The sequence below is a fragment of the Bosea sp. RAC05 genome (genome assembly GCF_001713455.1).
GTDB lineage: Bacteria > Pseudomonadota > Alphaproteobacteria > Rhizobiales > Beijerinckiaceae > Allobosea.
In genome coordinates this window covers 470,454-524,575 of record NZ_CP016464.1, presented here as the reverse complement: position 1 = coordinate 524,575, position 54,122 = coordinate 470,454, and the positions used below count along the sequence as shown (strand labels likewise).

56 protein-coding genes, 1 tRNA gene and 1 other RNA gene (2 of these 58 cut by a window edge) are annotated in these 54,122 nt (G+C 69.3%); 29 read left to right on the top strand and 29 right to left on the bottom strand.

The window, feature by feature from the left end:
- Positions 1-524 carry the 5' portion of a CoA transferase subunit A gene (locus BSY19_RS05990; protein ID WP_069053350.1) on the bottom strand. Its footprint begins 334 nt before the window's first position, so only the first 524 of its 858 coding nucleotides appear in the window; its start codon is at positions 522-524; its stop codon lies beyond the left edge, outside the window.
- A gap of 82 nt (positions 525-606) precedes the next feature.
- Here BSY19_RS05990 and BSY19_RS05985 point away from each other — a divergent pair, with 82 nt between their 5' ends.
- Positions 607-1,374, top strand: coding sequence for an IclR family transcriptional regulator domain-containing protein (locus BSY19_RS05985; RefSeq protein ID WP_069053349.1), 768 nt, complete (start codon positions 607-609; stop codon positions 1,372-1,374).
- Between the two features lie 10 nt (positions 1,375-1,384).
- On the top strand, positions 1,385-2,278 hold the full coding sequence (locus BSY19_RS05980) for an aldose epimerase family protein (protein WP_069053348.1): 894 nt from the start codon (positions 1,385-1,387) through the stop codon (positions 2,276-2,278).
- A 7-nt stretch (positions 2,279-2,285) separates the two neighbouring features.
- Here BSY19_RS05980 and BSY19_RS05975 read toward each other — a convergent pair whose 3' ends face one another.
- Complete coding sequence (locus BSY19_RS05975; RefSeq protein WP_083247420.1) at positions 2,286-2,936, bottom strand: L,D-transpeptidase; 651 nt, start codon at positions 2,934-2,936, stop codon at positions 2,286-2,288.
- A 242-nt stretch (positions 2,937-3,178) separates the two neighbouring features.
- On the opposite strand from BSY19_RS05975, the gene BSY19_RS05970 reads away from it, so the two are divergent.
- The 7 genes from BSY19_RS05970 to BSY19_RS05940 all read left to right on the top strand — a co-directional run bounded on the left by BSY19_RS05970 (position 3,179) and on the right by BSY19_RS05940 (position 8,550).
- Positions 3,179-3,931, top strand: a complete 753-nt coding sequence (locus BSY19_RS05970; protein WP_069053346.1) for a sulfite exporter TauE/SafE family protein — start codon at positions 3,179-3,181, stop codon at positions 3,929-3,931.
- A gap of 117 nt (positions 3,932-4,048) precedes the next feature.
- A complete protein-coding gene (gene hisF / locus BSY19_RS05965) occupies positions 4,049-4,810 on the top strand; it encodes an imidazole glycerol phosphate synthase subunit HisF (RefSeq protein ID WP_069053345.1) in 762 nt (253 codons plus the stop codon).
- Between the two features lie 3 nt (positions 4,811-4,813).
- Positions 4,814-5,131, top strand: a complete 318-nt coding sequence (locus tag BSY19_RS05960; RefSeq protein ID WP_069053344.1) for a phosphoribosyl-ATP diphosphatase — start codon at positions 4,814-4,816, stop codon at positions 5,129-5,131.
- A gap of 54 nt (positions 5,132-5,185) precedes the next feature.
- Positions 5,186-6,160: a type I pantothenate kinase gene (coaA, locus tag BSY19_RS05955; RefSeq protein ID WP_069053343.1), complete on the top strand. Its 975-nt coding sequence runs from the start codon at positions 5,186-5,188 to the stop codon at positions 6,158-6,160.
- A gap of 51 nt (positions 6,161-6,211) precedes the next feature.
- Positions 6,212-6,658, top strand: a complete 447-nt coding sequence (locus BSY19_RS05950; RefSeq protein WP_069053342.1) for a YqaA family protein — start codon at positions 6,212-6,214, stop codon at positions 6,656-6,658.
- Between the two features lie 80 nt (positions 6,659-6,738).
- On the top strand, positions 6,739-7,089 hold the full coding sequence (locus BSY19_RS05945; protein ID WP_069053341.1) for a RidA family protein: 351 nt from the start codon (positions 6,739-6,741) through the stop codon (positions 7,087-7,089).
- Positions 7,090-7,158: 69 nt separating this feature from the next.
- Positions 7,159-8,550: a hypothetical protein gene (locus BSY19_RS05940; RefSeq protein ID WP_069053340.1), complete on the top strand. Its 1,392-nt coding sequence runs from the start codon at positions 7,159-7,161 to the stop codon at positions 8,548-8,550.
- 5 nt (positions 8,551-8,555) lie between these two features.
- Here the strand turns inward: BSY19_RS05940 and BSY19_RS05935 are convergent, their stop codons facing one another.
- Positions 8,556-9,716 (bottom strand): aminotransferase, encoded by a 1,161-nt coding sequence (locus BSY19_RS05935; protein ID WP_069053339.1) that lies wholly within the window; start codon positions 9,714-9,716, stop codon positions 8,556-8,558.
- Positions 9,717-10,002: 286 nt separating this feature from the next.
- Between BSY19_RS05935 and BSY19_RS05930 the strand changes: the two genes are divergently transcribed.
- From BSY19_RS05930 to BSY19_RS05920, 3 genes are all read left to right on the top strand, one after another.
- Positions 10,003-11,487 carry a cobyric acid synthase gene (locus tag BSY19_RS05930; RefSeq protein WP_069053338.1) on the top strand — a complete coding sequence of 495 codons (1,485 nt, stop codon included), beginning with the start codon at positions 10,003-10,005 and terminating at the stop codon, positions 11,485-11,487.
- A gap of 224 nt (positions 11,488-11,711) precedes the next feature.
- The gene (locus BSY19_RS05925) at positions 11,712-12,308 is read left to right on the top strand and encodes a TetR/AcrR family transcriptional regulator (protein ID WP_069053337.1); all 597 of its coding nucleotides are present in this window, start codon (positions 11,712-11,714) and stop codon (positions 12,306-12,308) included.
- A gap of 70 nt (positions 12,309-12,378) precedes the next feature.
- Complete coding sequence (locus BSY19_RS05920) at positions 12,379-14,346, top strand: nucleoside-diphosphate sugar epimerase/dehydratase (RefSeq protein WP_069053336.1); 1,968 nt, start codon at positions 12,379-12,381, stop codon at positions 14,344-14,346.
- On the opposite strand, the gene BSY19_RS05915 is transcribed toward BSY19_RS05920, so the two are convergent.
- Positions 14,270-15,199, bottom strand: coding sequence for an NAD-dependent epimerase/dehydratase family protein (locus tag BSY19_RS05915; protein ID WP_069053335.1), 930 nt, complete (start codon positions 15,197-15,199; stop codon positions 14,270-14,272). The two genes, BSY19_RS05920 and BSY19_RS05915, sit on opposite strands and share 77 nt — an antisense overlap.
- 5 nt (positions 15,200-15,204) lie before the next feature.
- Positions 15,205-16,224: an MraY family glycosyltransferase gene (locus BSY19_RS05910; protein ID WP_069053334.1), complete on the bottom strand. Its 1,020-nt coding sequence runs from the start codon at positions 16,222-16,224 to the stop codon at positions 15,205-15,207.
- A gap of 133 nt (positions 16,225-16,357) precedes the next feature.
- On the opposite strand from BSY19_RS05910, the gene mmcB reads away from it, so the two are divergent.
- The gene (mmcB, locus tag BSY19_RS05905; protein WP_269466159.1) at positions 16,358-16,825 is read left to right on the top strand and encodes a DNA repair putative endonuclease MmcB; all 468 of its coding nucleotides are present in this window, start codon (positions 16,358-16,360) and stop codon (positions 16,823-16,825) included.
- Positions 16,826-16,848: 23 nt separating this feature from the next.
- On the opposite strand, the gene BSY19_RS05900 is transcribed toward mmcB, so the two are convergent.
- Both BSY19_RS05900 and BSY19_RS05895 read right to left on the bottom strand, forming a co-directional pair.
- Entirely contained in the window at positions 16,849-17,406 is a 558-nt protein-coding gene (locus BSY19_RS05900; RefSeq protein WP_171905092.1) for an ActR/PrrA/RegA family redox response regulator transcription factor, read from the bottom strand.
- An 85-nt stretch (positions 17,407-17,491) separates the two neighbouring features.
- Positions 17,492-18,847, bottom strand: coding sequence for an ActS/PrrB/RegB family redox-sensitive histidine kinase (locus BSY19_RS05895; protein WP_083247418.1), 1,356 nt, complete (start codon positions 18,845-18,847; stop codon positions 17,492-17,494).
- Between the two features lie 200 nt (positions 18,848-19,047).
- Between BSY19_RS05895 and BSY19_RS05890 the strand changes: the two genes are divergently transcribed.
- Positions 19,048-20,349, top strand: coding sequence for a polyhydroxyalkanoate depolymerase (locus tag BSY19_RS05890; protein WP_069056887.1), 1,302 nt, complete (start codon positions 19,048-19,050; stop codon positions 20,347-20,349).
- Positions 20,350-20,460: 111 nt separating this feature from the next.
- Here the strand turns inward: BSY19_RS05890 and BSY19_RS05885 are convergent, their stop codons facing one another.
- A complete protein-coding gene (locus tag BSY19_RS05885) occupies positions 20,461-21,876 on the bottom strand; it encodes a sodium:proton antiporter (RefSeq protein WP_069053331.1) in 1,416 nt (471 codons plus the stop codon).
- Between the two features lie 188 nt (positions 21,877-22,064).
- On the opposite strand from BSY19_RS05885, the gene BSY19_RS05880 reads away from it, so the two are divergent.
- Positions 22,065-22,853: a class II glutamine amidotransferase gene (locus BSY19_RS05880; RefSeq protein WP_069053330.1), complete on the top strand. Its 789-nt coding sequence runs from the start codon at positions 22,065-22,067 to the stop codon at positions 22,851-22,853.
- A gap of 242 nt (positions 22,854-23,095) precedes the next feature.
- On the opposite strand, the gene BSY19_RS05875 is transcribed toward BSY19_RS05880, so the two are convergent.
- A tRNA-Ala gene (locus tag BSY19_RS05875) sits at positions 23,096-23,171 on the bottom strand.
- 192 nt (positions 23,172-23,363) lie between these two features.
- On the bottom strand, positions 23,364-23,762 hold the full coding sequence (locus tag BSY19_RS05870) for a TIGR02300 family protein (RefSeq protein ID WP_069053329.1): 399 nt from the start codon (positions 23,760-23,762) through the stop codon (positions 23,364-23,366).
- Positions 23,763-23,992: 230 nt separating this feature from the next.
- Between BSY19_RS05870 and aroA the strand changes: the two genes are divergently transcribed.
- From aroA to BSY19_RS05855, 3 genes are all read left to right on the top strand, one after another.
- A complete protein-coding gene (aroA, locus tag BSY19_RS05865) occupies positions 23,993-25,333 on the top strand; it encodes a 3-phosphoshikimate 1-carboxyvinyltransferase (RefSeq protein WP_069053328.1) in 1,341 nt (446 codons plus the stop codon).
- A 17-nt stretch (positions 25,334-25,350) separates the two neighbouring features.
- Positions 25,351-26,001, top strand: coding sequence for a (d)CMP kinase (gene cmk, locus BSY19_RS05860; RefSeq protein WP_069056886.1), 651 nt, complete (start codon positions 25,351-25,353; stop codon positions 25,999-26,001).
- Positions 26,002-26,076: 75 nt separating this feature from the next.
- A complete protein-coding gene (locus BSY19_RS05855) occupies positions 26,077-26,886 on the top strand; it encodes a DUF1194 domain-containing protein (protein ID WP_069056885.1) in 810 nt (269 codons plus the stop codon).
- A 108-nt stretch (positions 26,887-26,994) separates the two neighbouring features.
- Here the strand turns inward: BSY19_RS05855 and hrpB are convergent, their stop codons facing one another.
- Entirely contained in the window at positions 26,995-29,505 is a 2,511-nt protein-coding gene (gene hrpB, locus BSY19_RS05850; RefSeq protein ID WP_069053327.1) for an ATP-dependent helicase HrpB, read from the bottom strand.
- Between the two features lie 86 nt (positions 29,506-29,591).
- Here hrpB and trpA point away from each other — a divergent pair, with 86 nt between their 5' ends.
- Genes trpA through BSY19_RS05830 form a run of 4 tightly spaced genes read left to right on the top strand, consistent with a single transcriptional unit; the run spans position 29,592 to position 33,611 of the window.
- Positions 29,592-30,452 carry a tryptophan synthase subunit alpha gene (trpA, locus tag BSY19_RS05845; RefSeq protein ID WP_069053326.1) on the top strand — a complete coding sequence of 287 codons (861 nt, stop codon included), beginning with the start codon at positions 29,592-29,594 and terminating at the stop codon, positions 30,450-30,452.
- Positions 30,453-30,502: 50 nt separating this feature from the next.
- On the top strand, positions 30,503-31,408 hold the full coding sequence (gene accD / locus BSY19_RS05840; RefSeq protein ID WP_069053325.1) for an acetyl-CoA carboxylase, carboxyltransferase subunit beta: 906 nt from the start codon (positions 30,503-30,505) through the stop codon (positions 31,406-31,408).
- Between the two features lie 16 nt (positions 31,409-31,424).
- The gene (locus BSY19_RS05835) at positions 31,425-32,747 is read left to right on the top strand and encodes a bifunctional folylpolyglutamate synthase/dihydrofolate synthase (protein ID WP_069053324.1); all 1,323 of its coding nucleotides are present in this window, start codon (positions 31,425-31,427) and stop codon (positions 32,745-32,747) included.
- 18 nt (positions 32,748-32,765) lie between these two features.
- Complete coding sequence (locus BSY19_RS05830; protein WP_069053323.1) at positions 32,766-33,611, top strand: aldo/keto reductase; 846 nt, start codon at positions 32,766-32,768, stop codon at positions 33,609-33,611.
- Positions 33,612-33,623: 12 nt separating this feature from the next.
- Here BSY19_RS05830 and hisA read toward each other — a convergent pair whose 3' ends face one another.
- The 15 genes from hisA to rpmH all read right to left on the bottom strand — a co-directional run bounded on the left by hisA (position 33,624) and on the right by rpmH (position 45,845).
- Positions 33,624-34,364, bottom strand: coding sequence for a 1-(5-phosphoribosyl)-5-[(5-phosphoribosylamino)methylideneamino]imidazole-4-carboxamide isomerase (hisA, locus tag BSY19_RS05825; RefSeq protein ID WP_083247417.1), 741 nt, complete (start codon positions 34,362-34,364; stop codon positions 33,624-33,626).
- On the bottom strand, positions 34,352-35,008 hold the full coding sequence (gene hisH / locus BSY19_RS05820; RefSeq protein WP_069053321.1) for an imidazole glycerol phosphate synthase subunit HisH: 657 nt from the start codon (positions 35,006-35,008) through the stop codon (positions 34,352-34,354). The genes hisA and hisH overlap by 13 nt, the downstream gene beginning before the upstream one ends.
- Positions 35,005-35,490: a DUF2628 domain-containing protein gene (locus tag BSY19_RS05815; protein ID WP_069053320.1), complete on the bottom strand. Its 486-nt coding sequence runs from the start codon at positions 35,488-35,490 to the stop codon at positions 35,005-35,007. The genes hisH and BSY19_RS05815 overlap by 4 nt, the downstream gene beginning before the upstream one ends.
- 12 nt (positions 35,491-35,502) lie before the next feature.
- Positions 35,503-36,090: an imidazoleglycerol-phosphate dehydratase HisB gene (gene hisB, locus BSY19_RS05810; protein ID WP_069053319.1), complete on the bottom strand. Its 588-nt coding sequence runs from the start codon at positions 36,088-36,090 to the stop codon at positions 35,503-35,505.
- Between the two features lie 122 nt (positions 36,091-36,212).
- Positions 36,213-37,409, bottom strand: coding sequence for an O-succinylhomoserine sulfhydrylase (locus BSY19_RS05805; protein ID WP_069053318.1), 1,197 nt, complete (start codon positions 37,407-37,409; stop codon positions 36,213-36,215).
- 112 nt (positions 37,410-37,521) lie between these two features.
- Complete coding sequence (locus BSY19_RS05800; RefSeq protein WP_069053317.1) at positions 37,522-38,247, bottom strand: pyrimidine 5'-nucleotidase; 726 nt, start codon at positions 38,245-38,247, stop codon at positions 37,522-37,524.
- 184 nt (positions 38,248-38,431) lie between these two features.
- Complete coding sequence (argB, locus tag BSY19_RS05795; RefSeq protein WP_069053316.1) at positions 38,432-39,331, bottom strand: acetylglutamate kinase; 900 nt, start codon at positions 39,329-39,331, stop codon at positions 38,432-38,434.
- Between the two features lie 79 nt (positions 39,332-39,410).
- The gene (locus BSY19_RS05790; RefSeq protein WP_069053315.1) at positions 39,411-39,779 is read right to left on the bottom strand and encodes a DUF423 domain-containing protein; all 369 of its coding nucleotides are present in this window, start codon (positions 39,777-39,779) and stop codon (positions 39,411-39,413) included.
- Between the two features lies 1 nt (position 39,780).
- Positions 39,781-40,548 carry an AAA family ATPase gene (locus tag BSY19_RS05785; protein ID WP_069053314.1) on the bottom strand — a complete coding sequence of 256 codons (768 nt, stop codon included), beginning with the start codon at positions 40,546-40,548 and terminating at the stop codon, positions 39,781-39,783.
- An 18-nt stretch (positions 40,549-40,566) separates the two neighbouring features.
- Complete coding sequence (locus BSY19_RS05780; RefSeq protein ID WP_236840477.1) at positions 40,567-41,835, bottom strand: alpha/beta hydrolase family protein; 1,269 nt, start codon at positions 41,833-41,835, stop codon at positions 40,567-40,569.
- A gap of 81 nt (positions 41,836-41,916) precedes the next feature.
- Positions 41,917-42,582: a ribosome biogenesis GTP-binding protein YihA/YsxC gene (gene yihA / locus BSY19_RS05775; RefSeq protein WP_069053313.1), complete on the bottom strand. Its 666-nt coding sequence runs from the start codon at positions 42,580-42,582 to the stop codon at positions 41,917-41,919.
- 10 nt (positions 42,583-42,592) lie between these two features.
- A complete protein-coding gene (locus tag BSY19_RS05770; RefSeq protein WP_069053312.1) occupies positions 42,593-43,219 on the bottom strand; it encodes a CatB-related O-acetyltransferase in 627 nt (208 codons plus the stop codon).
- Between the two features lie 43 nt (positions 43,220-43,262).
- Complete coding sequence (gene yidC / locus BSY19_RS05765; RefSeq protein ID WP_069056883.1) at positions 43,263-45,143, bottom strand: membrane protein insertase YidC; 1,881 nt, start codon at positions 45,141-45,143, stop codon at positions 43,263-43,265.
- A gap of 47 nt (positions 45,144-45,190) precedes the next feature.
- The gene (gene rnpA / locus BSY19_RS05760) at positions 45,191-45,643 is read right to left on the bottom strand and encodes a ribonuclease P protein component (protein ID WP_069053311.1); all 453 of its coding nucleotides are present in this window, start codon (positions 45,641-45,643) and stop codon (positions 45,191-45,193) included.
- A gap of 67 nt (positions 45,644-45,710) precedes the next feature.
- Positions 45,711-45,845 (bottom strand): 50S ribosomal protein L34, encoded by a 135-nt coding sequence (gene rpmH, locus BSY19_RS05755; protein WP_067253664.1) that lies wholly within the window; start codon positions 45,843-45,845, stop codon positions 45,711-45,713.
- 193 nt (positions 45,846-46,038) lie between these two features.
- On the opposite strand from rpmH, the gene ffs reads away from it, so the two are divergent.
- From ffs to recR, 4 genes are all read left to right on the top strand, one after another.
- An RNA gene (ffs, locus tag BSY19_RS05750) (signal recognition particle sRNA small type) lies at positions 46,039-46,135 on the top strand.
- Positions 46,136-46,230: 95 nt separating this feature from the next.
- Entirely contained in the window at positions 46,231-48,084 is a 1,854-nt protein-coding gene (locus tag BSY19_RS05745; protein WP_069053310.1) for a DNA polymerase III subunit gamma/tau, read from the top strand.
- 22 nt (positions 48,085-48,106) lie between these two features.
- Positions 48,107-48,427, top strand: coding sequence for a YbaB/EbfC family nucleoid-associated protein (locus BSY19_RS05740; RefSeq protein ID WP_069053309.1), 321 nt, complete (start codon positions 48,107-48,109; stop codon positions 48,425-48,427).
- 157 nt (positions 48,428-48,584) lie between these two features.
- Positions 48,585-49,190 (top strand): recombination mediator RecR, encoded by a 606-nt coding sequence (gene recR / locus BSY19_RS05735; RefSeq protein WP_069053308.1) that lies wholly within the window; start codon positions 48,585-48,587, stop codon positions 49,188-49,190.
- 13 nt (positions 49,191-49,203) lie between these two features.
- Here recR and BSY19_RS05730 read toward each other — a convergent pair whose 3' ends face one another.
- A complete protein-coding gene (locus BSY19_RS05730) occupies positions 49,204-49,929 on the bottom strand; it encodes an outer membrane protein (RefSeq protein WP_069053307.1) in 726 nt (241 codons plus the stop codon).
- A 189-nt stretch (positions 49,930-50,118) separates the two neighbouring features.
- Between BSY19_RS05730 and BSY19_RS05725 the strand changes: the two genes are divergently transcribed.
- From BSY19_RS05725 to BSY19_RS05715, 3 genes are all read left to right on the top strand, one after another.
- Positions 50,119-51,168 (top strand): YihY/virulence factor BrkB family protein, encoded by a 1,050-nt coding sequence (locus BSY19_RS05725; protein ID WP_083247415.1) that lies wholly within the window; start codon positions 50,119-50,121, stop codon positions 51,166-51,168.
- A 71-nt stretch (positions 51,169-51,239) separates the two neighbouring features.
- Entirely contained in the window at positions 51,240-52,481 is a 1,242-nt protein-coding gene (locus tag BSY19_RS05720) for an NAD(P)/FAD-dependent oxidoreductase (protein WP_069053306.1), read from the top strand.
- A gap of 122 nt (positions 52,482-52,603) precedes the next feature.
- Complete coding sequence (locus tag BSY19_RS05715) at positions 52,604-53,473, top strand: VOC family protein (RefSeq protein ID WP_069053305.1); 870 nt, start codon at positions 52,604-52,606, stop codon at positions 53,471-53,473.
- Between the two features lie 59 nt (positions 53,474-53,532).
- Here BSY19_RS05715 and BSY19_RS05710 read toward each other — a convergent pair whose 3' ends face one another.
- Positions 53,533-53,904: a response regulator gene (locus tag BSY19_RS05710; RefSeq protein WP_069053304.1), complete on the bottom strand. Its 372-nt coding sequence runs from the start codon at positions 53,902-53,904 to the stop codon at positions 53,533-53,535.
- A 190-nt stretch (positions 53,905-54,094) separates the two neighbouring features.
- Positions 54,095-54,122, bottom strand: partial view of a DUF992 domain-containing protein gene (locus BSY19_RS05705; RefSeq protein WP_069053303.1) — the end only. Its footprint extends 476 nt past the window's final position; the window shows 28 of its 504 coding nt (coding positions 477-504); its start codon lies beyond the right edge, outside the window — the gene reads right to left on this strand; its stop codon occupies positions 54,095-54,097.

Below are 54,122 nucleotides of genomic sequence, written 5' to 3'. Positions count from 1 at the left end.
AGGACATTGCCCTCGCGATCGGCCTTCAGCGCATGAATGATCGCCGCATCGGGGCGGATCGCCGGCACCGTCGCCAGCACCTCGCCGGTATAGGGGCAGGTGACCGAGCGGATCTGCGGATTGACGCTCGGCAGATCGACGCCCTTGTATCCGCGGAAGACGGCGAAGGGCAGGTTGGCCGCGCCCGCCTCATAGGCGTTGGCCATGGCGGCGTGGCTGTGCTCCTCGATCTCGAGCCGGTGCGGCCAGCCGTTCTCGACCGCGTCGCGGAAGCGATGCAGCGAGCCGACGCCGGGATTGCCGCCCCAGGAGAAGATCAGCTTTTCGGCGCAGCCGGTGCCGATCAGCTGGTCGTAGATCAGGTCCGGCGTCATCCGGATCAGCGTCAGGCGGCGCTTGCCCTGACGGATCGTCTCATGCCCCGCCGCATGGGGGATCAGATGGGTGAAGCCTTCCATCGCGACGGAACAGCCATCGCTCAGGACCGCCTCGATTCCCTGCGAGAGGGAGACGAATTCCGCCACCTTGACATCTCCTCATAATGTGCGTTTATCGCACAACGTTTTCAAATTCGAACTTTATGATCTGGCAGGCGGGTGGTCAAGGATGACGGAAGAGGCGCCGGACCGTGACCATATGGCGGCCCTCGAAAAGGGGCTGGCGGTGATCGAGTGCTTCGACGCCGCGCATGACAAGCTGACCATCGCCGACGTCGCGCGCGCAACCGAGCTGTCGCGCGCCGCCGCACGGCGCTGCCTGCTGACCCTCGCCAAAATCGGCTATGCCGAGTTCGACGGCAAGTTCTTCCGGCTGACCCCGCGCGTGCTGCGGCTCGGCCACGCCTGGCTGGCCTCAGCCGCCCTGCCCCAGCTCGTCCAGCCCTTCCTCGAGCGTCTCTCCGAGGAGACGCATGAATCCTCCTCCGCCTCGCTGCTGGACGGGCACGAGATCGTCTACATCGCGCGCTCGGCGCAGCGACGGATCATGTCCGTCGGGCTCTCGGTCGGCACGAGGCTGCCGGCCTTCTGCACCTCGATGGGCCGGGTGCTGCTGGCCGCGCGCGACCCCGCAGACGCCCGCGCGCGCATCCTGGCGGGCCGGCCCCGGGCCCTGACGCCGCACACCGTCACCGACCCCGACCGGCTGGCGGAGATCCTGGCAGCGGTGCGGGCGCAGGGCTACTGCATCGTCGACCAGGAACTCGAACTCGGGCTGATCTCGATCGCCATGCCGCTCATCAACACGCGCGGCGAGGTGATCGCCGCCTTCAACCTCTCCGGCCAGGTCCAGCGCAGCTCAGCGGAGGAGATGGCGGAGCGCTTCCTGCCCGGCATGCGCCAGCTCCAGGCGCTGCTGCGCCCGCTGGTCAGCTGAGGACGACACCATGCTGGAGCTGAAGGCAGGGCCGCTGCGGGCCAGCATCCATCCCGAGATCGGCGGCCTCATCGCCGCGCTGGAGTGGCAGGGGCGGGATGGGCGCCTGCATCCGCTGCTGCGGGCGCCGGCGGGTCTGGCGCCCTCGACCGCCGCCCCCAACCGGATGGGGAGCTGGGCGATGGCGCCCTTCGCCAATTGTGCCTTCGACCGCATCATCGACGATGGCGCGCAGCGCATCGCACTACCGGACAACCGGCTGGGCGGCGGGCACTGCATTCATGGCTTCGGCTGGGAGTCGGACTGGGTCGTACTCGGCCATACCGCCGGCCATACCGTGCTGGAACACCGACGCGAGGCCGGTCCCGACCCGTATCGCTACCGGGTGACCCAGACAATCGCGCTGGATGAGGCCGGTCTGACCGTCAAACTCGCGCTGACCAACGAGGCGGACCAGGCCCTACCCTACGGCCTTGGTCATCACCCCTGGTTTCCCGCGGCGCCGGATACGCGGCTGCAGATGACGGCTCGCGGGGCGCTACTGTTCGGCGGCGAGGGCTATCGCGCCACCGGCTCCCGCCTCCTCGACGGCGGCGGGCCCTATGCGGAGGGCGCCGTCTTCGCGACGGGCGGCGAGGTCGCCTGGAGTTTTCTCGGCTGGGACGGGACGGCGCGGATCGAGACGCCCTCGACCGGGCTCGCGATCGTGCTGACGGCGAGCGAGAGCCTGCGCTGCCCGGTGGTCTGGGCGCCGCCGGGCGCGGATTTCCTCTGCGTCGAGCCGCAGAGCCACGCCATCGGCTCGCCGAGCGAGAGGGCGGCGCGCGAGGTGGCCCCGCTGACGCGGCTGGCTCCGGGCGAGACGCTGGAAGGCTGGCTGCGGATTGCGCCGGAGGCTCTGTGAGCCTGGCTCAGCGCCAGCGCGGACCGGTCTGATAATAGCGCTGCAGGTCGTAGGGCTGGTAGCCATAGGCGCCGGCCGGCAGGGCGGGACGCAGGAGGATCTGCTCGCGGGCGGCATCCCAGTTCGGCGCCTTGCGCTGCTGGGCGACCGCCGATGACGGCTTGCTCTTGGCCTTGGCGATCTTGGCCTTGCTGCCGCCCGAGGCCTTGGCGAATTGCGAGAGATTGTCGGGCGCGGCGCCATTCAGCGCGATGCGCGTCTGACTGGACCCATGCTTCTTGACCAGAGCGAAGAGCTTGGCCGCGTTGGCCGGGTGCAGGCGGATGCAGCCATGCGAGGCCGGACGCCCGAGCGCGCCAACCGCAGTCGTGCCATGGATGGCATAGCCGCCGCGGAAGAACACGGCATGGGGCATCGCCCCACCATATTTGCGCGAATACCAGTTCTTCTCCAGGCGAGTCGGGCGGTAGACGCCGTTGGGCGTGCGATAGCCCTTGCGGCCCGAGGAGATCGCCCAGTTGTAGCTCTCGCCGTCCGTGGTGGTGACCTGGATGCGCTGGGCGGCGATGTCGACGCGGACATCGACGCCGGCCTGGGCCGAGGCGACGCCGACGAGCGACAGGAGGACAGCGGCCAGCAGGCCGTACATGCGACGCATCACACCACTCCGAAAACACGCAACCGCTGAACGCCTCGGCCTTGTCCTGCGTCCGGGATCGGGCCCGGAGCGTCGGCCATTGCCGATCAGCAAACGCCGACGCCCGGCGCTTGTAAAGCGCGCAGCCGAAATGTGGTTTCCGGACCGGCCCCACCGGACGCTCCCGCGGCTTTGCGGGGAGCGGCGGCGGGTGTAGCAGGAGGCGTCGCATTCCTCCCGACCTCCCGCCTTCCCGGGTCTCCATGCTCGACATGCTCCTGCCGGCCGGCGTCGCGCCCGCCATCGCGCTGCTGCTGATCGCCGTCAGCTTCATGACCTCGGCCTTCACCGCCGCCTTCGGCATCGGCGGCGGGGTGGCGATGCTGGGTGCGCTCGCCGGCACGGTGCCGCCCTCCGTGGTCATCGCCGTCCACGGACTGGTGCAGGTCGGCTCCAATGTCGGGCGCACCTATGTGCAGCGGGCGCATGCGCTCTGGCCGCTGGTGGCGCGCTTCACCGCGGGCTCCGTGATCGGGGCGCTGATCGGGGCGCTGCTGGTGGTGGAATTGCCGGAGCGCATCCTGCTCGGCCTGCTCGGTGCCTTCATCCTCGTCATGACCTGGCTGCCGAAGCCGCGCATTCCCGGGCTGGCCTCGAGCGGGCTGGTGATCGGCGGCGGCCTCTCGACCATCATCACCATGTTCGTCGGCGCGACCGGGCCCTTCGTGCAGGCGCTGCTGCTGCCGCTCAAGCTGGAGAAGCGCCAGCTGATCGCGACCCATGCGGCCTGCACGACGATCCAGCATCTGCTCAAGGTCTTCGCCTTCGGGGCGCTGGGCTTTTCCTTCTCGGACTGGCTGCCGCTGATCGGAGCGATGATCGTCTCGGGCTTCGCCGGAACGATGCTGGGGACAAAGCTGCTGGAGCGCCTCCCCGAGCGCTGGTTCGCCATCGCGATCAAGGCGATCCTGACCGTCGTCGGCATCGACCTGCTGCGCCGCGCCGCCGGCTTCTGAGCCGGCGGGCCGGTTCGAGCGGCGCCGCACCGGTGGGACGGGTGGTGCCGCGAGGGTGACGGCGGGGCCGAAATCCGGCATAGGCTCGCGCCAGCCCTCCCGGACGCCGGCTTCGCCATGCTCAAGACCCGCATCATCCCCTGCCTCGACGTCAAGGACGGCCGCGTCGTCAAGGGCGTGCAGTTCCTCGATCTCGTCGATGCGGGCGACCCCGTCGAGGCCGCCAAGGCCTATGATGCGGCGGGCGCCGACGAGCTCTGCTTCCTCGACATCACCGCCAGCCACGAGGACCGCGGCATCCTGTTCGACGTGGTGACGCGGACGGCGGAAGCCTGCTTCATGCCGCTGACGGTGGGCGGCGGCGTGCGCAAGGTCGAGGACATCCGCGGGCTTTTGCTGGCGGGCGCCGACAAGGTCTCGATCAACACCGCCGCCGTGACCAACCGGCAGTTCGTCAAGCAGGCGGCCGAGAAGTTCGGCGACCAGTGCATCGTGGTGGCGATCGACGCCAAGCAGGTGTCACCCGAGCGCTGGGAGATCTTCACCCATGGCGGGCGCAACCCGACGGGGCTGGAGGCGGTGGCCTTCGCGCAGGAGGTCGTCTCGCTGGGCGCCGGCGAGCTGCTGGTGACCTCGATGGACCGCGACGGCACCAAGGTCGGCTATGATCTCGGCCTCACCCGCGCGATCGCGGATGCGGTCAGCGTCCCGGTGATCGCGTCGGGCGGCGTCGGCGATCTCGACGATCTCGTCAACGGCGTGCGCGAGGGCCATGCCTCGGCCGTGCTCGCGGCCTCGATCTTCCATTTCGGCACCTACACGATCCCGCAGGCCAAGGCGCATATGGCGCAGGCGGGCCTGGCGATGCGGCTGGACTGAGCGATGACCTTCACCCTCTCCGATCTCGAAGCCCGCATCGCCGAGCGCGCCGCCGCCGCCCCGGACGAATCCTGGACGGCCAAGCTGCTGGCGGCCGGGCCCGAGCGCTGCGCCAAGAAGTTCGGCGAGGAGGCGGTCGAGGCCGTGATCGCCGCCGTCAAGGGCGACCGGGACGAGCTGATCGCGGAAAGCGCGGACGTGCTCTATCATCTCTTGGTTGTACTGAAGGCCCGCGATGTTGCATTGCAGGACGTGTTGAGCCAGCTTGAGGCCCGTACCGTGCGCTCCGGTCTGGCGGAGAAAGCCGCACGCCCCCGTTGACGAGTCGAGGCTAGTCCTGCGTTGAACCTCGAAGCCTGGATAGCGGGCCGCCCCATGGACCAGCGCGCGATGCCCGCCCCGGCCCTTCCCGAACTCGATTCGCCCTATCGCAGCTTCACCCGCGACGAGTGGGCGCATTTGCGCGCCGACACGCCGCTGACGCTGTCGGTCGACGACCTGACCAAGCTGCAGTCGATCAACGACCCGATCTCGCTCGACGAGATCGTGGCGATCTACCTGCCGCTGTCGCGGCTTCTCTCGCTTTATGTCGCGGCGACGCAGGGACTGTTCAAGGCCACGCAGCGCTTCCTGCTGGCAGAGGCCGAGGTCAAGGTGCCCTACATCATCGGCGTGGCGGGCTCGGTCGCGGTCGGCAAGTCGACCACGGCGCGCGTGCTCAAGGCGCTGCTCTCGCGCTGGCCCAACACGCCCAAGGTCGAGCTCGTCACCACCGACGGCTTTCTTCTGCCCAATGCCGAACTCGAGCGGCGCGGGCTGATGCAGCGCAAGGGCTTTCCCGAGAGCTATGACGGCTCGGCGATCCTGCGCTTCCTCTCCGACGTCAAGGCCGGCAAGCCGCAGGTCAAGGCGCCGGTCTATTCTCACCTCGTCTATGACGTGGTGCCGGGCGAGAGCGTCACGGTCGAGCGGCCGGACATCCTGATCCTCGAGGGGCTGAACGTGCTGCAGCCGAGCCGGATGCCGAAGGACGGCACCGTCATTCCCTTCGTCTCGGACTATTTCGACTTCTCGGTCTATCTCGACGCCGACGAGAACGACCTGCACCGCTGGTACGTCAACCGCTTCATGACGCTGCGCCAGACCGCCTTCCGCGACCCGCGCTCCTTCTTCCGCAAATATGCGGAGATCGGCGAGGACGAGGCGCTGTCGATCGCCGAGGACCTCTGGACCGGCATCAATCTGCCGAATCTGCAGGAGAACATCCTGCCGACCCGCCAGCGCGCCAGCCTGATCCTGACCAAGGGGGCGAGCCACCGGATCCAGCAGGTCGCGCTGCGGCGGCTCTAGGGCGATGGCGCTGGACGCAACCCAGACCCGCTTTTTCGACATGCCGCGCTGATGGAGGCCTTCTGGTCGCTGGCCGGAATGGCGGGAGCGGCCTTCGTCGCCGCGACGCTGCTGCCGGCCCAGTCGGAGGCCGTCTATCTCGGGATCCTGGCGGCGAGGAGCGCCGATCCGCTCGCGCTGTTCGTCGTCGCCAGCCTCGCCAACACGGCCGGTTCTGTCGTGAACTGGTGGCTGGGACGTCTCATCGCGCGTCATGGCGTCGAGAAACTGCCGCAGCGCCTGCGGCCGGACCCGCTCCGCTTCCGGCAGGCCCAGGGCTGGTTTTCACGATTTGGCTGGCCCTCGCTGCTCTTCGCCTGGCTGCCGCTCGCCGGCGACCCGCTGACCTTCGTGGCGGGCACCCTCAATTTCCCACTGGGACGCTTTATTCTGCTGGTCCTGGCGGGCAAGGCAGGCCGATATGCGATGCTCTGGGCGGGCTGGACAGCGCTGACCTAAGGTCATAACGCAACCTGTGCGGCGTTGCGCGGCGTGTCGGCACAGGCTACCAGCGGGCGCCCATTTCTGGAGATCTGATCATGAGCATCAAGCGCATCGCCGTCGGCCCGCGCATGTCCAAGGCCGTCGTCCATGGCGACACCGTCTATCTGGCGGGCCAGGTCGCCGACAAGGCGGCGGGCAAGAGCGTCGCCGAGCAGACCGCGGACATCCTCGGCATCATCGACGGGCTGCTGGCCGAGGCCGGCACCGACAAGAGCAAGCTGCTGATGGTCAACATCTGGCTCTCCGACATGTCGACCTTCGCCGAGATGAACGGCGTCTGGGACAAGTGGGTGATCGCCGGCCAGACGCCGGGCCGTGCCACGGTCGAGGCCAAGCTCGCCGCGCCGCAGTTCACCGTCGAGATCGCGGTCATCGCCGCGAAGTGACCGCCTGGCGGCCCCGGCCAGCGGGGCCCGTTGGGCATGCTGCGACAGCAGGAGACGGGAGGTGGCCACATGACCTCTCAGGATGACATGTCCGCCATGATCGCGCGGGTCGCGGACCGGCACGACGTGCCGCTCGCGGTGCTGCTCGCCGTCATGGCCAGCCTGGTCAGGAGCGGCGTCCGGCCGAACCTCGCCAGGCTGGAGCAGCTCCTCGGCCGCAAGGCCCGTGAGGTCGTGGCCCTGCGCCGCCGCCTCGACCAGGCAAGTCAGGACGCGGCCGTCGGCGAGGCGCGGCGCAAGGCCGCGCGCGCCCTCGAGAGCGGGCAGTTCCTCGAGGTCGAGCGGGCGCTGGCGCAACTCGAACTGCATTTCTTCGGCGGCATGACCGATCTATCGACGATGCCGTCGGACCGGCGCATCGCCGCCGGCGAAACCCGCAGCGACCGCGCGGCCACCGCCCTGCTCGATCTCACGCCGGCCGCCTGCAAGGAAGCGGCACAGCGCTATGCCGAGGCGGCCGCCATCATCGGTACGGCGAATCTGGATCGCAGCCGCGAGTTCGCCCTGCGCCAGGGCGATTCGCTGGCGCGGATCGGCGAGGATTTCGCCGACCCCGCCGGTTTCGAGGCGGCGATCGCCCATTTCCGAACCCTGCTCTCGCGGCTCGACAACTTCGACGACACCATCGCCTGGGCGACCGCGCAGGAACGCCTGGCGCGCGCGCTGGCGGGGCTGGCGCAACTGACGGGCGACGACAAACGGCTCGACGAGGCGCTCGCCTGCTGCCGCACGGCGCTGGAGGATCTGCGCCACGACCAGGCCCCGCTGCTCTGGCGCGCGCTGAAGATGCGCTTCGGCCGCATCGCCATTCCGCTCGGGGACCTGCGCGAGGACGACGCCCTGCTGGAGGAGGCGGTGTCCTGCCTCGCCACCGCGCTCGCCCGCTGGAGCCGGGACGGCGACGAGGTCCGCTGGCTCGAGGCCGAGCAGCTGATTTCCCGCGGCCGTGCCGCGCTCGGACGGCGCACGAGCGACCTCGCTCTGCTCGAGCGCGCCTTCAACGGCTTCAACCGTGTCGCCAAGACCGTCGACCGCACGCGCGAGCCGCTGCGCTGGGCCGAGTTGCAGGACCAGATGGGCGGGGTTCTGGCCGCCATGGGGGAGCGCTACAGCGAGCCGGTGGTGCTGGAGGAGGCGGTCGCCGCCTTCGGTGCCGCCCTGGAGGAGCGAAGGCGCGAGCGCAGCCCACAGCTCTGGGCGGCGAGCGCCGCCAATCAGGGCCTGGCCTCGATGCAGCTCGCGGCGCGTCGCAAGGATCCGGGCATGGCGCAGCAGGCCTTCATGCAGATCGCCGCCGCCGTCGAGGCGATGCGCGAGGCCGGCCACAGCGCCGATGTCGCCACCCTGCAGAAGAAGCTGGTCCTCGCCGGCAGCCTCGCCGAGGGCATGCGCAAGCGCTGAGGACCTTAGGCCGCCGTGCCGGCCCGGCGCAGATCGGCGAGCCGCTCCAGCGCCGCATCCAGCGTGGCGTCGCGCTTGGCGAAGCAGAAGCGCACCACCGTCCTGACCGCCGCCTGGTCGTAGAAGGCGCTGACCGGGATCGCCGCCACGCCGTTCTCCATCACCAGCTTGCGGCAGAAGGCGACATCGTCGCTCTCGCCCAGCGGCGCGATGTCGACATTGAGGAAATAGGTACCGACGCTCGGCAGCACGCTGAAGCCCAGCCCCGTCAACCCCTGCGCGAACCGGTCCCGCGAGCGCTGGAAGTCGGCCCTCATGCCCTCGAAATAGCCGTCCTCCTTGCCGAGGCCATAGGCCACGGCGGCCTGGAGGTTGGGCGGCGTGGTGAAGGTGATGTACTGATGCGCCTTGGCCAGCACCTTCATCAGCGGCGGCGCGGCCGTCACCAGCCCGACCTTCCAGCCGGTCAGCGAGAAGATCTTGCCGGCCGAGGAGATCTTGACGGTGCGCTCGCGCATGTCGGGGCGCCCGAGCACGGGGACATGCCGCCGGCCGTCGAAGACGACATGCTCCCAGACCTCGTCGCAGATCGCGACCGCGTCATGGCGGATGCAGAAATCGGCGAGGAGATCGAGATCGGCGGCTGAGAAGATCGTCGCCGTCGGGTTCAGCGGGTTGTTGAACAGGACGACCTTCGTGCGCGGCGAGAACGCGGCGGCGAGCGCCTCCTCGCTCAGGCCGAAATGCGGCGGGCGCAGCGTCACGAACTTCGGGATGCCGCCGGCACGGCGCACGAGCGGGACATAGGCATCGTACATCGGCTCGAAGAGCACGACCTCGTCGCCCGGCGAGACCAGCGCCATCAGCGCCCCGGCGATGGCCTCCGTCGCGCCGGAGGTGACCATGATCTCGCTGCCGGGGTCGAGATCGAGCCCCTGCCAGTGCTTGTAATGGGTGGCCGTCGCCTGCCGCAGTTCCGGCAGGCCCATCATCGGCGGATACTGGTTCCAGCCGTCGACGACGGCCTCGGCCGCCTTGCGGCGGACGTCGAGCGGTCCCGGATCGTCCGGGAAGCCCTGGCCGAGATTGACGGCACCCGTCTCGCGGGCGAGCTGCGACATCACCTCGAAGACGCTGGTCGAGAGGGCGGAGAAGATCGGGTTCATCGCGGTTCGTCAGTGCGGCGGGAGGGAGCGTGCTCCGGCGCCTCTACCACGACGGGGCGGCTGGCACACCCTGCGCAGGCACCGGACGTCGTACAAAAAATACCGAATGATGATTGTTGACATTCATCACTGGTCAGTATTTGATGCTCTCAGCCGGTTCACGACGGGCACCTGCTGCGACTTCGCCCCTTTGGCGCAGCGGGAATTGGCGTGAACCGGTGACCCTCCCTTTCCATGCAGCGCATCGCATGGTTGCCGCCCCGGCGGCCGCCGCCTAATCAGGCGCATGGCCTCGCCCCGCACCCCCGCGCTCATGATCCTCGGCACCGGCTCCAATGTGGGCAAGTCGCTGCTCGTCGCGGGCCTCTGCCGCCTCTTCGCCGACCGGGGCCTGACGGTGCGGCCGTTCAAGCCGCAGAACATGTCCAACAACGCCGCCGCCACATCCGCAGGCGAAATCGGGCGGGCACAGGCGCTGCAGGCGCGTGCCGCGCGCATTGCGCCGCATGTCGACATGAACCCGGTGCTGCTGAAGCCCGAGAGCGAAGCCGGCAGCCAGATCATCCTGCAGGGCCGCGTGGCCGGGCATCTCCCCTCGGGGGATTTCGCACGGCGCGGGGATTTCCTGCCGAAGGTGCTGGAAAGCTTCGAGCGGCTCTGCGCGGGGGCCGATCTCGTGCTGGTCGAGGGGGCGGGCTCGCCGGCCGAGACCAATCTGCGGGCGCGCGACATCGCCAATCTCGGCTTCGCCCGCGCCGCCGGCGTGCCGGCCGTCCTCGTCGGCGACATCGATCGCGGCGGGGTCATCGCCAGCCTCGTCGGCACCCATGCCGTCTTGGACGAGGCCGACCGCGCGATGATCCGCGCCTTTGCGGTCAACCGCTTCCGCGGCGAGGTCGCGCTGTTCGCCGACGGGGTGGAGACGATCCGGCGTGCCACCGGCTGGCCCTGCCTGGGCGTCGTGCCCTGGTTCGCGGATGCCGCCCGCCTGCCGGCGGAGGACGGGCTCGACCTGCGCAGCGCGCCGGCCCGGCCCGGCGCGCGGCTCAAGATCGCCGTCCCGGTCCTGCCCGGCATCGCCAATTTCGACGATCTCGACCCGCTCAAGCTGGAACCGGCGATCGACCTCGTGTTGATGCGGCCGGGCCAGGCGCTGCCCGGCGATGCCGGGCTCGTCATCCTGCCCGGCTCGAAGACGACGCTGCGGGACCTCGCGGCGCTGCGGGCGCAGGGGTGGGACATCGACATTCACGCCCATCGCCGGCGCGGCGGCCATGTTCTCGGGCTGTGCGGCGGCTATCAGATGCTCGGGCGCGTGGTGCGCGATCCGCTGGGCCTCGAAGGTCCGGCCGGCGAGGCCCCCGGGCTCGGGCTCCTCGATGTCGAGACGGTTCTGGAAGGCCGCAAGACCGTCCGCGAGACCGGCTTCGTGCATGTCGCCAGCGAGGCCGCCGGCCAGGCCTACGAGATCCATCTCGGGCGGACGGAGGGGGCCGATCGTGCGCGGGCGCCGTTTCGGGTCGACGATCGCGGCGAGGGCGCGGCGAGCCCCGACGGCCGCGTGGTCGGCAGCTATCTCCATGGCGTCTTCGCCTCGGATTCCGTGCGCGCCGCCTGGCTGGCCGCGATCACCGGCGCGCCGCTGTCGTCGGGCACGAACTACGAGGGCGATGTCGAGGCGACGCTGGACCGGCTGGCGGCGCATCTGGCGCGCCATCTCGACATCGAGGCCCTTCTGGCGCTGGCCCATCGGCGCCCCGCGCCGGGCTGACGGGCCTGTCGCCGGAACCGCGCGAAGAGCGGCGCGTTCTCCCCGGCGAGCGCCCCTCTCGCCGCTATCCGGCACCGCCGCTTAATCCAGATCAATGCACGGCAGGCGACGAAGCGGCATGCATTGAAAAAGCTTATTCACCAGAATGTTGACGAATGACGAAATTCGTCATAGCGGTCGATCTCCCATCCATCTCCGCCGACCCAACAGGACAGGCCCCGCACGTGAATCAGCCCGAGCGCGATACGAGGCAGAGCATCGTCGACACGGCCGAGCGCTTCTTCCGCGACATCGGCTACCAGAAGACGACCGTCGCCGACATCGCCAAGTCGCTGCGGATGAGCCCGGCCAATGTCTACCGGTTCTTCGATTCCAAGAAGTCGATCAATGAAGCGGTACTGGCGCGCTTCAAGGGCGAACTGGAGGAGTCGCTGTCGGTGATCATCGCCGAGCCGCGCCCGGCCGGCGCCCGCCTGCGCGACATGCTGCTGACCTCGCACCGGATCAACCAGGCCCGTTTCGCCGACCAGCAGCGCATGCAGGAGATGGTCTGCGCCGCGATGGAGGAGAGCTGGGACGCCATCCTCGGTCATATCGAGCGTTTCGATGCGCTTCTCAGCCGGGTCGTGGCCGAAGGCGTCGCCACCGGCGAGTTCCGCGCGATCGACCCCGTGGCCGCCACGCAATGCATCCGCACGGCGATGATGCGATTCCAGCACCCCCTGCTGATGGCGCAATGCGAGCGCATTCCAGGGCCCTCCGCCGAGGAGATGATCGCGTTCATCATGGCCGCGCTGGAGGCGCCGAAGCCTGCGGGCTGACGGTCCGGCACGTCCGCGCGGCGGCCGCCGCGTTGACAAGCCGCCGAGGGAGCAGGATACCCCGCCCGTCATGGCCCAATCTTCCAAGCAGAGCTTCAAGAAGCTCGCCGTCATCGCCCACGATCTCGTGGCAACGGCGCTCGCGATCTGGCTCGTCTTCGTCATCCGCTTCGAAGGCGTCCAGCTCGAGGAGCATCTGCGCTATCTGCCCCGCTTCCTGCCGGCCTTCGTCGCCTATGGCGGCCTGGTCTACTGGCTGTTCTCGCTCTACCGCTCGAAATGGCGCTTCGCGTCGCTGCCGGACCTGTCGAACATCGTCAAGGCGAGCACGATCCTGACGCTGTCGCTGGTCGTGATCGACTACGTGCTCGTCTCGCCGGATTTCTACGGCGCTTTCTATTTCGGCAAGATCAGCATCGCCCTCTACTGGCTGGTCCAGATCGCCCTGCTCGGCGGTCCGCGGCTGGCCTATCGCTATTTCAAATTCTGGCGGTCGCGCAGCCATGCCGCCCGCGAGGCCTCGCTGCCGGCGCTGCTGCTGGGACGGGGCTTCGAGGTCGAGATGGTGATCCGCGCCATGGAGGCCGGCACGATGCGCCGGCTGCGGCCGGCCGGCATCCTCTCGCCCCGCGCCGACGATCTCGGCCAGACGATCCGCGGCGTGCCCGTACTCGGCCTGCTCTCGCAGATCGAGCAGATCGCCGGAGACGCCGCCGAGCGCGGCGAAGGGTTCCGGCGGATCGTCGCGACTCCGAGCGCGCTCCTGCCGGACGCCGAACCGGACAAGTGGCTGGCGCGGACCCGCAAGCTCGCCCTGCCGATCTCGCGCATCGACAGCCTGGGGGAAGGCGGCGCACGCGATTCCGAGCTCGCCCCGCTCGAAATCGAGGATCTGCTCGTCCGCTCGACGGTCCGGATCGACCGCGAGCGGCTCGGCACCTTCCTGAAGGGCAAGCGCGTCATCGTCACCGGCGGCGGCGGCTCCATCGGCTCCGAGATCTGCCTTCGCTGCGCCGCCTTCGGTGCCGCCGAACTGCTGATCGTCGAGAGTTCGGAGCCCGCCCTCTTCCAGATCACCGAGCAGCTCAGCGTCCAGGAGCATGCCACGGTCGTGTCCGGCGTCCTGGCGGATGTGCGCGACCGGGACCGGATCACGGCCCTGTTCACCGCCTTCGCCCCGGACATCGTGATCCATGCGGCGGCGCTCAAGCATGTGCCCTATCTCGAGGCGGATTGGAGCGAGGGCGTCAAGACCAACATCTTCGGCTCGGTCAACGTCACCGACGCGGCGATCGCGGCCAACGCCAAGATCTTCGTGCTGATCTCGACCGACAAGGCGATCGAGCCCGTCTCGATGCTGGGGGCGACCAAGCGATTCGCCGAGATGTATGCGCAGTCGCGCGACGCCGAGTTCGTCGCGGCCGCCGCCGGCATGCGCCTCGTCGCCGTGCGCTTCGGCAATGTGCTGGGCTCGGTCGGCTCCGTGGTGCCGAAGTTCAAGGCCCAGATCGCGCGCGGCGGGCCGCTGACCGTCACCAGCCCCGACATGATCCGCTATTTCATGACGATCCGCGAGGCCTGCGACCTCGTCCTGACCGCCGCCTCACATGCCCGGCCGGATGGTGTCGAGGCGGAGCGGGCCGCGGTCTATGTGCTGAAGATGGGCCAGCCGGTGCGCATCATGGACCTGGCCGAGCGGATGATCCGCCTCGCCGGCTTCGAGCTGGGCGAGGACATCGAGATCGTCGTGACCGGCGTCAGGCCCGGCGAGCGCATGAACGAGATCCTGTTCGCGCGCGACGAGCCGATGGCGGAGACCGGCCTCGACGGCGTCATGGCGGCCAAGCCCGTCTTCGCCAACCGCGCCCGGCTGCAGGGCTGGCTGGCGCGCCTCGAGGTGGCACTGAAGGCGGATGACCGGACTGCGGCGGATTCGATCCTCGACGAGGCGATCCCCGACTTCAGCCGGCGGCATAGTGCCTCGCCAGGCGACGGAGCGCCGGAACCGTCTCGGCTGGCGGCCGCCAGCCGGCCCTGAGCAGACCCTCGGGCCGCGCCACAAGGCTGCCCCCGAGCTTGGCGAAGGCCTCCTCCCGCCCGGCCAGGCGCGCGCCCCAGCGCAGCAGGCCCGTCGGCACGGCGATCAGCCCCGGCCGCCGGTCGAGGCCGGCCCGCAGGGCGGTCAGGATGCCGGCCACGCCGATCGGCGTCGGATCGGCCAGGGTGAAGGCGCGCCGCACCGGGCATCGCGGCGTCAGGGCGAACAGGACCGCATCGGCCAGGTTCTCGACCGCCAGCAGCGAGCGCGGCGCCGTCAGCGCGCCGAGCGGGAGGGGCAGCGGCAGACGCGCCAGCCGGACCAGCGCCGCCATATTGGCCTTGACCCCCGGCCCGTAGACCAGCACCGGACGCAGCGCCACCCAGTCCATATCGAGACCGGCAAGCCCCTGCTCGGCGGCGAGCTTGGAGCGGCCATAGGCATCGTCGGGCGCAGGCGGATCATCCTCGCGCAGCGGCGGGCCGTCGAACGCCCCCGTCTGCGCCTTGATGGACGAGATGAAGACGAAGCGCGAAACGCCGGCCCGGTACGCCGCCCGGGCGAGGTCGAGCGTCGCCTGCGTGTTGATCCGCCGGTAAAGCGTCTCGTCGAGGCCCGGCCCGGCATGGGCGAGACCGGCGAGGTGGACGACATGCGACACGCCAGCCAGTGCGGCCGTCCAGTCGATGGGCGCAGCGAGATCGCCGGTGACGACGCCCTCGGTTCCCGGCGGTGGCTCGGCCGCGGTTCTCTGGGCGACGCGGACGCGGTATCCGGCCGCCAGCAGAGCCGCGACGACATGGGGGCCGACGAAGCCACCGGCCCCGGTGACGAGTACGCGCTCACCGTTCATGCCGTTCATGCCGAGGCCGCCGGCCGCGCGAAGCGCCGCAGCAGCCGCGCCGTCAGCAGCACAGCCGCGGCCAGACAGGCGAGCTGCGCCCACAGCGCCGGCAGCAGCAGCGTCAGGCCTGCCAGCAGGACGAGGGCGAGATTGAGCCCGGTCACCTGCGTCACCACGGCCAGGACAGCGTGACCGTTCGTCGTCGCCTGCTGGTAGAAATGCGAGCGATGCGCCTCCCAGACGCGCTCCCGCCGCGCCAGCCGGCGCAGCAGCGTCAGCGTGGCGTCGGCGACGGGGTAGAGCGGCAGGATCAGGGCCGCCGCCAGCGCGCCGTTCCCGGCCAGCCGATAGAGCAGATAGGCGCCGAGCAGCCCGATCGGGAGCGAGCCGACATCGCCGAGGAAGAGCCGGGCCACCGGCTTGTTGAAGGGCGCAAACCCGATGAGCCCGCCGCAGAGCGCCGCCGCCAGCGCTCCCGTCGCCGGATCGACGATCCCGAGGGCGCAGGCGAGCGCGAGCGCGCCGGCCAGCGGCACGAAGCCGGCGACGGTGATCCAGTCGAGCCCATCGATGAAGTTCGTCAGGTTCACGAACCAGATGCCGGCGAGCAGAGCGAGCAGACGCTCCACTGCGAGCGGCAGGGCCGCGGGAAACAGCCGGATGTCGGGCGCGGCATAGACGATGGCGACCGCGACGCAGAGCGCCTGCAGCCCGAGGCGCAGGCCGGGCGAGAGCGGGCGGATGTCGTCCCAGGCGCCCACCACGGCGAGGGCGGCGCTCGCCGCCACGACGAAGGCGAGGCTGCCGAGGCCCGGAACCGGCGGCAGGATGGCCAGGGTCAGGCCGAGCGCGGCGAAAAGGCCGCCGAGGACGGCGATTCCGCCGCCCTGGGGCGTGGGGACGCGATGGCTGGAGCGGGCATTGGGCCGTGCCAGCGCATAGCGAACCAGCAGCGGCCGCAGCAGCACGCAGAGCAGCGCCGAGACGGCGGCGGCGACCGCCAGGACCAGAAGGAGAGCGAGGGGCTGGGGCACGATGCAGATGAACCGGAACGATGTCGGGCCATCCCTAGAGCATGACGAAGGTCAGTGGGAGCCCAATCCCGCCCGCGAGGGCGCCGTCGCGCTTGCGCCTTGTCCGAATCGGCACAAAGAGGGAACATGTGGGATGTCCATCATCGATCTCCCCCTGGATCGGGCCCCGCGTCGGCCCGACATCACCCGCAGCGTCTGTCGCGGTGCCGCCCGGCACCTGCGCGAACGCGGCTATGCGACCATCACCGAAATGACCTTCGCCAACGGCCGCCGCGGCGACATCGTGGCGCTGTCTCCTTCAGGCGACCTGCTGGTCGTCGAGGTCAAGTCCGGCATCGAGGATTATCGCATCGACGGCAAATGGCCGGATTATCGCGATTATTGCGATGCCTTTTGCTTCGCCGTGGCGCCGGAGTTCCCGGCCGAGATCCTGCCCGAGGATGTCGGCCTGATCGTCGCGGACGGCTATGGTGGCGCGCTGATCCGCGAGGCACCGCGCCATCCGCTCGCGCCGGCCCGGCGCAAGGCGTTGACCATCGCCTTCGGCCGGCTGGCGGCCGCGCGGCTGGCGGGATGGGAGGATCCTGCCGCGCCGCGATGAGACGGCGAAGCGGGCGCCAGCCGTCAGCGCGGCGCGCGCTTGGCGAGAATGCGCTGCAGGGTGCGGCGATGCATGCCCAGGCGTCGCGCGGTCTCGGAGACGTTGCGGTTGCACAGCTCGTAGACGCGCTGGATATGCTCCCAGCGGACCCGATCCGCCGACATCGGGTTTTCCGGCGGCTGGGGCCGCGCATCGCGCGCCGCCGCCAGGGCCGCGTGGATCTCGTCGGCATCCGCCGGCTTCGCCAGGAAATCGAAGGCCCCGAGCTTCACGGCGCTGACGGCGGTGGCGATGTTGCCGTAGCCGGTCAGCACGACGCCGCGCGCCTCGGGACGGCGTTCCTTCAGCCGGGCGATAACGTCGAGCCCGTTGCCGTCAGCGAGCCGCAGATCGATCACCGCGAAGGCCGGCGCCCGATCGTCCACCGCCGCGATACCGGCGCTGACACTATCGGCGATGCGCACGGCATAGCCCCGGCTTTCCATCGCCCGGGCGAGCCGGGTCAGGAAGGGCTTGTCGTCATCGACGAGCAGCAGCGACATGTCCGCCGCCGCGGCGACCGGGAGCTGTTCGGTCAGCATGTCCTGAATCATCATATCCTCCGGCCCGGCTCTGTCCCGGAGACCTCGGCCGCAAGGTGGGCCGCGCTGAGGGCTGGACGGGCGTTCATGAGCCAACTCTATGTAGGATCGCCGGTTCCGCCTTGTTAGGGCCCGCCGGCGGCACCTCGATCTCGAAAGCCTCGCGCAGCCAGATCATGCGCACGCAGGCGCCGGTGGCCGGCGCGGGAAGGTTCGAAAACTCGATCGAGGCCCCGCCGCGCTCCAGCAAGGTCTTGGCGATGAAAAGGCCGAGCCCGAGGCCCCCGCCCGCCCGCGTCTCGCTGGCGCCGTTGGTGAGATAGGGATCCCCGGCCCTCAGCAGAACGTCGGGCGGGAAGCCCGGGCCGTCATCCGCAATGGTGAGCATGACCTGTTCCTGGTTCCATTCGGCCGTGATCGTCACGGTCGAGCGGGCGAAGTCGACTGCGTTGTCTACGATATTGCCGAGCCCGTAGATCATGCCCGGATTGCGGCGGCAGACCGGCTCGGGCTTCTCGCCGATCATCACGATCTCGAAGGGCACGCCGAAGGGGCGCTGCGGGCCGGCCGCCTCCTCGATCAGCAGGCGCAGGCCGAGCCGGTCGAGCGGGCCGCCATCGTCATCCTGCAGCGAGGCGAGCTTGCCGAGGATGCCGCGGCAGCGCTCGACCTGCTCGCGCAGCAGCGCGATGTCGTCGGCCATCTCCCCGTCCGGCGGGGCCAGCCGCGCCAGTTCCTTGGCGACGAGCGCGATGGTCGCGAGCGGCGTGCCCAATTCGTGGGCAGCGGCAGCCGCCAGCCCGTCGAGCTGCGAGAGATGCTGTTCGCGCGCCAGAACGAGCTCTGTCGCCGCCAGGGCGTCCGACAGATCGCGCGCTTCCTTGGCGACGCGCCACGCATAGATCCCGGTAAAACCGAGGCCGAGCACGAGGGCGACCCAGCTGCCGATCTGGTAATGCGGGGGCAGAAACGGCCGGTCCGGGCCCGCCCAGGGCAGCGGCAGGTGGACGAGGGTGACCAGTGTCGCCGCCGCGATGGCGATGACGCCGAGCAGGAGGGTCCGCTGGGGCGGCAGCGCGGTGGCCGAGATCATCACCGGCGCCAGCAGCAGGATCGAGAACGGGTTCTGAAGCCCGCCGGTAAGGTAAAGCAGCACCGAAAGCTGCACGATGTCGAAGGCGAGGAGCGCCGTCGCCGCGCCGGGCTTCAGCCTGTGGCTGAGCGGAAAGCGGATGCGCAGCGCGATGTTCAGCCAGGACGAGACGGCGATCGCCGTGAAGCACCAGCCGAAGGGCAGCGAATAGCCCAGCCCGAAATGCACGCCCGCCACGGCGAGGCTCTGCCCGGCGATGGCGAGCCAGCGCAGGCGCACCAGCGTGTCGAGACGCAGGTGACGATTCACGCGGCCGAGGGCGAGTGTCGTAACGTCAGACGAGGTCATGACTGTGTCTGAACCATGGGCGAGGCGAGGGTCAAGCGCGGCCCGCCGGAGCACGACAAACTGGGGGCAATCGTCATGAGAGTGAAATCTTAGCCTTTTGAAGGGTTGAATGAGAACAAATTAGGCATAGGCTGCGTTCATGTTGCGGCGCGGCATTGACGCTGCGCCGAAAGGATCGAGTTCGCATGTACGGAGCCGCCATGTCGTTCGCTTACCATGCCTATGAAGCGGCTCACATGATGCTCAGCCCGGCCCGGAATGTCTCCGACGCGCTGCATCTCGCCTTCCGCAATCCCGCCAACCCGCTGACCTACACGCCGATGGGGCGGACGATCGCTGCTTCCTGCGAGCTGTTCGAGCGCACGACGCGTCGTTACGGCAAGCCGGCCTTCGGACTGGCGGAGACCACGATCAACGGCGTCAAGGTCGCGGTCGAGGAGCGTGTCGTCTGGGAACGCCCGTTCTGCCGGATGGTCTATTTCGACCGCCGTATCGAGGGGCGGCGCAAGCCGCAGCCCAAGGTGCTGATCGTCGCCCCGATGTCGGGCCACTATGCCACGCTGCTGCGCGGCACCGTCGAGGCCTTCCTGCCCGGGCACGAGGTCTACATCACCGACTGGATCGACGCCCGGCTCGTGCCGCTGATGGCGGGCCGCTTCGATCTCGACGACTACATCGACTACGTCATCGCCATGCTGCAGATGCTGGGTCCGGAGACCCATGTCATGGCCGTCTGCCAGCCCTCGGTGCCGGTGCTGGCCGCCGCCGCCCGGATGGAGGCCGAAGGCGACCCCTGCGCGCCGCGCTCGATGACGCTGATGGGCGGGCCGATCGACACCCGCCGCTCGCCCACCGCGGTGAACTGCCTGGCGATGGAGCGCGGCACCGACTGGTTCCGCCGCAACTGTATCACCAAGGTGCCCTTCCCGCATCCGGGCACCTTCCGCGACGTCTATCCCGGCTTCATGCAGCTCTCCGGCTTCATGGCGATGAACATCGACCGCCATGTCAGCGCCCATTACGAGATGTACAAGCACCTGATCGCCGGCGACGGCGACTCGGCCGAGAAGCACCGCGACTTCTACGACGAGTACATGGCGGTGATGGACCTGACCGCCGAGTTCTATCTCCAGACTGTCGAGACCGTCTTCGTCGAGCACGCGCTGCCCAAGGGCACGATGATGCATCGCGACAAGCCGGTGGACTGCACGGCCATCCGCCGCGTCGCGCTGATGACGGTCGAGGGCGAGAAGGACGACATCTCCGGCGTCGGCCAGACCCAGGCCGCCCATGACCTCTGCCCGAACATTCCCGACGACAAGCGCGTGCACTACCTGCAGCTGGGCGTCGGCCATTACGGCGTCTTCAACGGCTCGCGCTTCCGCTCCGAGATCGCCCCCCGGATCGCCGACTTCATGCTCACCCTCGACATGGAGGCCGCCAAGGGCCGCCGCGAGGAGAGCGCCGGCGCCGCCCGCAAGGGGCTGAAGATCGCGAGCTGAGCCCTCGCGGGTCCCGGCGGCCTTCGCGGCCGCCCGGCCGACGCAAGGTGCCGACATGACAACGCCCGCCATCCCGGACGGTCCGGGATGGCGGGCGTCGTCATGTTCGGCTCAGCGGAAGAAGATCAGCGTCTGCAGGATGAAGATCGGGATCAGGATCGCGCCCGACCAGGCCATATAGCCGAAGAAGCTCGGCATCTTGACCTTCCGGTCCTTGGCGATGGCGTAGACCATGAAGTTGGGCGCGTTGCCGATATAGGTATTGGCGCCCATGAAGACCGCGCCGGCCGAAATCGCCGCCAGCGTCAGCGCACCCGTCGTCATCAGCACCTTGGGGTCGCCGCCCGCCAGCTCGAAGAAAACGAGATAGGTCGGCGCATTGTCGAGGAACGAGGACAGCAGCCCCGTCATCCAGAAATAGGCGACCGTGTTGTGGCTGCCGTCGGGATTGGTGACCAGCGCGACGAGGCCCGAGAAGGCGCCGTTGCGGCCGGCCTGCAGCATCGCCAGGACGGGGATGATGCAGACGAAGATGCCCGCGAAGAGCTTGGCGACCTCGAGGATCGGCCCCCAGGTGAATTCGTTGCCGGCCCGCACGGGCTTCGGCGTCAGCCTGAGCGAGAGGCCCGCCAGGGCGAGCAGGACGATGTCGCGCATGACGTTCTGGATCTCGACCTTCGAGCCCAGGATGTCGAAGGCGATGCCCGGCTTCCAGCTCGCCGACATCAGGATCGCGGCGATGACGCCGCCGAGCAGGATGAAGTTGACCTTGCCGTAGAGCTTGATGTCGCGATCGGGCGTCGGGTCCTTGAGCGAGGGCATGCCCTCTTCCTTGCGGTAGAACCAGCTGTCGAGGGCGTAGAACGCAGCCAGCAGGATGACGACGGCGAGCACGGTCTCCGGCAGCAGATGCGTCGTCGTCCAGAAGAAGTCGACCCCGCGCAGGAAGCCGAGGAAGAGCGGCGGGTCGCCGAGGGGCGTCAGCGAACCGCCGATGTTCGAGACCAGGAAGATGAAGAAGACGACGACATGGACGTTGTGGCGGCGGCTGTCATTGGCGCGCAGCACCGGGCGGATCATGATGATCGAGGCCCCCGTCGTCCCGACGAAGCTCGCCATCAGCGTGCCGATCGCCAGCAGGGCCGTGTTGGTCGCGGGCGTGCCGTGCAGGTTGCCCATGATCAGGATGCCGCCGGCGATCGTGAACAGGGCGAAGAGCAGGATGATGAAGGGGATGTATTCGAGCAGGGCGGTGTGGGCGAGGGCGCCGAGCGCCGGCTCGAAACCGCGCAGCGCGACGAGCGGAACCAGAACCAGCGCCGCCCAGAAAGCGGCGAACTTGCCGTAGTTCAGCTCCCAGAAATGCGGGAACAGGATCGGGCCCAGCGCGATCGAGAGGAGCATGCCGGTGAAGGGCAGGGCCCAGAGCACGCCCATCGAGGCTCCGTCGATGCCGCTCGCGGCAAAGGCCGGCCCGGCCGGGAGGCACAGCAGCAGGGCGGCGGCGATCCCAGCGCGACCGATCATTCTCGCCATTCCCCGATCCACTTTCCTGTGGTTGTCGCGCGTTGTCGGGCGACGGTTATACGATGGCCAGGGTGCCTGCAACCGAGCGGATGGCGGGCTGAAGCCGCGGCGGCCGGATTTGCGCGCGACGCATTTCGGGAGAATAATCTTCTCCGTTTTTGCGGACCTCGCGCGATTCGGACCCTGCCATGTGCCGCTTCCTCGCCTATGCCGGCGTTCCCGTTTTCCTCGAGGACCTCGTCGCGGCGCCCTGCCATTCGCTGATCCACCAGTCGCTCCATGCCGCCGAGACCAAGACCGGCACGAATGGCGACGGCTTCGGCGTCGGCTGGTATGGCGACCGACCCGAGCCCGGCCAGTATCGCGAGGTGCGCCCGGCCTGGTCGGACGAAAACCTGCTCTCGATCGCGAAACAGGTCCGCTCCTCGCTGTTCTTCGCGCATGTCAGGGCCGCCACCGGCACCGCCACGACGCGCGCGAACTGCCACCCCTTCGCCCATGGCCGGCACCTCTTCATGCATAACGGGCAGATCGGCGGCTACGGCCTGATTCGCCGCCGGCTCGAGGGGCTGATCCCCGATTCGCTCTATGGCGCGCGCGTCGGAACCACGGATTCGGAAGCCCTGTTCCTGCTCACCCTGTCGCGGATCCAGGACGGGATGGCGCCCGCCATGGCTCTGGCAGCCTCGCTCGGCGACGCGCTGGCGCTGATGCGACAGACCGGCACGACCGAGCCGCTGCGCTGCGCCGCGGCGCTCTCCGACGGTGAGACGATTCACGCGGTCCGCTGGGCCTCGGACAACAAGCCGCCGAGCCTCTATGTCTGCCAGCGCGGCGACAGCGTCGTCGTCGCCTCCGAGCCGGTGGATGCGGCGCGGGACTGCTGGCAGCCTCTCGCCGACAACACGCTGGTCACGGTGCATGCGGGCGCGGTCGCCATCGCCCCCTTCGAGGTCGCGGTCGCCGCGGCGGCCTGACATCGTCGATTTCGGTCTGGCGGGTGAACCGGATGGCGGGCTCGCGCGATTAAGGATTGGTCGCTGCATCGCGGCTGAACACTTCGCCGCCCCGACCTCATCCCCTCCCAAAGGTGGTCGGGGCGGCGATACCCGCACGCAAGCGGACGCATCGCGCCGTCAAGCGCCGCCACGTCGCGGGCGACCAGCGCCTCAGAGGCCGAAGCCGTCGATCCGGATCAGGAATTGTTTTGAGAGGGAGATGGTGGAGCCAGGCGGAATCGAACCGCCGACCTCTTGAATGCCATTCAAGCGCTCTCCCAACTGAGCTATGGCCCCACTCTCAGCCGGCGGACATGGGGGTCGGCCGGGGTCTTGTCGGTTCCAGATCGCCGGGCTTGCGCCTCGGACCGCCCCGGAACCGGGTCGCCGCGTCAGCGGCGAAGCGCTCTATAGGCGGGAGCGGAGGAAGACTCAAGCGCCGAATGTCGCCTGATCGTCATTCTTTTTCGCCGCTCCGGCGGGAGGGGTTCAGACGTCCTCGTCGCCCTCGATGTCACCATCGATCAGGTCGGCGACGTCGTCGTCGCCTTCCTCGTCCTCTTCCAGGAAGGTGTCGTCATCGGGCGCGACATCGTCTTCGACCTCGATGTCGTCCTCGCTGGTGACGACGACGTCCTTCTCGGACGCCTCGGCATCGGCCTCGTCGAGCGAGACGAGTTCGACGGCGCTGTCGGCGGCCTCGACCTCATCCTCGTCCTCGTCCGGCTTGGCCGCGGCCACAGCCGCCGCCTTCGCCTGCGGCTCGAACATCGAGCGCGGATAGGACTGTCCCGTATACGGCGAGACGATCGGGTCCTTGTTCAGGTCATAGAATTTGCGCCCCGTCGTCGGGCAAACGCGCTTCGTTCCAAGTTCCGGTTTCGCCACTGCGTCGGACCTTCAATCATTCATGTTCTGAAAAGCAGGCGCGTCCGTTAGTCGGGGCGGCCGGCCCTGTCAAATGCTGATTCGCAGGCTGCGGCATGAACATGACCGCAGCGGCGGGATTACCTCGCCCTCGCAAGGCAGCGCGGGGACGAACGCGGGCGTGACGCCTGCCGTGCGGGCATGCTAGGCCACGCCGTTTCCGATCGACCAGCCTGCAGAAGAAGTCAACCGTGGCCCACGCTCACACCCCCGTTCCCGTCTCCGCACGCCGCTGCGGCCCGCTGCGCGGGCGTGTCCGCGTTCCCGGCGACAAGTCCATCTCGCACCGGGCGATGATCTTCGGCCTGCTCGCGATCGGCGAGACGACAGTGACGGGGCTGCTCGAGGGCGAGGACGTCATGCGCACCGCCGCGGCCGCCCGCGCGCTGGGCGCGACCGTCCACCATGACGGGCCGGGCTCCTGGCGGGTCCGCGGCGTCGGTGTCGGTGGGTTGCGCGAGCCGGCCGGGGTCCTCGATTTCGGCAATGCCGGCACGGGCTCGCGCCTGATGATGGGCGTCTGCGGTTCGCATCCGATCACCACGACCTTCGACGGCGACGCCTCGCTGAGGAAGCGGCCGATGCGCCGCATCCTCGATCCCCTCGCCCTGATGGGGACCGTCATCGTCGCGCAGGAGGAGGGCGGGCGCGTGCCCCTGACCCTGCGCGGGCCGCAGGAGGCGCTGCCGATCACCTATCGCACGCCGGTCGCCTCGGCGCAGATCAAGTCCGCCGTGCTGCTCGCCGGCCTCGCCGCGCCGGGCGAGACCACGGTGATCGAGACGGAAGCAACGCGCGACCACACCGAGAAGATGCTGACCCATTTCGGCGCGGAGGTGACGGTCTCGCCCGAGGGCGAGCATGGCCGTCGCATCGTCCTGAAAGGCCAGCCCGAACTGCAGGCGGCGCCGATCGTGGTGCCGGCCGACCCCTCCTCGGCCGCCTTCCCGCTGGTCGCGGCGCTGATCGTGCCGGGCTCGGATGTTCTGATCGAGAGCGTGATGACCAATCCGCTGCGCTCGGGTCTCCTGACCACGCTGCGCGAGATGGGCGCCGATATCACGGTCGAGAGCGAGGCCAACGAGGGCGGCGAGGCGGTGGCGACGCTGCGCGTGCGCGCGTCCGGCCTGAAGGGCGTGACGGTCCCGCCCGAGCGGGCACCGTCGATGATCGACGAATACCCGGTGCTGGCGGTGGCCGCCTCCTTCGCGACGGGGACCACGCGGATGCGCGGCCTGCAGGAGCTGCGCGTCAAGGAATCCGACCGGCTGGCGGCCGTGGAGGCCGGGCTGAAGGCGGCGGGCGTCACCTGCGCGATCGAGGGCGACGATCTCGTCGTCGAGGGCTCGGGCGGAGCGGTCGCGGGCGGCGGCACCGTCGCCACCCATCTCGACCACCGCATCGCGATGAGCTTCCTCGTCATGGGCCTGGCGACGGACAAGCCCATGACGGTCGATGACGGCGCGATGATCGCGACGAGCTTTCCGAGTTTCATCGCCCTGATGAACGGGCTCGGGGGCGAGATCGGATGACGCAACCGGCTGCAGGGCTGGTCATCGCGGTCGATGGCCCGGCCGCCTCGGGCAAGGGCACGCTGGCGCGCCGGCTCTCGGCGCATTACGGCCTGCCCTATCTCGACACCGGCCTGCTCTACCGGATGGTCGCGCGGGCCATGCTCGAGGCCGGGCATGATCTGCGCGACGTGGCGGCCGCCGGCGATGTCGTGTCCCGCTTCGACGAAGGCGCCTTCGCCGAGGAGGCTTTGCGCGGCCGCGAGATCGGCGAGGCCGCCTCGGTCGTGGCGGCGATGCCGGCCGTGCGCAGCGGGCTGGTCGAGCGGCAGCGGCGCTTCGCTGCGCAGGCGGGCGGCGCGGTGCTGGACGGGCGCGACATCGGTACCGTGATCTGCCCCGACGCTCCGGCGAAGCTCTTCGTCACGGCCACGCCCGAGGTCCGCGCCGCACGACGGCAGAAGGAGCTGGCCGGGCGCGGCGAAAGTGCCACCTTCGACGGGATCCTCGCCGATATCCGCCGGCGCGATGCCCGCGACTCGGGACGCAGCGACGCGCCGCTCAAAGCGGCGGAGGACGCCGTCATCCTCGACACCTCAGCCCTGACGATCGAGGAAGCACTCGCAGCCGCCATCGCGATCGTCGAGCGGCGGCGAGCCACAGCCCAGAGCCTTCTCACGGAGCGGTGACCGCCCGCCTTTAAGGCTTGGAACGAATCGAAAGCAGGCGCACAGTTCCGTCACGATGAGATGACGGAGGTGGCGATGCGGCGTTGGCTGTGCGGTCTCTTGAGTCTGGCTGCGGCAGTGCTCCCGGCCGCGGCCCATGCCCAATCGGCGGCCGCCCCCGCCGAAGAGGTCGATGTCGCGCTGGTGCTGGCGGTCGACGTCTCGTTCTCGATGGATCTCGACGAGCTCGCCCTGCAGCGCAACGGCTATATCGAGGCCTTCCGCTCCAAGCCGCTGCACGATGCCATCGCCAAGGGAGCGATCGGCAAGATCGCCGTGACCTATTTCGAATGGGCGGGCGGGCACTTCCAGCACATCGTCAAGCCCTGGACGATCATCGATACGCCCGCCTCGGCCATCGCCTTCGCGGAGGAACTCGGCGAAGCCCAGACGCGGCGCGGGCGACGCACCTCGATCTCGGCCGCGATCGACCTCGGGGTCCAGCTGATCGAGCAGGCGAACGTGGTGCCGCTGCGCAAGGTGATCGACATCTCCGGAGACGGCGCCAACAATGACGGACGCCCCGTGACCGTCGCGCGCGACGAAGCCGCCGCCAAGGGCATCTCCATCAACGGCCTGCCGGTCATGCTGAAGCAGGCGAGCTATTTCGACCTCGACAATCTCGACCTCTACTACAAGGACTGCGTCGTCACGGGACCGGGCGCCTTCGTCATCCCGATCCGCGAGCGCCACCAGTTCGTCGACGCGACGCGCACCAAGCTGATCCGCGAGATCGCGGAGATTCCGCGCGAGAGCGAGGCGCTGGTCCAGAAAGCCCAGTCGACCGGCAGCAACGCCACCTGCCTGGCCGGCGAGCGGCAGTGGCGCGACCGGATGGGGAATTGAGGAGCCTCCGAGCCGTCATGCTCGGGCTTAACCCGAGCATCGAGCGCCCTTCCTTCTCGAGATTCTCGGGTCTGCGCTTCGCTTCGCCCGAGAATGACGGCCGATCCTTCATGTCCCGCGCGGCTTGGCCCGCGTCGTCGGCGGGGCGGCAGCAGGGTCGTCGGGCCAGGGATGGCGCGGGTAGCGGCCTTTCATCTCCGATTTGACCGCCGCCCAGGAGCCGCGCCAGAAGCCCGGCAGGTCGCGCGTGATCTGCACCGGCTTATGGCCGGGCGAGAGCAGTTCCAGCACCAGCGGCACCCGCCCGCCGGCGAGCGCCGGATGCTTCGACAGCCCGAAGAGTTCCTGCACGCGGACCGAAATGGTCGGGCCGGCCTCCGCGCCGTAGTCGACGGCGAGGCTGGAGCCGGTCGGCGCGGTGAAATGGGTCGGTGCCTCGGCCTCGAGTCTGCGCTTCAGCTCCCAGGGCAAGAGCTCCGCCAGCGCTCCGTCGAGATCGCCCGGATCGATCGCCGCCAGCGAAGCCCGCCCGATCAGGTGAGGCGCGAGCCAGAGGGCGGCATCGGAGGCCAGCCCCTCATCCGAGAGATCGGGCCAGGCATCCGTCGCGCCGGCCTCCGCCGCGGCCCGTCGCAGAAACCCGACGCGCTCGCGTAACTGCCGCTGCGCCCTCGTCCAGGGCAGCAGGCCGATGCCGAGCGCGGCGATGCCGTCCGCCAGGACGGTCGCATTCGCCAGCGTCGGCTCGGCCGGCAGCGGCCTCTCGGCGAGGCTGAGGGCGCCGTAGCGCCTCACCGCCCGCACGCGCAGCGCACGGGCGGTCCGGTCGAAGGTCGTCTCGCTGCGGTCCTCGATCGCGAAGGGCGAGAGTCCCTCGGCGACGAGCCAGGCGATGTCGGCTTCCGTGAAGGGCGCGGCCGAGAGGATGCGCGCCTGCTGGGCCGCGCCGGTCATCTCCGCGATCACGAGATGCGTCTCGCGGGCGAGGCGCTGGGCCGCCTCCAGCGTCGCGCCGCGGCCATTGGCGAGGAGATACTGCCCCGAACCGGCGCTGCGTGCCCTGGCGACCCGCTCGGGATAGGCGAAGGCGAGGAGGAGCCCGACGGAGAGGGCTTCGCGGGGGCCGGATGGACCTGCGGCCCGCTCGGCGGCACGGGCCCAGCCCTCGGCGAGGCGGCGCATATCGGCGGCGCGGCCGCCTCTCTCACGCTCCAGCCGGTCGAGCCGCTCCGACAGGTCGATCGCATCGCCGCCCAGGCCGCGCTCGACCAGAAGGGCCGCGATCTGGGCAGCCGCGGCGGCCTGTCCGAAGCGCGCCGCCACCACGACCATGCGCGCGAGGCGCGGCGGCAGCGGCAGGGTCTGAAGGGTGCGGCCTTCCGGCGTGATCCGGCCGTCGCCATCCAGCGCGCCAATGCTGCTCAGAAGGCTGCGCGCCTCCTTCAGGGCCGGCACTGGGGGCGGGTCGAGGAAGGAGAGGCTGGTGGGGTCCGACACGCCCCAGGCGGCGCAGTCGAGCAGCAGCGGGGCGAGATCGGCGGAAAGGATTTCGGGGCGGGCGAAGGCCTCCAGCGCGCCGTTGCCGGCTTCCTCCCAGAGCCGGTAGCAGATGCCGGGTTCGGTGCGGCCGGCGCGGCCGCGACGCTGGTCGCAGGCCGCGCGGCTTGCACGGCGCGTCTCCAGCCGGGTCACGCCGAGATCGGGCTCGTAGAGGGGAACGCGGGCGAGCCCTGAATCGATCACCATCCTGACGCCCTCGATCGTCAGCGAGGTCTCGGCGATGGCGGTGGCCAGCACGACCTTGCGGCGCCCGGCCGGCGCCGGCAGCACGGCGCGATCCTGCTCGGCCTGGTCGAGTGCACCATAAAGCGGCGCGATCTCGACATCCCTGTCGCGGATGCGCTCGCGCAGGCGTTCCTCGACCCGCCTGATCTCGCCCTGTCCGGGCAGGAAGACGAGCTGCGAGCCCGGCTGTTCGGCGAGCGCTCGCAGCACGGCGTCGGCGACCTGGTCCTCGATGCGCTTCAGCGGCTCGCGGCCGAGATAGCGCGTCTCGACCGGGAAGGCGCGGCCCTGGCTCTCGATCACCGGCGCCTCGCCGAGCAATCTGGCGACGCGCGCCCCGTCCAGCGTCGCCGACATCACCAGGATCCGCAGATCCTCGCGCAGGCCTCCTTGCGCATCGAGCGCCAGCGCCAGCCCGAAATCGGCGTCGAGCGAGCGCTCGTGGAACTCGTCGAACAGCACGGCGGCGATGCCCTCCAGCGCCGGATCGTCGAGGATCATGCGGGCGAAGACCCCCTCGGTGACCACTTCGATGCGCGTCTTCGGACCGATCTTCGAGCCCAGCCGGACGCGCAGGCCGACGGTCTCGCCGACGCGCTCGCCCAGCGTCTGCGCCATGCGGGAGGCCGCGCCGCGCGCCGCCAGCCGGCGCGGCTCCAGCACGATCAGCTTGCCGCCCTTCGCCCAGGGTTCGTCGAGCAGGGCGAGCGGCACGCGCGTGGTCTTGCCGGCGCCGGGCGGCGCGACGAGCACGGCGTTAGGCCGGTTGCGCAGGGCGGCCGCGAGATCGCCGAGGACGGCGTCGATCGGGAGGGGCGTGTCGAAGGCGCGCATGACCGGTGGGATGTGACGCAGCCCGCCATCGCGCGCAAGCGCAACCCTCTCGCCAGCCCGCGCGCGTCATGCTAACCGCTCAGCCCATGACCGATACCCAGACCGCCACCGGCCAGGCTCGCATCCAGGCTCGTTTCCAGGCCTGCGCGTCCGAGGGCCGCGCCGCCCTCGTGACCTTCGTCACCGCGGGCGACCCCGACCTCGCCACCTCGGCCGCAATCCTGACCGCCCTGCCCGCGGCCGGCGCCGACATCATCGAGCTCGGCGTGCCCTTCACCGACCCGATGGCCGACGGCATCCCCGTCCAGCTCGCCGGGCAGCGCGCGCTGAAGGCCGGCCAGACGCTGAAGAAGACGCTGGCGATGGTCGCGGAATTCCGGGGCGCCGGGCACGACACCCCGATCGTGCTGATGGGCTACTACAATCCGATCTATGTCTATGGCGTCGAGCGCTTCCTGCAGGATGCGCGCGCTGCGGGCGTCGACGGTCTCATCGTCGTCGATCTGCCGCCGGAGGAAGACACCGAGCTCTGCCTGCCGGCGCTGGCGGCGGGCGTCAGCTTCATCCGCCTGGCGACGCCGACGACCGACGACCGGCGCCTGCCGAAGGTGCTGCAGAACACCTCGGGCTTCGTCTACTACGTCTCGATGACCGGCGTGACCGGCGGCGCGATCACCAATTACGACGCGGTCGGCGATGCCGTGGCGCGGATCAAGCGGCACACCGACCTGCCGGTCGCGGTCGGCTTCGGCGTGAAGACGGCGCAGGATGCCGAGACCATCGCGCGGGGCGCCGACGGCGTCGTCGTCGGGTCGGCACTGGTCGAGCGCGTGCGCCTCTCGCTCGATGCCGATGGCAAGGCCACGGAAAAGACCGTTTCGGCTGTCACCTCGCTGGTGTCGGAATTGGCGGCGGGCATCCGCTCGGCCGCGAAGGCGGCGGCCTGAGGCCACCGGCCTCGCCCGTTGTCCGCGCCCCAACCGTCAGGGACTGATCCATGAACTGGATTTCCGAAGTCGTCCGGCCGCGCATCAAGACGCTGTTCAAGCGCGAGAGCCCGGAGAATCTCTGGATCAAGTGCCCCGATTCCGGGCAGATGGTCTTCCACAAGGATGTCGAGGCCAACGGCTTCGTCATCCCCGGCTCCGACCACCATCTGCGCGTCACCGCGCAGGACCGGCTGAAGCTGACCTTCGACGAGGGCAAGTGGCTCGACGTGCCGCTGCCCGAGGTCGCGACCGATCCGCTGAAGTTTCGCGACGAGAAGCGCTATATCGACCGGCTGAAGGACGCCCGCGCCAAGACCGGCGCGGCGGACGCCTTCAAAGTCGGCTATGGCCGGGTCAAGGGTTTCGCCCTGACCATCGCGGTGCAGGATTTCCACTTCATGGGCGGTTCTCTCGGTATGGCCGCCGGGGAAGCCTTCATCAAGGGCGCGCAGACCGCGATCGAGAAGAAGACGCCCTATGTCGTCTTCGCCGCCTCGGGCGGGGCACGCATGCAGGAGGGGATCCTGTCCCTGATGCAGCTGCCGCGCACCACGGTCGCCATCCGCATGCTGCGCAAGGCCGGCCTGCCCTATATCGTCGTGCTGACCAACCCGACCACGGGCGGCGTCACCGCCTCCTACGCGATGCTCGGCGACATCCACATCGCTGAGCCCGGCGCGCTGATCGGCTTCGCCGGGCCGCGCGTGATCGAACAGACGATCCGCGAGAAGCTGCCCGAGGGCTTCCAGCGCGCGGAATATCTCAAGGATCACGGCATGGTCGACATGGTGGTGCACCGCCACGACCTGCCGGAGACGCTCGCCCGCCTCGGCCGCCTGCTGACGAAGCAGCCGGCCGCGGGCCAGGACGTCAAGCCTGCGGTGCCCGCCGCACCGGTCGCCGAAGCCGTCTGAGGCGGCGGTCGGGATCATGGGGTCGTCCGATACGGTTCTCGCGCGGCTGCTGGCGCTGCATCCCAAGCTGATCGACCTCTCGCTCGGGCGCATCCTGACGCTACTCGAGCGGCTCGGCGATCCGCAGAAGCGCCTGCCGCCGGTGATCCATGTCGCCGGCACCAACGGCAAGGGCTCGACCATCGCCTTCATGCGGGCGATCCTGGAAGCGGCGGGCCTGTCCGTCCATGTCTACACCTCGCCGCACCTCGTGCGCTTCCATGAGCGCATCCGGCTGGGGGCTCCCGGCGGCGGCCGCTTCGTCGATGAGGCGGTGCTGGTCGAGGCGCTGGAGCGCTGCGAGCGCGCCAATGCCGGCGACGCGATCACCTTTTTCGAGATCACCACCACCGTCGCCTTCCTGCTCTTCGCCGAGCACCAGGCCGATGTCGTGCTGCTCGAGGTCGGCCTCGGCGGGCGCTTCGACGCCACCAATGTCATCGCCAACCCGGCCTGCACGGTGGTGACGCCGGTCTCGCTCGATCATGCCGAATATCTCGGCGACACCGTCACCAAGATCGCGGGCGAGAAGGCCGGCATCTTCAAGCGCGGTGCACCGGCCGTCATCGCCCCGCAGGAGCCCGAGCCGACGGCCGTGCTCGAAGCGGTGGCCGAGCGGGTCGGCGCCGCGAAGATTCTGATCGGAGCGCAGGATTTCTCGGTCCACGAGGCCGGCGGCCGGCTGGTCTACGAGGATGGCGACGGGCTCCTCGATCTGCCATTGCCGAAGCTCGCGGGCCGCCACCAGCACGTCAATGCCGGCACCGCGATCGCAGCCCTGCGCGCGGCCGGATATGGCGGCCTGCCGAGTTCCGCCTTCGAACAGGGCATGCTGAATGCCGACTGGCCGGCGCGGCTGCAGCGCATCGCGCGCGGCAAGCTCGTCGAACTGGTGCCCGGCCGGGCCGAACTCTGGCTCGATGGCGGCCACAACCCCGATGGCGGCCGCGTGCTCGCTCAGGCGATGGCCGATCTCGCCGACCGCAACCCCGCCCCGCTGGTGATGATCGCCGGCCTGCTCTCGACCAAGGATGCGGGCGCGACGCTGCGCCATTTCAAGGGACTGGCGCAGATGCTGTTTGCCGTCCCGCTGCAGAACAATCTCGCCGCCCGTCCGGCCGAGGAGGTGGCGGGACTCGCCCGCTCGGCCGGTCTCACCGCCGAGGTCGCGGGCTCCGTCGAGCAGGCGCTGCGCGAGATCGCGGCGCGCGACTGGTCGGCCCCGCCGCGCATCCTGATCTGCGGTTCGCTCTATCTCGCGGGTGAGGTGCTTTCGGCGAACGGAACGCTGCCGGTTTGAGGCCTCAGGGAGACTGCCATGGCGACTCGTCCCTTCGGACCCACCGGCCGCGATGTGCCCGCCATCGGCCAGGGCAGCTGGTATATCGAGCGCGGTGATCGCAATGAGGCCGTCGTGGCGCTGCGGCGCGGGCTCGATCTCGGCCTGACCCATCTCGACACCGCCGAGATGTATGGCGACGGGCGTTCGGAGGCGATCATCGGCGAGGCGATCACCGGCCGGCGCGAGGAGGTCTTCCTCGTCTCGAAGGTGCTGCCGCACCATGCCTCGAAGGCCGGCGTGCGCGCCGCCTGCGAGCGCTCGCTGCGCCATCTCAAGACCGACCGGCTGGATTGCTACCTGCTGCACTGGCGCGGGCCGCATCCGCTGGCGGAGACCTTCGCCGCCTTCGAGGCGCTTAAAAGCGAGGGCAAGATCCTCTCCTGGGGCGTCAGCAATTTCGACGAGGACGATCTGGCCGAGGCGCTCGAGGTGGCGGGGCCGGGCAAGATCGCCTGCAACCAGGTGCTCTATCACCTCCGCGAACGCGCGATCGAGCATGCGGTGATCCCGTGGTGCGAGCGCCACGGCGTCGCGGTGACCGCCTACAGCCCGTTCGGGCATGACGGTTTCCCGGCGGCGGGCAGCCCGGGCGGCAAGCTTCTGGCGGAGGTCGCCACGGCCCATGGCGCCAGCCCGCGGCAGGTCGCGCTCGCCTTCCTGACCCGCCGTGCCAGTGTCTTCGCGATCCCCAAGGCCGGGACGCAGGGCCATGTCGAGGACAATGCCGGCGCGCTGCGGCTCACGCTGACGGAGGACGAGCTGGCACGGATCGGTGCGGCCTTTCCGCTGGGGCGTAAGCCGTCCTCGCTGCCGATGCTCTGATGGCGGCTGCGCTCAGGCGGCGCGCGCCAGCCGCTCCAGCGCGGCGGTCGGGTCGATGCGGCCGTCATAGAGCGCGCGGCCGGTGATGGCGCCTTCGAGGATCGCGGCGTCGGGCGCCATCAACCGCTCGATATCGGTCATCGAGGCCAGGCCTCCCGAGGCGATGACGGGGATGGTCAGCGCCTGGGCGAGGCCGATCGTGCCCTCCCAGTTGATGCCCTGAAGCATGCCGTCGCGGGCGATGTCGGTGTAGACGATCGCCGCCACGCCGGCATCCTCGAAGCGCCGCCCGAGATCGGCGGCCGCCAGCGTCGAGGTCTCGGCCCAGCCTTCGACGGCGACGAAGCCGTCGCGCGCATCGATGCCGACCGCGACCTGTCCCGGAAAGGCCTTCGCCGCCTCGCGGACGAAGCCGGGATCGCGCACCGCGGCGGTGCCGATGATGACGCGGCGGATGCCCTTGGCGAGCCAGCCCTCGACCGTCTTCATGTCGCGGATGCCGCCACCGAGCTGCACGGGGAAAGCGACCCGCGCCAAGATGGCCTCGACCGCGGCCGCATTCATCGGCTTGCCGGCGAAGGCGCCGTCGAGATCGACGACATGGAGCCACTGGAAGCCCTGCGCCTCGAAGGCGGCGCCCTGTGCAGCGGGATCGTCGTTGAAGACCGTCGCTTGGTCCATGTCGCCCTGCTTCAGGCGCACGCACTGGCCGTGCTTGAGATCGATGGCGGGGAAGAGGATCACGGCTTCCATCTCAGAAAATTGGCGAGCAGCCGGAGCCCGAGCGTCTGGCTCTTCTCCGGGTGGAACTGGGTGCCGGCGATGTTGTCGCGCCCGACCATGGCCGTGACGGGCCCGCCATGGTCGGTGACGGCGATCACCTGCCCGGGATGAGTGGCGGCCAGCGCATAGGAATGGACGAAATAGGCGTGCAGACCGGAAGGACCGGTCTCGATGCCGGCCAGCAGCGGATGCGCGCGGCGGGTCTCCAGCGTGTTCCAGCCCATATGTGGGATCTTGAGGCCTTCGCCCTGCGGCACGATCAGCGTGACGTCGCCGGCGATCCAGCCGAGCCCTTCGGTCACGGTGTATTCCAGGCCACGCGAGGCCAGAAGCTGCATGCCGACGCAGATGCCGAGGAAGGGCCGGCCCTTGCCCTGAACCGCCTCCTCCAGCGCCGCGACCATGCCCGGCACCGCATCGAGCCCGCGGCGGCAATCGGCGAAGGCGCCGACGCCGGGCAGCACGATCCGGTCGGCGGCGCGGACCACGGTGGGATCGCTGCTGACGGAAATGGTCGAGGCGATCCCCGATTCGGCGGCCGCGCGCTCGAAGGCCTTGGCGGCGGAGTGCAGGTTGCCCGAACCGTAATCGACGATGACGACGGACTGGCTCATCGGCCCTGCGCCTCGGGGAAGAGGCCGATGACCGGCACCGGCCCCGCCGGCGGCTGGCGGGCGGGCGATGAGGCGGCGAGGCGCGCCTGCGCGGGAGCCTCCGCGAGCGCCCGCTCGAAATAGCGACGCTCGGCCTCGAGGAGGTCGCGGGCCTCGACGACGTCGGAGAGACGCCAGCCCTGGCGCGCCAGCTTGCGCGCGATGAGGTTCTGGCCTTCCAGCCCGAGGAAGAGCGCGATCGTCCAGTGCGAGATCATCACCGCGCCGGTCACCAGCCCGAGTCGGCTGCCGGCATAGAGCAGCGCCGCCCAGACCAGCGCATAGATCAGCGTCGCGAGCCAGAGCCGCTGGCCCAGGAGCCAGAGCCCGCCGAAGATGAAGGCCGGCCAAGTGAAGGTCTCGGGCAAAAGCCGCGCCCGTTCGATCTCGTCACGCGCGCCGCCCGAGCCCGGCGGCGGAATCATCACCGTGTAGAATGCCATGATGCGAGCCTTTCAGAGCGCGCCCTTGGTGGAGGGCACGCGACCGCCCTCGCGCGGATCGACCTCGAGAGCGTGGCGCAGCGCGCGCGCCAGCCCCTTGAAGCAGCTCTCGGCGATGTGGTGGGCGTTGTCGCCATAGAGCGTTTCGACATGCAGGGTGATGCCGGCGTTCATTGCGAAGGCCTGGAAGAACTCTCGCACCAGTTCCGTGTCGAAGGTGCCGATCTTCTGCGCCTCGAAGCGCGTCCGGAAGACCAGGAAGGGCCGGCCCGAGACATCGACGGCGACGCGCGTCAGCGTCTCGTCCATCGGCAGATGGATGTCGGCATAGCGGCGGATGCCCTTCTTGTCGCCGAGCGCCTGCCGCAGGGCCTCGCCCAGCGCGATACCGGTGTCCTCGACCGAGTGATGGTCGTCGATATGGGTGTCGCCGGTCACCGCGACCTTCAGGTCGATCAGCGAATGGCGGGCGAAGAGGTCGAGCATATGGTCGAAGAAGCCGACGCCGGACGAGATCTCGGCCTTGCCCGTGCCATCGAGCACGAGCGAGACGGCGATGTCGGTTTCGTTGGTGCGGCGCTTCACTTCGCCAGAACGCATGACGGCCTCGTTGATCGGACAATGCGCGAGGCTTTAGCAGGAGGCCGGCGGGAAGGCCATGGCCGAGGCCAGGCTCGTCATGCTCGGGCGCAGACCCGAGAATGACGCTTTGCACTTGGTGCTCACACCCCCGCGAGCGCCCGCTCCAGATCGGCGACGAGATCGTCGGCATGCTCCAGGCCGACGGAGAGGCGGATCAGCCCGTCCGAGATGCCCATGCTCGCCCGGATCTCGGGGCTGAAGCGCTGATGCGTCGTCGTCGCGGGGTGAACGATCAGGCTCTTGGCGTCGCCGAGATTGTTGGAGATGCGGATCAGCTTCAGCCCATTCAGAAAGCGGAAGGCGGCCTCCTTGCCGCCGTCCACCTCGAAGGCGACCAGCGTCGACGGGCCGGTCATCTGGCGGGCGATGATCTCGGCCTGCGGATGGTTCTTCGCGCCCGGAAAGATGACGCGCGACAGGCCGGGGCGGCCGGCGAGCCATTCCGCCACGATCGCGGCATTGTGCGCCTGCTGGCGCACGCGCAGCGGCAGGGTCTCCAGCGCCTTCAGCATCACCCAGGCGTTGAAGGGCGAGATCGCCGGGCCGGTCTGGCGCAGGAAGGTCTGGACATGGGTCTCGATGAAGGCCTGCGAGGCGAGGATCAGCCCGCCCAGACAGCGGCCCTGCCCGTCGATGTGCTTGGTCGCCGAGTAGACCACGCAATCGGCGCCGAGTTGCAGCGGGCGCTGGTAGAGCGGCGTGGCGAAGACGTTGTCGACGACGAGCGTCGCACCGACCTCCTTGGCCAGCGCGGCAACGGCCGCGATGTCGATGACCTCGAGCGTCGGGTTGGACGGGCTCTCGAGGAAGAACACCTTGGTCTGCGGCGTCACGGCCTCGCGCCAGGCCACGAGGTCGGTGCCGTCGACCAGCGTCGAGGTCACGCCATAGCGCGGCAGATGCTCCTCGACGACATAGCGGCAGGAGCCGAACAGGGCCCGGGCCGCCACGACATGGTCGCCCTGGCGCACCTGCCCCATGATCGCGGCGGTGACGGCGGCCATGCCGGTCGCGGTCGCGCGGCAGGCTTCCGCCCCCTCGAAGGCGGCCATGCGGGCCTCCAGCATGGCGACGGTGGGGTTCGAGAAGCGGGCGTACTGGAAGCCCGGATCCTTGTTCAGGAAGCGTGCCTCGGCCTGCTCGGCGCTGTCATAGACATGGCCCTGGGTCAGGAAGAGCGCCTCGGAGGTCTCGCCGAACTGCGAGCGCAGCGTGCCGGCATGGACGAGACGCGTCTCGGGATGAAGGCCGGCGACGTCGCCCGGGTTTGCCGACATGATAGAAACTCCGAAGCGTTCGTTTTAACGAACCATCGGCGTATCATCCTGTGGCCGGCCCGTAAAGGAGAAGGAATCTCTCGTACAACCGGCGGGGGCTGGCGAGCGCGGACTATCCGCGGGCCAGTGGCGTCAGGAAGCCCGTCAGATCTGATGTCACATGGTGGACATGGCCGGCCTCGACCGCCGCCTGCTCCCAGGCTTCGCGAAACGGATCGGGCGTCTGCGGGATGATCAGGACCGTCTTCATGCCCATGGCGCTGGGGACCAGCAGGTTCTTCTCGATGTCCTCGAACATCGCGGCGCGGCCGGGATCGACGGCATGCTTGGCGAGGAACAGTTCATAGGTCGAGCGTTCCGGCTTGGGCGTGAAGCCCGCCGCGACGATGTCGAAGACATCCTCGAAATGCTCGATGATGCCGAGCTTGCCGGCGACGTTGCGGGCATGGGCGACCGACCCGTTGGTCAGGATCAGCTTCCGGCCGGGCAGGGCCGCGATCGCCGCGCCCAGGGCCGGATCGGGCTCGAGCAGGCTGAGGTCGACGTCATGGGCGAAGTCGAGGAAATCGTCGGGCTCGACGCCATGCTCGACCATCAGGCCGTTCAGGGTCGTGCCATAGCGATGGTAATAGTAGTTCCGCAGGGCATGCGAGGAGAGGCCATCGAGGCCGAACAGCTCCTGCAGGAACAGGGTGATCCGCTGATTGACCTGCGGCCAGACCTGGCACTCATGCGAGTAGAGCGTGTTGTCGAGGTCGAACACCCAGTGGTCGACATGCGCGAAGGCCTCCCGCTGAAGCGGAGGGGTCGCAACGGGAATGGCAGCGTGCGTGTTCATAGGACGGACTCATGTGGCGAGCCGAGCCTGACATGCAAGAGTTCTGCTAGCGGTTAACGCGGGGCGCCGTTCGGACGCACGCGTCATGCTCGCCCTTGTGGCGAGCATCCACGTCTTGGTCGTAGCGCTCGACACATGGAAGACGTGGATGGTCGGGACAAGCCCGACCATGACGAGAAAGGCCTTAACGCCGGATGATCGTGCCCGAGCCGGTGTCGGTGAAGAGCTCGATCAGCACCGCATGCGGCACCTTGCCGTCGAGGATGACCACCGCCTCGACGCCCTTTTCGAGCGCGTAGATGCAGGTCTCGATCTTCGGGATCATGCCGCCGGAGATGGTGCCGTCGGCGATCAGGCGGCGGCATTCCTCGACCGTCAGTTCGGGGATCAGCACCTTGTCCTTGGTCAGGACGCCGGGCACGTCGGTCAAGAGCAGCAGACGCTTGGCGTTCAGCGCGCCCGCGATGGCGCCCGCGAAGGTGTCGGCGTTGACATTGTAGGTCTGGCCGTCGGCCGCCGCGCAGACCGGGGCGAGAACCGGAATCAACTCGGCCTTGAGCACCGAATCGAGCACCGAGGTATCGACCTTCTCCGGCTCGCCGACGAAGCCGAGATCGAGCACCTCCTCGATCTTGGAATCGGGATCGACGATGGTGCGGGTCACCTTGCGGGCGGTGACCATGTTGCCGTCCTTGCCGCACAGGCCTATCGCCTTGCCGCCCTCGCGCGAAATGTAGCCGACGATCTCCTTGTTGACCGAACCGGCCAGGACCATCTCGACGACGTCGACGGTCGCCGCGTCGGTGACGCGCAGGCCCTGCTTGAACTCCGACTGGATGCCGAGCTTCTTCAGCATCGCCGCGATCTGCGGGCCGCCGCCATGGCAGACGACCGGCTTCAGGCCGGACTGCTCGAGCAGGACGATGTCCTCGGCGAAGTCCTCGGCGGTCGCAGCATCGCCCATGGCGTTGCCGCCATATTTGATCACGATGATCTCCTGGTCGTAGCGCTGCATGTGCGGCAGCGCCTGGACCAGCAGGTCGGCCGATTGCGACGGCGTCAGATGGGCGGCGGGATTGATCATCGGTCGAGGCTCCGCGACGGCGCGCCAGGCTTCCGCGCCGGGTGCGGCTTCTAGCGGACAATCGGGTGGGGAGGAAGCGTCAGCTCCGCTTCGCGAACAGCGCCGACAGCGCCAGCAGCAGCCAGCCGCCCAGCATCCCGAAGCCGCCGATCGGCGCGGCGCGCGGGAACAGCGCCTCGCCGGCAAACCCGCGTCGCGACAGATCGGCCGCGAAGAGCGCCACGCCCGCGACGATCAGCGAAAGCGCGATGCGCGCCATGAGATCGGAGAGGAAGCCGGCCTTGCGAGCGGCGGTGGCGCCGAAGACCAGCGAGGCATGGAACAGCAGCATCTGGCCGGCGGTCTGGACGTTGGTCGTGCCCGTGACATGGGCGGCGGCGGCGAGCAGCGCGACGCCGGCCAGCCCCATCAGGGCGGCGAGAACGAGATGGATCCTGGCGGCGGTCATCTCAATCCTCGATCGCGAGTTCGACGAACCCGGCGGGATCGGCACAAAACTCACGCATGATGCGGAAATGGGCGGTGTCCTCCAGCGCGATGGGATCCAGCCCGTACTTCGACAGGCCGAGCAGGCGCGCTCCGGGAAACGCCATCAGCATCGGAGAATGGGTCGCCATGATCACCTGTGTGTGCCCCGCCCGCTCGATCTGCTGCAACAGCCTGAGGAACGTCATCTGACGGGCCGGCGACAGTGCCGATTCCGGCTCGTCGAAGATGAAGAAGCCCTGCCGCCTGCAGCGCTCCTCGAAGAAGCGCAGAAAACCCTCGCCGTGGGAATGGGACAGAAAGTCCGGGGGCGGCGGCCTCATGGGATCGTCCAACGCCGCCTCGTCGAGATAGCGCGCCACCGAGAAAAAGCTCTCGGCCCGGAAGAACCAGCCGCTGGTGATCTTGGGCAGCCAGCTCGCGCGCAGAGCGCCACCGAGCGAGCCGCCCATCGCCTCGACGGCGCGGCTGTGATCAACCGGGCGGTAGCCCTTGCCGCCGCCCGCCTCGTCGTAGCCGGCGAGCGCGGCGATGCCTTCCAGCAACGTGGATTTACCCGTGCCGTTCTCGCCGACGATAATCGTGATCGCGCGGTCGAAGCTCAGTTCGAAGCCCTTGGCAAACAGCGGCAGGCAGAAGGGATAGGCGGCCCGGTCGTACGCGTGCGCGTCATCGAGCCAGACGCGCTTGAGGAAAGGGGCCGGCAGACGGGTGGGTCGCGATCCTCTCATGGAACCCGTCTCGTCGCCTCACTGCGCGTCGAACCAGGCCTTCCACTGCGGCACGGCCGTGGCGAAGGTGCCGCGATGGCTGGTGTCGCCGGTCGGGACGGCCTCGACCTTGTCGTTGCCGATCGCCTTTTGATAGGTCATCGGCAACTGGCCGATCTCGATGCGGATCGCCTCGTCGGTCAGCCCGTAATAGGTCCGCACCGGGGTCTTGATCACCCAGCGATAGGCGCTGGTCTCAGCCACGAGCCGGCCATAGGCCGAGTTGGCGAAGAACTGGGCTTCGAAATACTCCGGCCGGATCAGCTTGCGCAGATCGGTCGGCACGGCGGCCGGATCGAAGGGTTCGCGATAATAGGCCTTGCGCGAAATCTCGTAGGTCTCGTCGGTCAGGAGCGAACGGGCGAGGCCGGGGATGTTGTGATAGTTCTCGAAGGAGAACACGTTCAGCATGAAGATCGTCGTGATCCAGCTCGCGTCGATCTTGCGCGGGAAGTTCAGGAAGCCGTTGAAGGCGGCGAAGGCGTCGGCCGGGGCGCTGGCGGTGGTCGCGGCCTTGACCGGCATGCCGACGGCCTCGAGTTTCTCCAGCATGGCGAGCGTGACGAAGCCGCCCTGCGACCAGCCGCTAAGGAAGAGCTTGCTGTCCGACAGCTTGAGATCGGCGAGCACGGCGCGGCTGGCCAGGACCATGTCGTAGGTCGCCTGCTGGTGGCTGCCCTTGACGAGGTAGCCCTCCGGCTCCTTCGAGGCGCCCATGCCGAAATAGTCGGCGCCGGTGACGAGATAGCCCTGGCCCGCGAACTGGGCGATCATCAGCTGCGTCTCGGGTGATTGCTCGGGGAAGGAGGGGACCTGTTCCTTTCCGTAGACCGTGCCGTGCTGGTAGGAGACCATCGGGAAGACGGTCTCCGCCGTGTCGGGCACCGCGAGGAGCCCGGTGGCCGAGATCGGCCGGTTGCCCTGCTCGGGCACCACCGACGGATAGGTGACGCGGTAGAGCTTCACGGCGTTGCGCGCCGGGGTGTAGCTGACGGTGATCCCGGCGAATTTCGGCGTGTCGGTGGTCAGGATCTGGTTGAGCCGGGCGACATCCCAGCGCGCGATCAGCTCGTACTGGACGCCCGACGCCACCCTGACCGGCGCGGTCTGACCCGGGGCCGGAGAGGCCTGCTGGGCCGAGGCCGGCCCCGCAACGACCAAGGTCGTCGCCAGCAGCACGGCCAACGAACGGATGCGGTTCAGGATCGTCATGAAGGCCCCCAGCCAGCCGGGGCACCGGGTCGTCATGCCCCGGCCGTCGCCGCGGCACGCCGGGCATCCTGCATGGCCGATGTAAAGATTTGGTGGCCTTCGCCTTCGGGCAGAGGCTCAGCCCCTCTCCGCCAGCACACGCCCGACGGCGGCGCGCAGTTCCGGGATGCCCAGGCCGGTCTCGCTCGAGGTCAGGAGCACTTCGGGGAAGGCGGCCGGGCGGCGCTTGATCTCGTCATAAGTCGCCTCGCACATGAACTGCTGGTCGCTCTTCTTGAGCGCATCGCCCTTTGTCAGCACGACCTGGTAGGACATCGCCGCCTTGTCGAGCGTCTCGAGGACGGCGTTGTCGACGTCCTTGAGACCATGGCGGGCATCGATCAGCAGATAGACCCGCATCAGATTGGGCCGCCCGCGCAGGTAGTTGTGGATCAGGTTGGTCCAGGCGGCGACCTTGGCCCGGCCGACGGCGGCATAGCCGTAGCCGGGCATGTCGACGATCGTCAGCCGCTCGTCCGCGCCGACCTGGCGGAAGAAATTGAGCTGCTGCGTGCGGCCCGGCGTGTGCGAGGTCCGCGCCAGCGCGTTGCGGCGGGTCACCGCGTTGATCAGGCTCGACTTGCCGACATTGGAGCGGCCGGCAAAGGCGATCTCCTGGCCGACCATGGGCGGCAGGTCGTCGATATGGGTCGAGGCCCAGACGAAATCCCAGGGGCCCTCGAAGAGCTTGCGGGCGGATTCGATCTCGTCGTCGGTGAAGGGGGTGGTGGCGCTGGTCGTCATGGCGTTACGCCTACACGGCCCGACGCAGCGCGTCGATGTCGGCGCCCGCGATCGCGGCGATATTGCGGGCGATCTTCCCTGCGTCCCAGTCCCACCAGCGGATCGCAAGCAGCTCGGTGATGACGTCGGCGGGAAAGCGCATGCGCATGACGCGGCCGGGATTGCCGGCGACCACCGCATAGGGCGGAACGTCCTTCACCACCTGCGCGCGTGTGCCGATGATCGCCCCGTCACCGATGGTGACGCCGGGCATGATCACGGCCTCCCGGCCGATCCAGACGTCGTGGCCGATGACCATGTCGCCGCGCCCCGGCCACTGCGCACGCGGCGGAGCGCCTTCGACGTCGAAGAGGGCGAAGGGATAGGTCGAGAAGCCGCCAGTGGGATGGTTGGCCCCGTTCATCACGAACTGCGCGCCCTGGGCGATCGCGACGAAGCGGCCGATCACCAGCCGGTCCCCGACATCCTCGAAATGGTAGCGCACGCAGCGGGCGACGAAATGCTCGGGGCCGCGCGAGTCGTCATAGTAGCTGTAGTCGCCGACCTCGATCAGCGGGTGATCGACGATCGCCTTCAGGAAGGCGGTGCCCTTCCAGCCGGGGACGGGATGGCGCGTGAGGGGATCGGGAAGCGGCATCGGCACCAAAGGCAAAGGGCGGGGAAATCCCCGCCCTCGCCCGTCACTTCTTGTTGCTGTTGGCAGGCTTGCCCGGGGTGGGCGCGGCGGCCGCGGCGGGATCGGGCTTCTTGCCGAACATCGCCTTGATGTTGTCGAAGAGCTCGATCTTCACCCCGAACTTCCGCATGATGTAGCCCTGCTGCAGCACCGAGAGCAGGTTGTTCCAGGTCCAGTAGATCACCAGGCCGGCCGGGAACGAGCCGAGCAGGAAGGTGAAGAACACCGGCATCCAGGTGAACATCATCTTCTGGATCGGGTCCGGCGGCTCCGGGTTCATCTTCATCTGGATGAACATCGTGATGCCCATCAGGATCGGCCAGGCGCCGATCAGCAGGAAGGCCGGCACGGCGAAAGGCAGCAGGCCGAACAGGTTGAAGATCGAGGTCGGGTCCGGCGCCGCGAGGTCGCGGATCCAGCCGAAGAACGGCGCATGCCGCATCTCGATGGTGATGAACAGGATCTTGTAGAGCGCGAAGAACACCGGGATCTGCACCAGCACCGGCCAGCAGCCGGCCAGCGGGTTGATCTTCTGGGTCTTGTACAGCTCCATCAGCGCCTGCTGCTGCTTCATCTTGTCGTCGGCATAGCGCTCGCGCAGCGCCAGCATTTCCGGCTGCAGCGCCTTCATCTTGGCCATCGAGGCGTAGGACTTGCTCGCGAGCGGGAAGAAGACGCCCTTCAGGATCATCGTGACGATCAGGATGGCGATGCCGAAATTGCCGACATGCTTGTAGATCCAGTCGAGCAGGAAGAACATCGGCTTGGTGATGAAGTAGAACCAGCCCCAGTCGATCAGCAGGTCGAAGCGCTTGATGCCGAGATTCTGCTCATAGCCGTTGATGGCGGCGACTTCCTTGGCGCCGGCGAAAAGCTTGGCCGTGCTCGTCGCGCTGGCGCCGGGCGCCAGCGTCACGGCCTCGGCGAGGAAATCGGCTTGGTAGGTGCGTGCCGCGCCGGTCTGCACCGAGGAGAAGCGGCCGTCATATTTGCGCGACTGGTCGGGAACGACGGTCGCCGCCCAGTATTTGTCGGTGATGCCGACGAAGCCGCCGGTGACGTCCTTCCAGACGCGGCCATTGGTGCCCGGCGCGAGCAGCGGCTCCTTGTCGACATGGTCGTAGGTGAACTCCTGCAGGCCCTGCTCACCGAGGACGCCGATCAGGCCTTCATGCAGAACATAGTAGCCGAGCGTCGGCGGCCGGCCATGGCGGACGACCTGGGCATAGGGGAACAGCGTGACGGCGGCGGCACCCTTGTTCTCGACCTCGTCCTTGACCTGGAACATCGCGTTGTCGTCGATGGTGACGATGCGCCGGAAGAGCAGGCCCTGGCCATTGTCCCAGGTCAGGGTCAGCGGCTTGGCCGGCGTCAGGACCTGGGCGTCGGCGGTCCAGACGGTGCTGGCGTTCGGCAGCGAAACCGCGGCGCCGGGGCCCGCGACCCAGCCGAAATCGGAATAGTAGCCGTTGGGCCCGCCGAGCGGCGAAAGCAGGACGATGATCGGGCTGTTGGGATCGACCGTCTCGCGGTAGGCCTTGAGCGAGACGTCGTCGAGGCGCGCGCCGGTCAGGGCGATCGAGCCCGCGATCTTCGGCGTCTCGATGCGCACGCGCGGGCTCTGCGCCAGGGCCTGGTCGCGGGTCAGGGCCACCCCGGTCGCGGGGGCGACGGCGGGCGCCACGGTCTGGCCGGGCACGGCGGCCGGAGCCGGCGCGCTGCCCGGTGCGGGCACCGGTGCCGTCTGGCTCTGCGCCTGCTGGTTCTGCTGCGCGAGCTGCTTCTGCTTTTCCATCTGCGGCACGCCGTAGAAGTACTGCCAGCCGAACAGCACGACCACGGAGAGCGTGATCGCCAGAAGCAGGTTGCGGTTGTCTTCTTTCATCATGATCGGAAACAGATCTCGCTGACGCCGCGTCGGGCTCGGGGGATTCAGTCGTTCTGGGGGCCGGGCGGGCGATCGCCGCCCTTGCCCCGCGTCTTGCCGGCCGCGGGACCCGGGGCCGGGCGCGGCCTGCGCCCCTGGCCCTGCGGGCGCGCCCGCTCGACCGCGACCGCAAGCTCGTTCACCAGCATGTCGAAATCGGCGGTCAGCGTCTCCGGCCGCGCCACGACCACGATGTCGCAGGGCCGGCCGGACTGTGCCTCGAACGCCTTTTCGGCCGCCGCGCGCAGACGCCGCCGGATGCGGTTGCGGATGACGGCGTTGCCGACCTTGCGCGAGGCGGTGAGGCCGAGACGCAGGCCATCCGGCTCAGGCTGCTCGCCGGCCGCGCGCTGCGGCCCGTCGAGAACCTGGACGGTGAAGGCGGACGAACGAAAACGGCGGCCTCGATCGGCCGCCGCCAGGAATTGCTTGCGTTGCGTCAGACGGGCGAGGCGCATGGCGATTGGCCAGTCTTCCGGAAAAAACGCTCGCGGATGCGGCGCGCGGCTGTCACGCGCCGGTCACTCAGGCCGAGAGCTTCTTGCGGCCATGAGCGCGACGAGCGGCGATGACCTTGCGGCCGCCGGCCGTCGCCATGCGGGCGCGGTAGCCGTGGCGGCGCTTGCGGACCAGCTTGCTGGGTTGATAGGTTCTCTTCATCGTCCGTCTCCGGGGCTCGTCGGCACAGTGGCCGCAGCTTTCCTGAGAAAGCGTGGCCGACCGAGCCTGCATGCGAATGGTTCCGCGCCGCCCCGAGGGTTGCGCAAGTGGCGGGCTTATGACGGATGGCCCGGTCCAAGTCAATGCCGAAGGCGCGCTTGCACTCGCCGGGCTTATCCCCGATATAGCGGGCGGGAGGTTGGCGAGGGACGTCTCACTCGCCAACCGGGTCAGGTCCGGAAGGAAGCAGCCCTAACGAGACCGAACGGGTCTTCGTCCAGCCTCCCACCGTCGCGACAGGCCCCGCGAGGTCACTGCCTCAGGGTGCGGACGCCGCATCGAAACGGGCGTTGACCCTCGCGCGGCGAACCGCCAAACCAGACCGATGAGCGACGACAGCAACGCAGCGCCCCCGGCCGACGAGCCGGGCTTCGCCGGCTTCGATCCCGCGCCGGCACCGCCGACGGTGGCGACGCCCTATCGCGTGCTCGCCCGCAAATACCGCCCGGCGCATTTCGGCGACCTGATCGGCCAGGACGCGATGGTGCGCACGCTCACCAACGCCTTCGCCGCCGGGCGCATTCCTCAGGCCTGGATGCTGACGGGCGTGCGCGGCGTCGGCAAGACCACGACCGCCCGCATCCTCGCCCGGGCATTGAACTACCAGACGGCCGATGGCGGCGGCGCTCCGACGACCGACCTGCGCGAGTTCGGCGTCCATTGCCGGGAGATCATCGAGGGCCGGCACATCGACGTGCAGGAGATCGACGCCGCCTCCAACAACGGCGTCGACAACATCCGCCAGATCAACGACGCGGTGCGCTACGCCCCCGTCTCGGCGCGCTACAAGGTCTACATCGTCGACGAGGTGCACATGCTCTCGACGGGGGCCTTCAACGCCTTCCTGAAGACGCTGGAAGAGCCGCCGCCGCATGCGCGCTTCATCTTCGCGACGACGGAGATCCGCAAGGTCCCGGTGACCGTGCTGTCGCGCTGCCAGCGCTTCGACCTGCGCCGCGTCGATGCGAGCCTCCTGGTGACGCACCTCGCCGGTATCTGCCGGACCGAGAATGTCGCGGCCGAGGACGAGGCGCTGGCCGCGATCGCGCGCGCCGCCGAGGGCTCGGTGCGCGACTCGCTCTCGATCCTCGACCAGGCCATCGCCCATGCGGCCGGCACGATCACGCTCGAGGATGTCCGCTCGATGCTCGGTCTCGCCGACCGGGCCCGCGTCATCGACCTGTTCGAGGCGGTGATGAAGGGCGACATCGCCACGGCGCTGGGCGAACTGCGCGGCCAGTACGATGCCGGCGCCGACCCGACCGTCGTCCTCTCCGACCTCGCCGAATTCACCCATCTGGTGACGCGGCTGAAGCTCGTGCCCGACGCGGTCAAGGATAATGGGCTGTCCCAGGCGGAGCGCGTGCGCGGCGGCGATTTCGCCCAGCGCCTGTCGATCCGCATTCTCGCCCGCACCTGGCAGATGCTGCTGAAGGGCCTCAGTGAGGTGAAGCAGGCCGACCGGCCGATCATGGCCGCCGAGATGGTGCTGGTGCGCCTGGCGCACGCGGCCGACCTGCCGACCCCCGACGAGGCGCTGCGGATGCTGCGTGACGGCTCGGGCGCGGTCGGAGGCCAGGCGACCTCCTCCGCGCCGCGGCCGCCATCGGGCGGCGGCAACACGGCGCTGGCGGCGCGTCCCGTGCTGGCGAGCGCCAACCCCGCCCCCATGATGGCGCCGGCCCCGCGCGCCCAGGCCCTGCCGGCCGTGACGGTGGCCTCGCTCGAGGATGTCGTGGCGCTGGCCTCGCAGAACCGCGACATCACGCTGAAGCTCGCGCTGGAGCGCGATGTCCGCCCTGTGCGCTTCGAGCAGGGGCGGATCGAGTTTTCGCTCGCCAGCGGCAGTTCGCGCACGATCGCGACCGATCTCTCGCGCCGGCTGAAGGAATGGACCGGCCAGACCTGGATGGTCGCGGTGGTCAACGGCGAAGGCGGCGCGACCCTGCGCGAGCAGGCCGAGGCCGCCAAGGGCCAGCGCGAAAGCGACGCCGCCTCGCACCCGGCTGTCAAAGCGGTGCTGGAGCGTTTTCCCGGTGCGCGCATCGTCGACGTGCGCGACCCCCGCGCGGCCGAGTCCGATCGCGCGGAGGCGACGCCTCCGGCCGATGAGTACCTGCCCGACGGGGAGCCGCTCTTCGACGATGCGGAGCCCGACTTCGACGGCGTTGATTTCTGACCGATTACAGGGAGACGACCCGATGCGCGACATCATGGGCCTGATGAAGCAGGCGCAGGAGATGCAGCAGAAGATGGCCAATGTGCAGGCCGAGCTCGACACCATCGAGGTCGAGGGCGCGGCCGGCGGCGGCATGGTCACGGTGACGATGACGGCCAAGGGCGCGCTCAAGGCGGTGAAGATCGACCCGTCCCTGATGGTGGCCGAGGAGCGCGAGATCCTCGAGGATCTGGTCGTGGCCGCTTGCGCCGACGCCCGCACCCGCGCCGAGCGCGTGATGCAGGAGCGCATGGCCGAGATCACCAAGGGCCTGCCGATTCCGCCGGGGATGAAGCTGTTTTGACGGTGCCATCATCCTCCCCGTCATCCCGGATGGAGCGAAGCGGAGCTCCGGGATCCATCGAAGGGCGGAAGCGCTCTAGGATGGATCCCGGGTCTGCGCTGCGCTTGCCCGGGATGACGGAGCGGGTTTGATTGAGCGATCGCGAGAGACTGATCCCATGTCCCGCGCCATCGCCGGCCCCGAGATCGAGCGGCTGATCCAGCTCTTGGCCAAGCTGCCGGGCCTAGGGCCCCGCTCGGCCCGCCGCGCGGCGCTGCATCTGGTCAAGAAGCGCGAGGCGCTGCTCGGCCCGCTCGCCGAGGCGATGGCCGTGGCGCGGGAGAAGATCGTGGTCTGCTCGACCTGCGGCAATGTCGACACCAGCGACCCCTGCGGGCTCTGCCGCGACCCGCGCCGCGACGACGGGCTGATCGTCGTCGTCGCCGACATCTCCGATCTCTGGGCGCTGGAGCGCTCCGGCGCGGTGCCCGGGCGCTATCATGTTCTCGGCGGCGTGCTCTCGGCGCTGGACGGGGTGCGGCCCGAGCATCTGTCGCTCGATGCGCTGGTGGCGCGCGCCTCCGACCCGGCGGTGAAGGAAATCATCCTGGCGCTGAGCGCCACGGTCGATGGCCAGACCACGGCGCATTTCATCACCGATCTCTTGGCGCATCTGCCGCTCAAGGTGACGAGGCTTGCCCATGGCGTGCCCGTGGGCGGCGAGCTCGACTATCTCGACGACGGCACGTTGGCCGCCGCGATCCGCCAGCGCACCGGCTTCTGACGACGGGTTCCGGTCAGAACTTGTAGGCGACGCTGGCGCGCAGCGTGTGGAAGGTCGGCTCCTGCCGGACCGTCAGCCCCAGCAGCGGGCCGCGGGCGGTCTGGCCGACCTTGCCGAAATCCGTGTAGCGGTATTCCGCGCCGAGGATCAGGTTGTCGGTATAGGCGAAGGCCACGCCCGCGCCGGCCGTCCAGCCGGTCCGCGACCGGTCGATCGTCTCGGGCGCGGCTGCAGCGGCGCCAACGAGGTGATAGTTGAACTCGGTGAAGGCGGCACCGCCGGTGGCGTAGATCATGAAGCGGTCGAGCGCGAAGCCGGCGCGCCCGCGCAGCGAGGCCTGCCAGTCGCGCGTCACCCTTGCCGAGATGCCGGGCGCGACCAGCGTCTCGCCACCATCCAGCGCCTCGACATCGCCCTCGATGCCGAAGACCAGGCTGCCCGCCTGATAGTTGAAGCCGGCATGGCCGCCGCCGAGCGCCGAATCCGAGCTCTGGCGGAAGGCCGCCCCGTTGAAGGCCCGGCCGAGCGTGTCGGACAGCCTCGTCTTCTCCTGGCCCCAGGCAACCCCGGCCTGCACGCCGAGATAGACGCCCGTCCAGGAGTAGAAGGCCGGCAGGGCCGGGGCCGGCGGCAGCTTGCGGGAGGAAGGCATGTCGGCCGCCAGCACGGGCGCGAGCGACAGCCAGGCGCCGCAGAGGGCCGCCAGGCCGGCGAGAGCCGCTTTCTTGTGCATCGTCATCGCAGCCTCAACGCTTTTACGAAACGGGGACCGGCCGCGGGGCGAGCGGCTGTCGGGATGATCAGAAAGCATTAAGGTTAACGAGCGGCTAACTCCGCGCCGCACGCGGATGGGCCCGGAACCTTCGCGCGGGCGCGCCGTTGCTAGGCGGTGCTGCCGCTGCGACGATGCGGCAGTGGAGCGTCCTGCATGTCCCTTCTGAAACGGATCACGGGTGCCGCCGGTGCGGGCGTCGCGCTCGGCTATGTCGCCGAAGCGGTGACCCGCCGGCTGTCGCGCCGCAGCCGCGAAGCCGCGCGCGGGCGCATGGCCCAGACCCCCTGGCAGATGACCTGGCTCGGCTGGAAGGACGTGATGCTGCGCTTCGCGGCCAATGTCGCCGACAACCGGATCAGTTCGCTCGCCGGTGCGGTGGCCTTCTTCACGCTGCTGTCGATGGTGCCGGCGCTCTCGCTGCTGGTGACGATCTACCGCTACCTCACCGACCCCGCGACGATCGCCGAGCAGCTCGACGTGGTGACGACGGTGTTCCCGCAGGCGGCCCGCGAACTCATCCACGAACAGGCGATGCGGCTCGCCGGGCAGGACGTGCAGGTCCTGTCGATGACCTTCCTGATCTCCTTCGCGGTCGCGGCCTGGTCGGCCAATGCGGCGGTGAAGGCCGTCTTCGATGCGCTCAACATCATCTATCGCGAGCAGGAGAAGCGCAGCTTCATCAAGCTCAACCTGATCTCGCTGGGGACGACGATCAGCGGCGTCGTGCTGCTGGTGGCGGCGCTCACCGCCATCGCCAGCCTGCCCGTGGTGACGGCGCTGTTTCCCTTCGCCTTCGAGCTGGAGCGGTTGATCCGGCTGGTGCGCTGGCCCGCCTTCTTCCTGATGGCGACGCTCGCCATCGCAGCGCTGTATTGGCTCGGCCCGAGCCGGGAACGGGCGCGCTTCGTCTGGGTCATGCCCGGCGCCGTCGCCGCTGCTCTGCTCTGGGCCGGCGCCTCCTGGGCCTTCTCCTGGTATGTCGGCACGCTCGGCAACTACACGGCGACCTATGGCTCGCTCGCCACGGTGGTGGTGTTCATGACCTGGCTCTGGCTCTCGGCCATGATCGTGCTCGCCGGCGCGGAGTTCAACGCGGAGCTCGAGCACCAGACGGCCCATGACACGACGACCGGCCGGCCCAAGCCGCTGGGACATCGCGGCGCCACGATGGCGGACCGGATCGGGCCGCCCGCCGCCGGCTAGTCAGACTCTCCCTTTCACCCCGCCCCAACGGTCGGTCGCCACGGCGCCGCTTCCGGAACCGGAACCCCGCCATGCTCGACCCCGCCAGCACACGCCACGAAGACCTGCGCAGCGGGGCCAGCCCCTGGCTGTCCGGGCCGCCCCGGCCGGCCAGCATCGGCCTCGATTCGGACACGCGCTGCGACGTCGCGATCATCGGCGGCGGCATCACCGGCGCGCTCGCGGCCGAACACCTGACCGGCCTCGGCCATGACGTGATCATCGTCGACCGGGAGCGCGAGGGCTTCGGCAGCACGGCCGCCAGCACCGCGATGCTGCAATGGGAGATCGACCTGCCGCTGCGCCGACTCGCGGAGCTCTACGGCTTCGACAAGGCGGCCGATGTCTACCGGCGCAGCTTCAAGGCGGTGGAGGGGCTGATCGAGAGCGTCGCCACGCTCGGGCTCGGCAGCGCCTTCCACCCGCGCGACACCGTCTATCTCGCCGCCGGCGACATCGGCCCGCGCGAGCTGCAAGAGGAATGCGCCCTGCGCAGCAGGGCCGGCCTGCCGGGACAGCTGCTCGACCATGCGACGCTGCTCGGCCATTACGGCTTCGACCGGGCCGCCGCGATCGTTTCACCCGGTTCCGCCGAGGGCGACCCGCTCAGCCTCTGCCATGCCCTTTTGCAGGTCGCGGCAACGCGCGGCGCCAAGCTGATCCGCGGCGAGGCGGTCGCGTTCGACTCCACCGCCGGCAGCGCCGCGGTGACGCTCGGCTGCGGCCGCACCATCGAGGCGAGCCATGTGGTGCTGGCGACGGGCTATGTCATGCCCGACTGCGTGCACAGCGAGCTGCACCGGGTCGCGTCGAGCTGGGCGATCGCGACGCTGCCGCAGGCGAGCGAGGTGCTCTGGCCCGGCCCCGCCCTCGTCTGGGAGGCCTCGGAGGATTACGTCTACTGCCGCACCACGGTCGACGGGCGCATCATCATCGGCGGCGAGGACGAGGATGACGACGATCCGGACCACCGCGAGGCGGCCGGGCCGCAGAAGACGGCGGCGCTCCTCGCCAGGCTGCAGGCCCTGGTGCCCGGAGCGGCGCCGACCCTCGGGCATGCCTGGTCGGGTGCCTTCGGCCAGACACAGGACGGGCTGCCGCTGATCGGGCGCGTTCCCGGCCATCCCCGGCTGGTGGCGGCCTATGGCTATGGCGGCAACGGCATCACCTTCAGCTATCTCGCCTCGCGTCTGATGGGGGCGCTGATCGGCGGGGTCGAGGCCCCCTGGTTCAGCCATTTCGCGATCGACCGGGCCGACCCGGCCCGCGGCTGAGAAGGGGCAGGTTGCGGGGCTGCAATCCGATGCTTGCAGCCCGCACTGGAGACAAGCGGCGGCGCAAGCGCCATCTCTGCACCGGCGGCGCATCCCGGCCGCAAAGCGAAGAGGAGACGGCCATGGCCGCGGTCGCTGATCTGTCGAGGCCCGCCCTGGAGGCGTTACAGGCCCCCTTCCACATCGGCACGGTGACGCTGCGCGTGACCGACCTGCCTGGGCTCACGGCGTTCTACCGCGACAGCATCGGGCTTGGCGTCATCGCCGAGACCGCGGATGCATCGGACCTCGGCATCGACGGCGAGGTTCTCGTGCGGCTCGAACGTGGCGCGACCCGGCCGGCCTCGGCGGCCGGCCTGTTCCATCTCGCCATCCTGCTGCCCGCGCGGGCCGATCTCGCCGACTGGCTCGCCCATGCCGCCGCGATCCGGCTGCCGCTCGAGGGCGCCTCCGACCACCTGGTCAGCGAGGCGCTCTATCTGGCGGACCCGGAAGGCAACGGCATCGAGATCTATCGCGACCGGCCGCGCGCCGACTGGCCACGGCGCGACGGCGCGATCCGGATGGCGACGGAGCGGCTCGATCTGCAGGCCCTCCTCGCCGAAGCGCGCGGCGGCCGCTATGCCGGCATGCCAGCGGGGACCCGGATGGGGCACATCCATCTGCGTGTCGGCGATACCGCCGCGGCCGAGGCCTTCTATGCGGGTGCGCTCGGCTTCGAGCTGATGGTCCGTTATCCCGGCGCCAGCTTCCTGGCGAGCGGCGGCTATCACCATCACATCGCCGGCAATGTCTGGAGCAGCCGTGGCGCCGGGCCGCGGCAGCCGGGCGAGGCGGGGCTCGCCGCCTTCGAAATCGTCGCCCGTGACGCCACCGACCTGGCCATGATGCGCCGCCGCATGCTCGAGGCCGGGGGCCGCGAGACCACGACGGGCGCCGCCATCGACGACCCCTGGGGCAACCGGCTGGCGCTGGTGCCCGGGCAGGGCTGACACGAAAAAAGCCGCCGGAAACCGGCGGCTCGATAACATCCCTTCGTCGACGCGGTGCGTCAGCCCTTGGCGGGCTGGGCCACCGCGGCGGAGACGAAGCTGGTGATGTCGCGGGTCGAGAAGGGCTTGCGCAGGAAGCGCACGTTGCGGAGCGGCTCCGGCACGTCGCCGGGCGTCGAGCCCGAGACGAAGGCGAAGGGTGTACCCCTCTGCAGCAGGTTGGCGGCGACCTCGAAGGTCTTGCCGCCGACGACGTCGATGTCGAGCAGGGCGCAGGACAGTTCGGCCGCGGTCGCCGCGCGCTGGGCCTGCGAAACCGAGTCGACGACGATCAATTCGGCGGCGGGGCCGAACTGCTCGGCCACGGCGGATTCGATGTCCATCGCGATGAACGGATCATCCTCGACGATCAGGATGCGGATATCGGTCATGACTCCCGCGCCTCCTTTACTCTGTGAACACTGACGATCATGGGAGGACAACGGCAGAGCCTTGTCCATGTTCCGGACTTCGGCCCCCGGCACCCATGACGTCGTTCAAATCCGCGTCAATTTGAACGGATACGGTTAGCAAACCGTCACCCTGCGGTGAGCCGGGTTCCCCGGGATGGTCGCCCCGGGGTCAACGGCCCCGGCCCGGCTCGACCAGC

What these genes read in the sequence shown, in the direction of transcription:
- BSY19_RS05985 (WP_069053349.1), top strand. Translation starts at nt 607, where the DNA reads ATGACGGAAGAGGCGCCGGACCGTGACCATATGGCGGCCCTCGAAAAG.
- BSY19_RS05980 (WP_069053348.1), top strand. Translation starts at nt 1,385, where the DNA reads ATGCTGGAGCTGAAGGCAGGGCCGCTGCGGGCCAGCATCCATCCCGAG.
- BSY19_RS05975 (WP_083247420.1), bottom strand. Translation starts at nt 2,936, where the DNA reads ATGCGTCGCATGTACGGCCTGCTGGCCGCTGTCCTCCTGTCGCTCGTC.
- BSY19_RS05970 (WP_069053346.1), top strand. Translation starts at nt 3,179, where the DNA reads ATGCTCGACATGCTCCTGCCGGCCGGCGTCGCGCCCGCCATCGCGCTG.
- hisF (WP_069053345.1), top strand. Translation starts at nt 4,049, where the DNA reads ATGCTCAAGACCCGCATCATCCCCTGCCTCGACGTCAAGGACGGCCGC.
- BSY19_RS05960 (WP_069053344.1), top strand. Translation starts at nt 4,814, where the DNA reads ATGACCTTCACCCTCTCCGATCTCGAAGCCCGCATCGCCGAGCGCGCC.
- coaA (WP_069053343.1), top strand. Translation starts at nt 5,186, where the DNA reads ATGGACCAGCGCGCGATGCCCGCCCCGGCCCTTCCCGAACTCGATTCG.
- BSY19_RS05950 (WP_069053342.1), top strand. Translation starts at nt 6,212, where the DNA reads ATGGAGGCCTTCTGGTCGCTGGCCGGAATGGCGGGAGCGGCCTTCGTC.
- BSY19_RS05945 (WP_069053341.1), top strand. Translation starts at nt 6,739, where the DNA reads ATGAGCATCAAGCGCATCGCCGTCGGCCCGCGCATGTCCAAGGCCGTC.
- BSY19_RS05940 (WP_069053340.1), top strand. Translation starts at nt 7,159, where the DNA reads ATGACCTCTCAGGATGACATGTCCGCCATGATCGCGCGGGTCGCGGAC.
- BSY19_RS05935 (WP_069053339.1), bottom strand. Translation starts at nt 9,716, where the DNA reads ATGAACCCGATCTTCTCCGCCCTCTCGACCAGCGTCTTCGAGGTGATG.
- BSY19_RS05930 (WP_069053338.1), top strand. Translation starts at nt 10,003, where the DNA reads ATGGCCTCGCCCCGCACCCCCGCGCTCATGATCCTCGGCACCGGCTCC.
- BSY19_RS05920 (WP_069053336.1), top strand. Translation starts at nt 12,379, where the DNA reads ATGGCCCAATCTTCCAAGCAGAGCTTCAAGAAGCTCGCCGTCATCGCC.
- BSY19_RS05915 (WP_069053335.1), bottom strand. Translation starts at nt 15,199, where the DNA reads ATGAACGGTGAGCGCGTACTCGTCACCGGGGCCGGTGGCTTCGTCGGC.
- mmcB (WP_269466159.1), top strand. Translation starts at nt 16,358, where the DNA reads ATGTCCATCATCGATCTCCCCCTGGATCGGGCCCCGCGTCGGCCCGAC.
- BSY19_RS05900 (WP_171905092.1), bottom strand. Translation starts at nt 17,406, where the DNA reads ATGCTGACCGAACAGCTCCCGGTCGCCGCGGCGGCGGACATGTCGCTG.
- BSY19_RS05895 (WP_083247418.1), bottom strand. Translation starts at nt 18,847, where the DNA reads ATGACCTCGTCTGACGTTACGACACTCGCCCTCGGCCGCGTGAATCGT.
- BSY19_RS05890 (WP_069056887.1), top strand. Translation starts at nt 19,048, where the DNA reads ATGTCGTTCGCTTACCATGCCTATGAAGCGGCTCACATGATGCTCAGC.
- BSY19_RS05885 (WP_069053331.1), bottom strand. Translation starts at nt 21,876, where the DNA reads ATGATCGGTCGCGCTGGGATCGCCGCCGCCCTGCTGCTGTGCCTCCCG.
- BSY19_RS05880 (WP_069053330.1), top strand. Translation starts at nt 22,065, where the DNA reads ATGTGCCGCTTCCTCGCCTATGCCGGCGTTCCCGTTTTCCTCGAGGAC.
- BSY19_RS05855 (WP_069056885.1), top strand. Translation starts at nt 26,077, where the DNA reads ATGCGGCGTTGGCTGTGCGGTCTCTTGAGTCTGGCTGCGGCAGTGCTC.
- hrpB (WP_069053327.1), bottom strand. Translation starts at nt 29,505, where the DNA reads ATGCGCGCCTTCGACACGCCCCTCCCGATCGACGCCGTCCTCGGCGAT.
- trpA (WP_069053326.1), top strand. Translation starts at nt 29,592, where the DNA reads ATGACCGATACCCAGACCGCCACCGGCCAGGCTCGCATCCAGGCTCGT.
- accD (WP_069053325.1), top strand. Translation starts at nt 30,503, where the DNA reads ATGAACTGGATTTCCGAAGTCGTCCGGCCGCGCATCAAGACGCTGTTC.
- BSY19_RS05835 (WP_069053324.1), top strand. Translation starts at nt 31,425, where the DNA reads ATGGGGTCGTCCGATACGGTTCTCGCGCGGCTGCTGGCGCTGCATCCC.
- BSY19_RS05830 (WP_069053323.1), top strand. Translation starts at nt 32,766, where the DNA reads ATGGCGACTCGTCCCTTCGGACCCACCGGCCGCGATGTGCCCGCCATC.
- hisA (WP_083247417.1), bottom strand. Translation starts at nt 34,364, where the DNA reads ATGGAAGCCGTGATCCTCTTCCCCGCCATCGATCTCAAGCACGGCCAG.
- hisH (WP_069053321.1), bottom strand. Translation starts at nt 35,008, where the DNA reads ATGAGCCAGTCCGTCGTCATCGTCGATTACGGTTCGGGCAACCTGCAC.
- BSY19_RS05815 (WP_069053320.1), bottom strand. Translation starts at nt 35,490, where the DNA reads ATGGCATTCTACACGGTGATGATTCCGCCGCCGGGCTCGGGCGGCGCG.
- hisB (WP_069053319.1), bottom strand. Translation starts at nt 36,090, where the DNA reads ATGCGTTCTGGCGAAGTGAAGCGCCGCACCAACGAAACCGACATCGCC.
- BSY19_RS05805 (WP_069053318.1), bottom strand. Translation starts at nt 37,409, where the DNA reads ATGTCGGCAAACCCGGGCGACGTCGCCGGCCTTCATCCCGAGACGCGT.
- BSY19_RS05800 (WP_069053317.1), bottom strand. Translation starts at nt 38,247, where the DNA reads ATGAACACGCACGCTGCCATTCCCGTTGCGACCCCTCCGCTTCAGCGG.
- argB (WP_069053316.1), bottom strand. Translation starts at nt 39,331, where the DNA reads ATGATCAATCCCGCCGCCCATCTGACGCCGTCGCAATCGGCCGACCTG.
- BSY19_RS05790 (WP_069053315.1), bottom strand. Translation starts at nt 39,779, where the DNA reads ATGACCGCCGCCAGGATCCATCTCGTTCTCGCCGCCCTGATGGGGCTG.
- BSY19_RS05785 (WP_069053314.1), bottom strand. Translation starts at nt 40,548, where the DNA reads ATGAGAGGATCGCGACCCACCCGTCTGCCGGCCCCTTTCCTCAAGCGC.
- BSY19_RS05780 (WP_236840477.1), bottom strand. Translation starts at nt 41,835, where the DNA reads ATGACGACCCGGTGCCCCGGCTGGCTGGGGGCCTTCATGACGATCCTG.
- yihA (WP_069053313.1), bottom strand. Translation starts at nt 42,582, where the DNA reads ATGACGACCAGCGCCACCACCCCCTTCACCGACGACGAGATCGAATCC.
- BSY19_RS05770 (WP_069053312.1), bottom strand. Translation starts at nt 43,219, where the DNA reads ATGCCGCTTCCCGATCCCCTCACGCGCCATCCCGTCCCCGGCTGGAAG.
- yidC (WP_069056883.1), bottom strand. Translation starts at nt 45,143, where the DNA reads ATGAAAGAAGACAACCGCAACCTGCTTCTGGCGATCACGCTCTCCGTG.
- rnpA (WP_069053311.1), bottom strand. Translation starts at nt 45,643, where the DNA reads ATGCGCCTCGCCCGTCTGACGCAACGCAAGCAATTCCTGGCGGCGGCC.
- rpmH (WP_067253664.1), bottom strand. Translation starts at nt 45,845, where the DNA reads ATGAAGAGAACCTATCAACCCAGCAAGCTGGTCCGCAAGCGCCGCCAC.
- BSY19_RS05745 (WP_069053310.1), top strand. Translation starts at nt 46,231, where the DNA reads ATGAGCGACGACAGCAACGCAGCGCCCCCGGCCGACGAGCCGGGCTTC.
- BSY19_RS05740 (WP_069053309.1), top strand. Translation starts at nt 48,107, where the DNA reads ATGCGCGACATCATGGGCCTGATGAAGCAGGCGCAGGAGATGCAGCAG.
- recR (WP_069053308.1), top strand. Translation starts at nt 48,585, where the DNA reads ATGTCCCGCGCCATCGCCGGCCCCGAGATCGAGCGGCTGATCCAGCTC.
- BSY19_RS05730 (WP_069053307.1), bottom strand. Translation starts at nt 49,929, where the DNA reads ATGACGATGCACAAGAAAGCGGCTCTCGCCGGCCTGGCGGCCCTCTGC.
- BSY19_RS05725 (WP_083247415.1), top strand. Translation starts at nt 50,119, where the DNA reads ATGTCCCTTCTGAAACGGATCACGGGTGCCGCCGGTGCGGGCGTCGCG.
- BSY19_RS05720 (WP_069053306.1), top strand. Translation starts at nt 51,240, where the DNA reads ATGCTCGACCCCGCCAGCACACGCCACGAAGACCTGCGCAGCGGGGCC.
- BSY19_RS05715 (WP_069053305.1), top strand. Translation starts at nt 52,604, where the DNA reads ATGGCCGCGGTCGCTGATCTGTCGAGGCCCGCCCTGGAGGCGTTACAG.
- BSY19_RS05710 (WP_069053304.1), bottom strand. Translation starts at nt 53,904, where the DNA reads ATGACCGATATCCGCATCCTGATCGTCGAGGATGATCCGTTCATCGCG.